Below are 57,671 nucleotides of genomic sequence, written 5' to 3' on the forward strand. Positions count from 1 at the left end.
CGTCTACGAGCCGCTGTTCACCTTCGATGCGAACTGGGCGACGCAGCCGATGCTGGCGGCAGCACTGCCGACGGTGTCCGCGGACGGCAAGACCTACACGATCGAGCTGCGCAAGGGCGTGAAGCTGCATAACGGCCGGGACCTCGATTCCGAGGACGTCGTCGCCTCGCTGAAGCGCTGGCTCGAGATGACGCCGCGCGGCAAGGGTCTGGCTAAGAGCATCGCGAGTCTGACCGCCAAGGGCCCGTCGACCGTCGAGATCCAGCTCAGCAAGGTCGAGCCGGCGCTGCTCGCCCATCTGGCGCTGCCCTCCGGCTTCGCCGCGATCATGGCAAAGGAATCGATCGCCACCCCGCTGACCGAATTCGTCGGCACCGGCCCCTACAAGTTCCGCGAGCGCAAGCCGGACCAGTTCGTCGTGCTGGTGAAGCATGATGGCTACGCCTCGCGCAGCGAGCCCGCCTCGGGCTATGCCGGCAAGCGCGAAGCCAAGATCGACGAACTGCGCTTCATCCCGGTGCCGAGCGCCAATACCCGCGTCGAAGGCGCCATCGCCGGCCAGTATCAATTCGCCGACCAGCTGCCGGTCGAGAGCTACAAGAAGGTCTCAGCCGCGAGCGGCACGCGCCCCGTGCTGACCATGCCCTTCGGCTTCCCTTATTTCCCGACCAACACCAAGCAGGGGCCGATGGCCGACCTGAAGGTCCGTCAGGCCTTCCAGATGGCCCTCGACCTCGAAGAGGTGATGATGGCCGGCTTCGGCGAGCCGAAATTCTTCGCACTGGCGGCCGAGCATTTCCCGAAGGGCTCGCCGTTCTATTCGGAGGCCGGCAAGGACAAGTACAGCAAGCCGGACGTCGCCGGCGCCAAGAAGCTGCTGGCCGAGGCCAAATATGACGGAGCGCCGCTCCGTATCCTCAACTCGAAGCAGTATGATTTCCATCACCGCATGGCGCTGGTGATGGCCGAACAACTCAAAGCCGCCGGCTTCAAGGTCCAGCTCGATGTCGTCGACTGGGCCACCCTGRTCCAGCGTCGCGGCGACCCGGCGCTGTGGGACATCTACATCACCCACTCGGCCTTCCTCCCCGAACCGATGTTGTCTCCACCGCAACTCGGCGAAGGCGCTCCGGGCTGGTGGTCGAGCCCGGCCAAGGAGGCCGCGCTCAGCGCCTTCAACAACGAGCCCGACCCGGCGAAGCGCGGCGCGCTCTGGGGCAAGGTCCAGCAGGTCGTCTATGACGAGGTGCCTTATATCCGCGCCGGCAACTTCGCCGCACTGGCGGGAGCCTCGCCGAAGCTGTCCGGCTATGCGGCAATGCCGTGGCCGTCCTTCTGGAACGTCGCTCTCGCCAAGTAAGGCGCAAGCTTGATGTGGCGGGGTGCGTTCGCGCGCCCCGCCACAGTCGTATCCGCTTCCCGCGAAAGGAGCGCATCCGGTGCTCGCACATATCGGACGTCGCCTCGCCGGCCTGCTGCTGGTCCTCTTTCTCGTTGCCGCGCTGGTCTTCTTCCTGACGCGGCTGGCGCCCGGCGACCCCGCGGCCCTGATGCTCGGCGACCAGGCGACGCCGGAGGATGTGGCGCGCCTGCGCGAGGCTTACGGGCTCGACAAGCCGCTCCTGCTGCAATTCGTGCTCTGGCTGAAGGAATGCGCGACCGGCAATCTCGGCCAGTCGATCTTCCTGCAGCAGCCTGTGACCCAGGCGCTGCTGCAGCGCGCCGAGCCGACCTTCTTCCTCGCGATGTTCTCGCTCGCCATTGCCGCGGCGATCGGCATCCCGGCCGGCATCGCCTCCGCGGTCTGGCGCGGCCGCCCGATCGACCAGGCGGTGAGCGGGCTCGCCATGCTCGCGGCCAATATCCCGAGCTTCTGGCTCGGCCTGATCTTCATCCAGCTCTTTGCCGTGCGTTTCGGCTGGTTCCCCGTCGCTGGCTATGGCGCGCCCGACGCCTCCTTCTTCGAGCGGCTCCAGCACCTGTTTCTGCCATCCGCCGTGCTCGGCGTCGTCAACTCCGCCCTCATCACGCGCTTCACCCGCGCCAGCATGCTCGATGTGCTCGATGCCGATTTCGTGCGGACGGCACGGGCGAAGGGCATCTCGGAACTGCGCGTGGTGCTGCGCCACGCCTTCGGCAATGCGCTCGTCCCGATCATCACCGTGCTCGGCCTGACGCTCGCCCTGCTGATCGGCGGCGCGATCGTGACCGAGACCGTGTTCGGCCTGCCCGGCGTCGGCAATCTCGTCGTGTCGGCGGTGCTGCGCCGCGATTATCCCGTGATCCAGGGCGCGCTTCTGGCGGTCGCGGCGATCTACGCACTGATCAACCTGGCGATCGATGTGATCTACACCCTCGTCGACCCACGGGTGCGCCAATGAGTTCCGCCGTGACCTCAGCTCCGACACTTCTGTTCTTGCGCCGGCTCTTCCGCCGCAAGCTGGTGCTGCTCGCAGCCGTGATCCTCGTGATTGCCTTCGCACTCGCCCTGCTGGCGCCCTGGCTCTCGCCGTTCGATCCTGCCTCGATGCGCATGGCAAGGCGCTTGCGCCCGCCCGGCGAGGTGAACTGGTTCGGTACGGATGAGCTCGGCCGCGACGTCTTCTCCCGGGTGATCTGGGGAGCGCGCGCCTCACTGGGAATCGGGCTTGCCGTCGTCGTGATCTCGATCTCGATCGGGGCCGCGCTCGGCCTCGTCGCCGGCTATTTCAAGCGCGCCGACGCCGTGATCATGCGCCTGGTCGATGCGCTGATGTCGCTGCCCKACATCCTGCTCGCCATCTTCCTCGTCGCGGTGCTCGGCGCCTCCGCGGGCAATGTCGTGCTAGCGCTCGCCATCGTCTACACGCCGCGCGTCGTCCGCGTGATCCGCGCCTCGACGCTGGTGGTGCGGGAACTGCCCTTCGTCGAGGCGGCACGCGCACTCGGCGTCTCGATCTGGCGCATCCTCTTCGTGCATGTGCTGCTCAACGTCGCCTCGCCCCTCCTGGTGCAGGCGACCTTCATCTTCGCCTATGCGGTCCTTGCCGAAGCCGGGCTGTCCTTCCTCGGCGCGGGTGTGCCGCCGGAGACGCCGACCTGGGGCACGATGATCGCGTCGGGCCAGCAATATGCCGAGGACGGATTCTGGGTCGTCGGATTTCCCGGTGTCGCGATCGTTCTGGTCGCGCTCTCGCTGCAGATCGTCGGCGATGGCCTGCGCGACATGCTCGACCCCAAGCTCAGAAAGGCGCTGTGAGATGACCGCGCCCCTTCTCGCCATCGAAGATCTCGCCGTTTCCTTCCGCACCGAAGAAGGCGAGGTGACGCCGGTGCGCGGCGTTTCGCTGCAGATCTCGGAGAACGAAACCGTCGCGGTGGTCGGCGAGTCCGGCTCCGGCAAGTCAGTGACGAGTTTCGCCACCATGGGCCTGCTGCCACGCCCGTCGGGGCGGGTCTCGCAGGGCCGCATCCTGTTCCGTCGCCGCTCCGGCGATACGATCGACCTCGCCACCGCGCCCCGGGCCACCATGCAGGCGCTGCGCGGCGCAGAGATCGCGATGATCTTCCAGGAGCCGATGACCAGCCTGAACCCCGTGCTGACCGTCGGCGAGCAGATCGCCGAGGCGGTGCGGCTGCATCTCGGCTATGACCGGCGCAAGGCCTGGGCTCACGCCGTCGAGATGCTTGGCCTCGTCGAAATCCCCGATGCGGCGCGCCGCGCCTCGGACTATCCGCATCACATGTCGGGCGGCATGCGTCAGCGCGTCATGATCGCGCTGGCGCTCTCCTGCCGGCCGGCCCTGCTGATCGCCGACGAGCCGACCACGGCACTGGACGTCACGATCCAGGCGCAGGTGCTGACACTGCTTGACCGGCTGCGGCGCGAGCTTGGAATGGGCGTGCTCTTCATCACGCATAATCTCGGCGTCGTCGCCGAGATCGCCGACCGCGTGACGGTGATGTATGCGGGCGAGGTGGTCGAAAGCGCGCCGGTTCGGGACCTCTTCAACGCACCGCGCCACCCCTATACGCGCGCCCTGCTGGAGTGCATGCCGTCGCGCGCAATCCAGGACGCAAGCGGTCGGCGCGTCGTGCGCTCGATCCCGGGGCAGGTTTCGCGCGTCGAGCGCGGCTGCGCCTTTGCGCCGCGCTGCGCTGATGCAACGCCTGCCTGCTCCATCGAGGCCCCCATGCTGGAGAATGATGCGGGGCGGCAGACACGCTGCCTGCGCTGGAGGGAACTTGCATGAGCACGGAACCGCTCCTCACGATTGCAGGCCTTTCCAAGAGCTTTGGCAAGGCACCCCACCCGGTGCGCGCCGTCAACGACGTCAGCTTCTCGCTGGCGCGCGGCGAAGCGCTCGGGCTGGTCGGCGAATCCGGATCGGGCAAGAGCACGATCGGCCGGCTTGCGCTGCGCCTGATCGATGCATCGGCAGGTCAGATCCGTTTCGAAGGACAGGACATCACGGCAGCGCCGGAACGCCGGTTGAGGCTGTTCCGTCGCCAGGCGCAGATGGTGTTCCAGGACCCCTATGCTAGCCTCAATCCGCGGCTGCGCGTCAGCAGCATCGTCGGCGAGGCGCTCGATGCCCATGGCCTTGCGCGCGGGGCGGCACGCAAGGCGCGGATCGCCGAACTGCTCGAACTCGTCGGCCTTCCCGCCGCACATATGGAGCGCTACCCCCATGAGTTCTCCGGCGGTCAGCGGCAACGCATCGGCATCGCGAGGGCTCTCGCCGTCGAACCGAGACTGATCATCGCCGACGAGCCGGTCTCGGCCCTCGATGTCTCGGTGCAGGCACAGGTGCTGAACCTGATGCAGGACCTGCGGCGGCGGCTCGGCCTGGCGATGCTGTTCATCTCGCATGACCTCGATGTCGTCGAGCTGATGTGTGACCGGATCGCCGTGCTCTATCTCGGCCGCATCATGGAGATCGGCTCGACGGAGCAGGTCGCCCGCCATCCGCGCCATCCCTATACGCGGGCGCTGATCGCCGCATCGCCGAGGCCTGACCCGGACGCGCCGCCGCGCGAGCGCATGCTGACCGGCGACATCCCGTCTCCGCTCGCTCCGCCCTCCGGCTGCGTTTTCCGCACCCGCTGCCTGCACGCGACGGAGCGTTGCGCCAAGGAGGCTCCGGTCTTGCGCGGGACGGGATCGGAACATCAGTTTGCCTGTCATTTCGATATCAGCCACAGTCCGAGCGCATGACAGACGTCGTCCCTGCTGACGCAGCCGGCCGCCCCAGCGGCCCCGACGATTCGATTGGCGCCTCCGACATCATGAGCTCCATCAGGCAGGGGCTCGGCGCGATGTCCGAGAGCCAGCAGAGGGTGGCGCGCCTGTTCCTCGACGAAGTCGAATGGGTGGTGAAGGCGAATGTCGAAGATATCGCGGCGCGCGCCGGGGTCAGCGCGCCGACAATCGTACGCTTTGCCCGGCTGGTCGGTTGCCAGGGCCTGAGGGACCTCAAGCTGAAGCTCGCCGGCGCGGTGGCGCTCGGCGCGCCGTTCCTGCACCGTTCCGTGCGGATGGGGGAGACCGCGAGCGACGTGCTGCGCAACGTCACGGGCAGCATCACGACCGTGCTCGCCGAATGGCAACGCCGCATCGATCCGCTCGATCTCGATCGCGCCGCGGCTGCGATCAGCAAGGCAAGGCGGATCGATTGCCTCGGCACCGGCGCGACATCGCATTTCCTGGCGCAGGATCTGCAGGCGCGGCTGTTCCGCCTCGGCCTGAACGCCAATGCCTTTTCCGATGCGCATTTTCAGCTCGTCGCAGCGGCAACGCTGACCTCGGAGGATGTGCTGGTCGCGATCTCCTTCGTCGGCCGCATGCCGGCACTGCTGCGCGCCGTCGAGGTCGGCAAGGCCCGTGGTGCGACGATCATCGCGCTGGCCCAGGGCGGAACGCCGCTTGCGCAGCTTGCCGACGTCGCGCTGCCGCTGGATGTTCCGCACGACACCGCAATGCTGGTCGGGACGGATGCCTATGTGGTCCAGCTCATCGCCATCGAAGTGCTGATGATCCTTGTCGGCCTGCGTCAGGGCCCGCAGCTGATCGGCCGCATGAACGATGTTCAGCACGTCCTGCGCCATTACAGCGTCGACCGTGAAGACCCGTCGGTGCTGCATGCGGGCTGGCGCCAGATGCTGGACTCCGACCCGAACGCCGATCCAAAGGACTGATCGTGGGGGCCGGTGCGGCTCCGCACAGGCCAACCTCTTCGTGTCCGATCGCGCCACGATGGCGGGCAACGCGGGAGACCGGCCCGTCGCGGGACCTCGTTCTCTTCCTGTCGCCGTGCCCATCACCCGTTCAGACGCTGGGCGCGATGACGAAGCCCCGGCCCGGAGCCCCGACGAGCGAGCCATCAACCTCGCTCCGATCGATGTCCTGGACGCCGGCCCCAGGAGGCCCATCGAAGGCATCCGCGGCTAGCGTCTCGACGATGTCGGACGGCCCCGAGACCACGGCTTCCACCGTGCCATCGGCCCGGTTTCTCACCCAGCCCGCCACGCCCGCAGCGCGTGCGCGCGCACAGAACCACTGCCGATAGCCAACGCCCTGAACGCGGCCCGAGATGATCAGGTGAAGGTTCATGCCCTTCCCGTCCCTTGCGCACCCGCGATAACCGCACGCGCACCGCATCGCTCAACGGTCGCTCCCTCAGGCTGGCCCTCGCAGCCGGGCGAACGGACATCCCCATACTACCGGACACCCTTCGACGAAGCATCCCCGGCAATGCCGATGCGGGCGCGTGACCGACGGCTTGCGCGCCAATCAATCATATGATGATATGATCATACGATGGCGCGCCCCTCCAATTTCCATTCGCATCTGGTCGACCGCCTTGGCCGCATGATCGTCGGAGGCCAGATCGGCAACGACGGCGCATTGCCGCGGGAAGACGAGCTCGCCACCCAATTCGCCGTCAGCCGCACGGTGATCCGCGAAGCGACGAAGACCCTTCAGGCGCTCGGGCTGATCACGACGGGGCCCCGCGTAGGCTCGCGCATCCAGCCGATGTCATCGTGGCGGCTGCTCGACCCTCAGGTGATGGACTGGATCACCGATGCCGACATGGCGAGCGGGTTCGAGCGCGATCTTCTCGAGCTCCGCAGCATGATCGAACCTGCGGCAGCAGCCTTCGCCGCCGAGCGCGGCACTCCCGCTCAGATCGGGGCCGTCGCGGCGGCGCTGGAAGGGATGTCCGGCGCTCCGGGCAAAGCGGAACACGAGGCGGCCGATTTTCGCTTCCACGAGGCGATTCTGGAGGCGTCCGGGAACAGTCTGCTGCTTCAACTCAAGCCGATCCTGCACGCCGTGCTGAGGGCCTCGTTCCGGTTGTCGATGCACGACCACGAGCGGGCCCAGGCGTCCGTTGCGATCCACCGCCATGTCGCATCAGCGATCACTGCGCGCAGGCCCGAGCAGGCTCGCGAGAGCATGATCGCGCTTCTGAAAGTGGCCCAGGCCGATATCGACCTCGTCCCCGGACGGACGACCTCCGTCGCGGAAAGGAGCGAGGGAACAAGAAACTCACAGGAAACGCACCATGCTCGCAAAAGCCGAAAGATGGATCCTACGAGGGCTTGAGGCTGTCCTGGTCATCCTGCTTGCCGGGATGGTCGTGATGGTCTTCGGCAATGTCGTCCTGCGCTATGCCTTCAACTCCGGCCTCGACCTGTCCGAGGAGCTGTCGCGCTATTTCTTCGTCTGGCTGACCTATATCGGCGCCGTCGTGGTGATGCGCGAAAACGGTCATCTCGGCGTCGACACGCTGGTTGGTGCGCTTGGCCGCCAGGGCCGGCTGATCTGCATGATCATCAGCGACGCCTTCATCCTGGCCTGCTGCGTGATGCTGCTCGACGGAACCTGGAAGCAGCACGAGATCAACGCCACCGCGGTCGCGCCGGTCACCGGGCTGAGCATGGGCTATGTCTATGGTGTGCTGCACTTCGCCGGGATTGGCATCGGCTTCATCACGCTTGCCCGGCTCGTTCGCGCCCTGACGGGAAAACTCGGCGAATTCGAACTGGCCGAGTTTGCCGGCGACTACAGCGGCAACCCTTCACATGACCTGAAGGGCCACCTCGAATGACGATCACCATCTTCCTCCTCTCGCTCTGCGGGGCGATGGCGCTCGGCATGCCGATCGCGTTTGCGCTGATCGTCTGCGCGGTCGCGTTGATGCTCTGGCTCGGCGTCTTCGACACCCAGATCATCGCCCAGAACATGATCATCGGCGCGGATTCGTTCCAGCTCCTGGCGATCCCGTTCTTCCTGCTCGCCGGCGAGCTGATGAATGCCGGCGGCCTGTCCAAGCGCATCGTCAACTTCGCGCTCTCGCTGGTCGGCCATCTCCATGGCGGCCTGGGTTACGTCGCGATCTTCGCCTCCATCATCATGGCCTCGCTGTCAGGCTCTGCTGCGGCCGATACCGCTGCGCTCGCCTCGATCCTGCTGCCGATGATGCGCCAGGCCGGCTACGATACCGGTCGCTCGGCCGGCCTGATCGCATCCGGCGGCATCATCGCCCCGATCATCCCGCCTTCGATCGGCTTCATCGTCTTCGGCGTCGCCGCCAATCTCTCGATCACTAAGCTCTTTCTCGCGGGTGTCTTTCCCGGGCTGCTCATTGGACTGTCGCTGGTGATCGCCTGGTTCATCGTCTGCCGCCACGACAAGATCACGGTCCTGCCGCGGCGCAGCGGCGCCGAGCGCCTGAAGGCGACCTGGGATGGTTCGCTTGCCCTGCTGATGCCGCTCGCAATCCTCGGCGGCATCCGCTTCGGCATCGTCACGCCGACTGAGGCGGCCGTGGTCGCGACCGTCTACGCGCTCGTCGTCGGCATGTTCGTCTATCGCGAGCTCAAGCCGCGCGACCTCTACAAGGTGGCGTTGACCGCCGCCAAGACGACGAGCGCAGTCATGCTGCTGGTCGCCGCGGCCGTCGTCTCGGCCTGGCTCATCACCCAGGCGAATATCCCGGCCGAGCTGTCGAGCGTGCTCGAGCCCTTCATGGACAACAAGACGGTCCTGATGATCGTCATCATGCTGCTGGTCATGGTCGTCGGCACTGCGCTCGACTTCACGCCGACAGTGCTGATCCTGACACCGGTATTGATGCCGGTGATCAAGCAGGCGGGCATCGACCCGATCTATTTCGGCGTGCTCTTCATCATCAACAACGCCATCGGCCTGATCACGCCGCCGGTCGGCATCGTGCTCAACGTGGTCTGTGGCGTGGCCCGCATCCCGATGTCTCTTGTGATCCGCGGCGTCTGGCCATTCCTCGTCGCCCAGACCGTCGCGATGTTCCTGCTGATCCTGTTCCCGCAACTCGTGACCGTTCCGCTTGCCTGGCTGAGCGGCCGCTAATCCAAAAACCAAGGCAATCAGGGAGAAAGCCCATGCTGAGCTCACGTCTCGTCTCCATCCTCGCCGGCGTCGCGCTTGCGGCGCTTGCAGGGTCCGCCCAGGCGCAGATCAAGGAACGCAATATCCGCGTTTCCAACGGCATCAACGAGGACCACCCGGTCGGCAACGGCGTCGCCAAGATGCGCGCCTGCATGACTGAAAAGTCCGGCGGCAAGCTGAAGCTCCAGGKGTTCTGGGGCGGCGCGCTCGGCGGCGACCTGCAGGCGACGCAGGCGCTGCGTGCCGGCACGCAGGAGATGGTCATCACCTCCTCCTCGCCGCTGGTCGGCATCATGCCTGCGCTCGGCGTCTTCGACCTGCCCTTCCTCTTCACCAACGAGAAGGAAGCCGATGCAGTCCTCGACGGAGCCTTCGGCAAGTACATCTCCGACAAGCTGCCTGCCTTCGGCGTCGTCAATCTCTCCTACTGGGAAAACGGCTTCCGCAACTTGACCAACTCGAAGCGCGCCGTCTCCAAGGCTGAAGAGCTCACCGGCCTCAAGGTCCGCGTGATGCAGAACAACATCTTCCTCGACAGCTTCAAGAGCATGGGCGCCAATGCCACGCCGATGGCGTTCGGCGAGGTTTTCGCGGCGCTCGAGACGCACGCGATCGACGGCCAGGAGAACCCGCTCGTCACCATCGACACCTCGAAGCTCTACGAGGTGCAGAAGTACCTGACGATGACACGCCACGCCTATACCCCGTTCCTGGTGCTCTATTCCAAGAAGCTCTGGGACCAGCTCTCCAGCGAAGAACAGGCGATCCTGAACGAGTGCTCGACCGTCGGCCGCGATGAGGAGCGCCGCGTCTCGCGCACGCTCAACGACACGTCGATGGCGAACCTGAAGAAGCAGGGCATGCAGGTTTCGGACGTCTCGGCCGACGAATTGACCAAGATGCGCGAGGCCACCGCGGCCGTTTACCAGCGCCACGAGGCCTCGATCGGCAAGGAGACGATCGACCGCCTCAAGGCCGATCTCGCCAAGATCCGCGGCACCAACTGATCAGGAGAGCCCCGGAGCCGCACAACAGCTCCGGGGCTACCGCCATGCGCATCACCCGCATCGAACCCTTCATCCTGCATATCCCGGTGACGGGCGGCTCCATTGCCGACTCGACCCACCGCATCAGCCATTGGGGCGTCGTCGGCGCGAAGATCGTCACCGAGGACGGCCTCGAAGGCTACGGTTTCACCGGCACGCATGCCGACCTCGCCTCCGACCGGCTGATCACCTCCTGCATCCGCGACTGCTACGCCCCGTTGCTGATCGGCGAGGATGCTTCCGAGATCACCCGGCTCTGGCTGAAGCTCGCCCGCCACCCTGCCCTGCAATGGGTCGGACGCGCCGGTATCACGCAGCTCGCGCTTGCCGCGGTCGATGTCGCGCTCTGGGACCTCAAGGCGAAGGCGGCCGGGGTACCGCTCTGGCACCTGCTCGGCGGCGCGACCAAGCCGAAGCTCGAAGCCTACAACACCGATATCGGCTGGCTTTCGATCCCGCGGGAAGAGCTCGTCGAGGGCTGCCGCATGGCGGTCGAACGCGACGGCTTCCGGCGTCTCAAGGTCAAGGTCGGCCATGCCGACCCCGGGATCGACATCGCCCGACTGGAAGCCGTGCGCCATGCCATTGGTGACCATGTCTCCCTCGCCATTGACGGCAACGGCAAATGGGATCTGCCGACCTGCAAGCGCTTCTGCGCGCGGGCCGAGGCGCTCGACATTTTCTGGTTCGAGGAGCCGCTCTGGTATGACGATGTCGGCTCGCATGCCGCGCTGGCGAAGGCGACTTCGATACCGATTGCGCTCGGGGAACAGCTCTATTCGCTCGACGCCTTCCGCGCCTTCGTCGCGGCCGACGCCATCCACTACGTCCAGCCCGACGTGACCCGCCTCGGCGGCATCACCGAGTACATCCAGGTCGCGGAGCTTGCACTCGCCAGCCGCCTGCCGGTCGCGCCCCATGCTGGCGAGATGAGCCAGGTCCATGTCCATCTCGCCTATTGGCATCAGGCGACGCCGATCCTCGAATACATTCCCTGGATCAAGGATGCCTTCGTCGAGCCCGCCAATGTCGCCGATGGCTATTTCCTAAGACCCCAGCAGCCCGGCGCCGGCACGACGCCGACCGCTGGGGCCCTCACCCGCTACGCCAAGCCTCTCGCTTGAGAAACCTCATGAAAATCACTGCTGTTGAAACCATCCGCCTGACCGAGTTCGGCAACATCATCTGGGTGCGGCTCCACACCGATGCGGGCCTGGTCGGTCTCGGCGAGACCTTCATGGGCGCCGCCGCGGTCGAAGCCTATCTGCACGAGACCGTGGCGCCGAAGCTGCTCGGCAAGGACCCGCTCCAGATCGAGGCGCGCAATGCCAGCCTGAACAACTATCTCGGCTGGCGCGGCTCGGGCGTCGAGACGCGCGGCAACTCGGCCGTCGACATCGCGCTCTGGGACATCTACGGCAAGGCGATCGGCCAGCCGGTCAGCGTCGCGCTCGGCGGCAAGACGCGCGACACGATTCGCACCTACAACACCTGTGCCGGCTACAAATATATTCGCGATGCGCGCTCGCAGGCTGTCGCCAACTGGCATGTCGGCGAGCAAGGCGGCCCCTATGAGGATCTCGAAGGCTTCCTCTATCGCGCCGACGAACTCGCCCATTCCCTGCTCGAGCAGGGCATCACCGGCATGAAGATCTGGCCCTTCGATATCGCGGCAGAACGCTCGGCCGGCTGGGACATCACGCCTCAGGAACTGAACACCGCGCTGGAGCCGTTCCGCAAGATCCGCAAGGCGGTCGGCGACAAGATGGACATCATGGTCGAGTTCCACTCGCTCTGGAGCCTGCCCATGGCGAAGAAGCTGGCGGAGCGCCTGGCCGAATTCGACACCTACTGGCACGAGGACCCGTTCCGGCTCGACAATGTCCACGATCTCGGCGAGTACGCCCGCCACTCCAAGGCCTGGGTCTGCGCCTCGGAAACGCTGGCCTATACCCATTCCTTCCGAGATTATCTCGAGACCGGTGCCGCCGGGGTCGTCATGCTCGACCTGTCATGGTGTGGCGGTCTGTCGGAAGCCCGCAAGATCGCAGGCATGGCCGAGGCCTGGCACACGCCGGTCGCCCCGCATGACTGCACAGGCCCAGTCGTCTACGCGGCATCGTGCCATTTCTCGATGCATGCCCGGAACACGCTGATCCAGGAATCGGTCCGCGCCTTCTATACCGGCTGGTACACCGAGCTGGTCACCGACCTGCCCAAGGCCGAGAACGGGATGATCACCGTATCGGACGCGCCCGGCCTCGGCCTCGAGCTGCTCCCTGGGCTGGAGAAGCGCGCCGACGCTATCGTGCGCTTCAGCCGCCTCTCCGACCTCTGAACTTCGGTATCGGCGCCCGCCGTCGCATTTCCGACCCGGCCTCCGAGCGAAGCCGGGTCGCTGCAAGGATCTCGCGCCCTGCTCTGCTCCCCGCTCAGCTGAGCATGCGCGTGTCGCCGCAGACCGAGATTTCCTGACCGGAGATTGTCTTGGCGAAGGGGGACGCCAGGAAGACGATCTGCTTGGCGATGTCGTTCGGGTCGACGAACTGCTTGATCGAGACGCCCGCGAACAGGCGCTGGGTCATCTCCTCATGCGAGATGTTGAAGCTGCGCGCCTTGTTGGCGATCACGCTCTGGATACGGGCACCGTCGACCAGGCCGGGGCAGATCGCATTGGCCCTGATTCCGAACTCGCCGAGCTCCGCCGAGATCGCCTTGGTGAAGCCGATGACCCCCCATTTCGCCGCGCCATAGGGCGAGCGCAGCGGAAAGCCGTGCTTGCCGGCCTGGCTCGACAGATTGACGATGCTGGCATTGGCGGATTGCTTGAGATGCAGCACGGCGAGCCGGGTGCAGTTGTACTGACCGGTCAGATCGACTGCGACACAGGCATCCCAGTCCGCGGGATCGATTTCGTCGACGCGGCCGGTCGGCCCGGCGATACCGGCATTGTTGACGAGGCAGTCGAGCCCGCCGAGCGCCGCCAGCGCCTCATTGAACAGGTTGGCCACCGCGTCGCGGTCAGAGACGTCGCAGACCGATTGCGTGATCGCCGGATCGCTGGACGCCATCGCTGCCAGGGCCTCGCGATCGACGTCGCAGATATGGACCCTGGCGCCTTCCGCCGCAAAGGCGCGCGCCGTCGCCCGGCCAATGCCGTTGGCGCCCGCCGTAACCAGAACGCGCAATCCCTTGATCTGCAAATCCATTGTCGTCTCCCCCCGATGCCCGCGCCGTAGCGCCTCTCAGATTGCGGCGAACCTGACTATGGCGCCAGGCCGCCGGTGCTTTCGATGTGGGCGGCGGCTGCAGCGATATCGACTTCCAGCGCGGCCCTTGCAGCCTGCGGATCCCGGCGCCGCAAGGCATCGAGCAGGGCGGCATGGGAGACCACGGCGCTGCCACCGTCGAGGCGGCGCGGTTCGTGGCGCATATCGAGATTGAGGATGGGGCCGGCCTTCAGCCAGAGCCGCTCGATCATCTCGACCAAGGTCGGCATGCGCGCCGCCTCATAGAGCGTGAAATGCAGATTGCGGTTGGCTGCGACTGCGCCTGCGGCGTCTGGAGGATCGGCGCTTGCCGCCTGTCGGAATGCGGCTTCGTGCCGGGCGATCTCCTCGATCTCGGCTTCGTTCGCCGTCTTTGCTGCTTCTTCGGCCGCAAAGCCCTCGACGACCAGGCGCAGGCGCGTCAATTCGCGAAACTGTGCCAATCTCAGCAGCGGAACGCGTACGGCACGTCCGGGCAGCACCTCCAACGCGCCATCCGCAGCGAGCCGGCTGACCGCCTCGCGCACCGGCATCATCGAGACACCAAGAGCCTCCGCGACACGCCGCAACGAGAGCTTTTCGCCCGGAGCAAGCCGGCCGGCAACGAGCAGCGCCCGCAATTCCCCGGTGACCCTCTCCCCCAGGGTTTCGCGCGTCAGCGCCCCGACCTCGTCGAGCGCAGATGCATCGCGGCCAGCCGACACATCGCCGATCCCCTCGTCGGCAACCGGATTGGCGAAGGACTGGACAGGGGCAACCATGTCTGCCAACCTAACTGTGATCACAGATCACGACAAGTGGATATCAAGCCGCCAGCAGAGCAGACAGCAGGTCGACAATCTCCAGCGTACAGCGCGGAACCGTTCTGGGAGKAACGCAATGGCAGACCATCAGCAGTCGAAATTTCGTTTGTCACGACGTCAGGCCCTTGCCGGGCTCGGAGCCGGTGCCGCCACCGGATTGATTGCAAGTCCGTCGCTGATCCTGGCGCAGACGCCGGATGCCATCCGCTTCGGCCACCTGACCCCGCGCACCGGCTTCCTCGGTCCGCTCGGCGAGTACGGCGTCATGGCCGTCGACCTCGCCGTCGAGGAGATCAATGCTGMGGGCGGCATCAACGGCCGCAAGCTCGAGGCCCTGAAGGAGGATTCGGTCAATCCGCAGACCGCCTCGACCAAGGCCGAGCGCATGATCGAGCGTGACAAGGTCGCGTGCATTCTCGGCGAGATTTCCTCGGCCTCCTGCCTGACGATCTCGCAGGTCGCAGCGCGCAACAAGATCCTCTTCGTCAACACCGGCGGCAACTCCGATGCCCTGCGCGGCGAGAGCTGCAACCGCTACATGTTCCATGTCGAGCACCAGAACTCGATGTATGTGAAGAGCTGCGGCCGCTCGCTGATGGCGCAGGGGCTGGTCAAGGGCAAGAAGTGGTTCTCGCTGACCGCCGACTACGCCTTCGGCCATGACCTGCTCAAGGTCGCCAAGCGCTTCATGGAAGCCAATGGCGGCCAATTCGCCGCCGACAAGCTGGTGCCGACCGACGCAACCGATTTCTCGGCGCTCCTGATCGAAATCCGCGCCGCCAAGCCCGACATCGTGATCTCGAACCTTGCCGGCAACCAGATCACCAATTTCCTCAAGCAGTATTCCGAATTCGGCCTGACCTTCCCGGTCGCCGGGTTCGGCTTCGACACGGCGCTCGCCTGGGCTGCCGGCAAGGACAATTTTGGCGGCGTCTGGCCCTGCGTCTGGCACCACCTGATCGACACGCCGGCGAGCAAGACCTTCGTCTCCGCCTTCACCAAGAAATACGGCAAGCCGCCCGAGAACCAGGCCTGGGGCGATTACATGGCCGTGAAGATCATGGCCCAGTCGATGAACGAGCTGAAGAGCACCGACACGGCCAAGATCCTCGAGCACTGGGAAAAGGGCGCGAAATTCGACGTGATGAAGACGCGGGAAGGCTATTTCCGCGCCTCGGACCATCAGTTGATGAGCGAGATGTACACGATCACGGCGCTGCCGGCAGCGCAGGTCAAGAACCAGTGGGATCTCTTCACCTCCTMGCCGCCCGTGCCGGGACCGAACGAAAGCCTCGAAGTGATCGCGACGACGGGGGACGAGGCGGTCTGCAAGATGAGCTGAGGCGCTCCCCCTTGCCAGATCCGCGCCGTCATTCCGGATCGGCCGCGCCAGCGGCGCCGATCCGGAAGCCATCGTAGAGCCCAGCGCCCTGGGATGGCCCCGGCACTCCGCTTCGTTGCGGCCGGGATGAAGGCGCCTCCCGAACCTCTCGGGCGCGCCGCGCCCCTGCCCGGCCCTGTCGATCAAGCAAAGGCGTCCCCTTGCTTATTCTCTTCATCCAGCAGGTACTGAACGGACTGCTCGACGGCGTCTATTACCTTCTGATCGCGCTCGGCCTGTCGCTGATCTTCTCGCTCGGCGGCATCGTCAATCTCGCGCATGGCGCCTTCTATGCGATCGGCGCCTATCTCACGATCGTGCTCGCGCCCCATATCGGCTTCGGCGGCGCGATCATCGCGTCGCCGGTGCTGGTGGCGCTGATCGGCATCGTCGTCGAGCGCGGCCTGTTCCAGCGCTTCTACCGCTCGGACCCGATCCTCTCGCTGCTGCTGACCTTCGGGCTCGCGATGGTGGCGGAGCAATCCCTGCGCATGATCTTCGGCGCGCCACCGCTCTCGTTCTCGATCCCGCCTGCACTGCGCGGCCAGATCTTCCTCGGCGAGTTCATCTACTCGCGCTATCGCGCGCTTCTGCTCCTGATCGCAGCAGCTTGCGTACTCGGGCTCTGGTTCCTGCTCCAGCGCACGTCCTTTGGTCGCGTCGTCCGGGCCGGCGTGCAGAACCCCGACATGGTCGGTGCGCTCGGCATTTCGCTGCAGCCCTACATGATGGCTGTAGCCGGCATCGGCATTGGGCTTGCCGGCCTGGCCGGCGTCCTGCTCGCGCCGATCTACTCGATCCATCCCGCCATGGGGCAGGAGATCATCACCCCGGCCTTCGTCGTCGTCGTCATCGGCGGCCTCGGCTCCTTCTGGGGCGTGGTCGTGGCGGCGCTGATGGTCGGCGTGGTCAAGGGCATCACCATCGGCCTCGGCTTCACGCAATGGTCGACCGCGGTGATCTACCTGATGATGCTGCTCGTCCTGCTGTTCCGGCCGCGCGGCCTGTTCGGCGAACGCATCCAGCGCTTCGAGTGAGGGCGAAATGACAGCCTCTCAGCGCGACCGCGCGCCTCTCCTGATTGCCGCCATCGGCCTCGCCGCCCTGCCCTTCCTGATGCATTTCATTGGGCTCGGCACCACCTCGGCGACCGAGATCGTCGTCTTCGCCATTGCCTGCATGGCCCTGAACATTCTCGTCGGCACGACCGGACTCGTCTCCTTCGGCCATGGCGCCTGGTTCGGGCTCGCCGCCTATGCCGCGGGCTTGATCCAGCGCAACTGGCTGCCCGGCCAGTTCGCCCTGCCGATCCTGCTCGCGGTGCTCTTCGTGGGCGTGCTCGCCTTCGCGTTCGGCGCCCTGATCCTGCGCCGCAAGGGCGTGTATTTCTCGCTCCTGACCCTGGCGCTCGCCGCCATGACCTATTCGATCGCCTTCCGCTGGACCGCCGTGACCGGCGGGGAGGACGGCCTCGGCGGCATCAGGCGCCCGCTCTTCGCTGGCGTCGATTTCGATCAGGCGCTGCCGTTCTACATCCTCGTCGCGCTGATCGGCATGGCAGTGGTCTACGGGCTCTGGCGCTTCCAGCGCTCTCCGGTCGGCACCGTTCTGGTCGCGATCCGCGAGAACGAACAGCGCGCCCGGTTTCTCGGCTACCAGACGAACCGCTACAAGCTCGTCGCCTTCACCATCTCGGCGGCCCTGACCGGGCTTGCCGGCACGCTGCTGCTGTTCAACAACCGCATGACCTCGGCCGAGCCGATCTCGGTCGCCTTCTCCGGCGAATTGCTGGCGATGGTCGTGATCGGCGGCATGCGCTCCTTCCTGGGCCCGGCTCTCGGCGCGCTCTTCTTCGTGATCTTCCGCGACTATCTCTCCAGCCTCACGCCGAATTGGCTGTTCTGGTTCGGGCTGCTCTTCGTCGGCTTCATCGTCTTCTCACCCATGGGGCTCGTTGGCGTCGGCGAGCGCCTGCTGCGGCCCTTCCGCAAGCAGGCAGCCGAGGACGCGGCAATGTCGGCGCGCAAGGTCGGTGCGGTCACGCTCCCGGATTTCATGAAGCCGCAGAACTGGGTCGAGGGCGCAATCCTTACCGCGACCGGCCTCGCCAAGAGCTTTGGCGGCATCAAGGCGGTCGAGGGTGTCACTCTCGCGATACGCGACCGGTCGCTGCATGCGCTGATCGGCCCGAACGGTGCCGGCAAGACGACCGCCTTCAACCTGATCTCAGGCCAGTTTCGGCCGGATCATGGCGAGGTTCGCCTGCGCGAGCGCGAGATCACGGGGCTCTCGCCCGAAGCGATCACCCGCGCCGGCATCGGCCGCGCCTTCCAGATCACCAATCTGTTCCCGTCGCTTTCCGTCGCCGAGAATGTCCGTCTCGCCGTGCAGGCGCGCGCTCCGGAGCGCTTCGGCTTCTGGCGGGCGGCGGAGTCGCTGGGACAGGTTTCGGACGAGACGCGGCAGGTCATCGAGACCATGGGCCTGCGCGGCATCGAGAGCGCCGAGGCCGGCTCGCTCAGCTATGGCGGCCAGCGTCTGCTCGACATGAGTCTCGCCCTTGCCACCAAGCCGCGTGTCCTGCTCCTGGACGAACCACTCGCCGGTCTCGCAGCAGCCGAGCGCGAACGCGTCGGCAACCTGATCAAGTCGATCTCGGCCGACCTGCCGGTGCTGCTGGTCGAGCACGATATCGACCGCGTCTTCCAGATCGCGGACCATGTCACGGTGATGAACGAGGGCAGCGTGCTGGTCGACGGCACGGTCGAGGATGCACGCTCCTCCCCGCAGGTTCAGGCGGTCTATATCGGCTCGGGCGCGCATGCGCTGGCCGAGAAGCCACGCCCCAGTGCGGCAGGGGAGACGGTTCTGCTCGGGCTTTCCGGCGTGGACACCTATTACGGCAAGAGCCACATTCTCCGCGACGTCAGCTTCGACGTCCACGTGAACGAGATCGTGGCGCTGCTCGGCCGCAACGGCGCCGGCAAATCGACCTTGCTGAAGACGATCACCGGCATTGCACCGCCCGCCACGGGAACGATCAATCTTGCCGGTGCCGACATCGCACGCCTGCCGCCGGCCGCGATCGCGCGCGCCGGCCTCGCCTATGTGCCGCAGGGGCGCGGTCTCTTCGCCGGCATGAGCGTCAAGGACAATATGGAGCTCGGCCGCCTCAAGCGCCTGACCGGCAACGGCACGCGCTGGGAGGACGACAAGATCTTCGCCTTCTTCCCACGCATCAAGCAGCGCTGGCATTCCCCGGCCGACTACCTCTCCGGTGGCGAGCAGCAGATGGTGGCCGTGGCGCGGGCGCTCTCCGGTGACACACGTGTCTTGCTGCTGGACGAGCCCTTCGAGGGCCTCGCCCCGGCTGTGGTCGAGGAACTTTTCGAGGCCTTCGACAAGCTGAGACAGGAGATCGCGATCGTGATCGTGGACCACCATCTCGACCTTGCGCTGGCACTTTCGGACCGCACGGTCGTGCTTGAGCGCGGCCAGGTCACTCATGTCGGCCCGTCGAAGGCTCTCAGCCAGGACCTGGCGCTACGCCGGCAGGTGCTCTGGCTGTGAGCGCCCTGCCTCAACCCTATCCCGACCTTCGTCGCTTCCCGCAGGATCAACACGCATGACCAAGATCGCGATCATAGGCTCCGGACTGATCGGCCGTGCCTGGGCCACCATCTTCGCCAGCCATGGTTTCGACGTCGCACTGCATGATGTCGCGCCCGGAGCGGCCGAGGCCGCCCGCACCCATATCGGCAGCAATCTTGAGGAACTCGCCGGCCACGGCCTCGTCGAGGACCCAAGGGGCTCGCTCGCGCGTATCCGCGTCGCCTCGGGCCTGGCGGATGCCTTGAACCGCGCCGACCTCGTGCAGGAGAACGGGCCGGAGGCCGTGGAAACCAAGCGCGCCCTCTTCGCCGAGATGGACAGGCTTGCCGCGCCGGAGACGATTCTCGCCTCCTCGACCTCGTTCATCATGGCCTCGGTGTTCAGCGAGACGCTCCCGGGGCGGGCCCGCTGTGTCGTCGCCCATCCCGTCAATCCTCCGCATCTCGTACCCATCGTCGAACTTGCACCGGCGCCCTGGACGGATCCGGCCGTCCTCGCCCGGGCCAAGGCGATCTATGAACAGGCCGGGCAGGTTCCGATCGTGCTGCGCAAGGAGAAGCCGGGCTTCGTCCTCAACCGCCTGCAGGCCGTGCTGCTGGCGGAAGCCTTTCGCCTCGTCGGCGAGGGCGTCGCGAGTGCGGAAGACGTCGACAAGACGATCCGCGACGGGCTCGGCCTGCGCTGGTCCTTCATGGGGCCGTTCGAGACGATCGAGCTCAACGCGCCCGGCGGTATTCCCGATTACTGCGCCCGTTACGGCGCCTCCATCGCGACCATGGCGGCACAAGCCGTTGGCGGCGACCCGTTTGGCGCGGAAACCGTCGCCACGGTCATGAGCGAATGGCCCGGAACGCAATCGGCCGAGCGGGTGAAGCGCCTGAGCGACTGGCGCGACACGCGGCTGGCCGCACTGCAGGCCCATAAGCGCGCGGCCGCGCGCAAACCCGTCTGAAATCCTTCATCCTGACCGCTGATGGGAGCCGCCGTGGCCAAGAACCGCAAAGTCATGATCACCTGCGCCGTGACCGGTGCGATCCACACCCCCTCGATGTCGCCTTACCTGCCGGTGACCGCCGATGAAATCATCGACGCTGCGGTCGGCGCCGCCGAAGCGGGAGCGGCGCTCGTGCATGTCCATGCTCGCGATCCCGTCACCGGCAAGCCGGACCAGTCCCCCGAGGCCTTCGAGCCCTTCCTGAAAGTGATCAAGCAGCGCAGCGATTGCGTCATCAACATCACCACGGGCGGTGCGCCGACCATGGGTATCGAGGAGCGTCTGCGACCCTGCGCCCATTTCAAGCCCGAAGTCGCCTCGCTCAACATGGGCTCGATGAATTTCGGTCTGTATCCGATGCTGAGCCGCTTCAAGGCGTTCAAGCATGATTGGGAGCAGCCCTATCTCGAAGGCTCGAAGGACCGCATCTTCAAGAACACGTTCCAGGACATCGAGAACATCCTGACGACCTGCGCCGAGAACGGCACGCGCTTCGAGATCGAGTGCTACGATATCGGACATCTCTACACGCTGGCGCATTTCGTCGATCGCGGGCTGGTGAAGCCGCCCTTCTTCGTCCAGTCGGTCTTCGGCCTGCTCGGCGGCATCGGGCCGCACCCGGAAGATGTCGCGCATATGAAGCGCACGGCCGATCGGCTCTTCGGCGACCAGTACCATTGGTCGGTGCTTGGCGCCGGGCGTCACCAGCTTCCGATCGCCGCAATGGCTGTCGCGATGGGTGGCAACCTGCGCGTCGGTCTGGAGGATTCGCTTTGGATCGGGCCGGGACAGTTGGCAAAATCCAATGCCGAACAGGTCCGGGCGGCGCGGAAGATCATCGAAGGTCTCGGACTGGAGCTGGCGACTCCGGACGATGCGCGCGAACTGCTGCAGCTCAAGGGGGCAGACAAGGTCGCCTTTTGAACGGCGCCGCTACTAAAGCATCGGCCCGAAAAGTGGATTGCGGTTTTCGGGAAAGCCGATGCAAGGACAAAGGGTTAGATCATCGGACTGGATACGATATCCGGTMCGTTGATCTAACTCCGCCTCGAAATCGCGGCCGACCTACTGCCGGTCATCATGACGTTGCGGAACGCCTCGATCTGCGCGGCGGAAGATGCATCGTCCCTCGCGCCCCCGACGATTCGGTTCAACGGCAGCGTTTGCTGGAATGCATGATTGAGGCGACCGCCGCGGCGCAGAGGCCGAGCAGACATGCCGAGACAAGCAGGGTCGGCATGATGCCGGCCCTGTCGAACCCTGCCGCATAGATCAGCGGCATGGCCGACTGCCCGAGCATGGCCGCCATCGAGTGCAACGCCATCATCGCGCCCTGCGTATGCGGGGTCAGCGTCGCCAGATAGGTCTGAAGTGGAATGGCTGCACTGCGATAGTGCGAAGCCGAATGCCAGCAATGCGCCGAACTGCAAAGGCCAGGGAAGATGGGCACTCAGACTTGCCATGGCGAGCGCCATGACCAGACCGCCGGCCAGGGTGAAATGGACTGGCGTTATCCAGCGCAGGGTGCGGCGCAGGCTGACCCCATAGGCAATGCTGCCGATCATGAAGCCGGAGAGCACGATGCCGACGGTGGACGCACTGGCTCCGACGAGAAAGGCAATGTGCGGGAACAAGCCCTGTGTCAGTCCGGTCAGGGCAAGCTGCAGCCCAAGATCGCGGCGGGCGCTCGCCAGCCCGAGAATCCTGCGATAGGCAGAGAACGCCGAGCCGAACCCGGCGCGCGATGACGAGACTTCGCGGGTATCGCGCAGCGCCGCCGTGACGATAGCGAAACAGCTCAGGCCGATCAGGCCGGCCACGAGCAGGCTGCCGCGCCAGCCGAGCGCATCGGCAATGAAGYCGGACCCGACGGCCCCGGCCAGCGACCCTGTGACCGAGACCGCACTGGCCTTGCCGAAAGCCTCCTGATGCCCCTCAGGCGCGATCCGCTCCGCGAGGATGGCAAAGCACAGCGGGAATGTGCCGGCCGTGAAGAAGCCGACGACGAGCCGGGTGGCGAGCAGCAGCTCGAAACTGGAGGCAAGGCTGCCGAGCAATGTGCCAAGCGCGCTCACCCCGAGGCAGACGCGCATCACCCGCAATTTGCCGAGTTGGTCGCCGAGAGCACCGGCAATCGGCTGTGCCAGGGCATAGGCGAGCGCAAACGCCGTCGCCATGGCCACAACCTGGCTGCGAGGCACCGCAAAATCCCGGCTGAGCATGGGCAGCACCGGGTCGAACAGGAACACACCAAGCGAAGAGCCGAAGCAGGCGAGGCCGAGAATACGCAGCAATGCATGCTGTTGGTCGGGCGGTGGCTTCTGGCATGGGGCCTGTCCCCCTGGCGTGCCGACGGGCAGATTGGTCATCGGCTTGCGCAGACCCCTTTCATCGTCATCGGCTGCCCAAGTTGGCGATAGACCGTCCCGGGCACCGCGAGTAGCAGCACGGGGGCTATGTGATTTGACCCCGCGCCGACCGAACAAGATGCTCGATATCGCCCAATTCCGAGCAGATCAGCCGTTCTGGCCGCTCTTTCGGCAGCATCATTCAGGGAGGGACGTGGCTTAGAAGAGCGGGGTGATGTCTGCTTGGGTTATCGGTGCATCCATCGCGACATCGCTCTCAATGCAAGAGAGCCGGCGACACTGTCATCACACGCGACCGTCTCGGAGGATCGAGCGACGCCCGAAGGCCGGAGGATCCTGGATCTGTGTGGTTCGGAGTTTGAGTCCGGGGTAGCGGCAGCTCCTGCCGATCAGATGTGGTGTGCCGAGAAGCGTGGGAGTTCTTGGCGCTTCTCGGCGTCTGCATCCTGGCCCCAAGGCCAGCTGGACATACGTCACTACGCGGCGTCATCCCTGCGCGGCGACCGCCCGCACTGGTCCGGGGCGCGCCCCGGATTGCCCGGTCAGCGGCGGCAGACTTGCACGCGGCGGACGACCCAGCGGCCACGATGGTCGCGCACGCGACGGTTTTCCCACCAGCAGCGGCCATGGCGTGGCGCGACATGCCGCGGGGGCGAACGGTGCCATTGTGCGAGTTCGACGCCGGGATTGGTGGCAACGCTACCAGCCGATGATACCGGGGCAGCAAAGGCAGTGCCCGAACACAGTGCTCCGATAACCATCCCAGCAGCGAGCGCTGCTCCGCGAATATCAACCAATTGATCCTCCTTGGCCTCAAGCCAAATGTTGACCCGGCGCATCACCACGCCAGGCAATCGATCGGCCGCTGTCACGGCCGATCGTTCCTGCTCCGCCCGCTTTGACCGCGAGCTCGGCGAAAACTCTCGGCAGTCGGACAGAATTCAGAAGCGCCAGATGAGCGGAACGATGAAGACGGCCACCACGAAGAACCAGATCAGCAGCGGCAGGCCGAGCTTCCAGTAATCGCTGAAGGCATAGCCGCCTGGCCCCATCACCATCAGATTGGTCGGCGTCGCGATCGGGGTGAGGAAAGCTCCGGCGGCGGCAACGGCCGTGCTCATCAAGACCGGCCGCGGCGAAATCCCCATGCTGGCGGCAGCGGCCACCCCGATCGGGATGACGATCAGCGCGGTCGCGGTATTGCTGATCAACTGCCCCATGACGGCAGTCAGCACGAACAGACCCGCAAGCAAGGCGACTGGGCCGGCATCGCCAACCATGTAGACGAGCCGCTCGGCCATCAGCTTCGCCGCACCGGTTTCCACCATCGCGGTCGAGAGCGGCATCATCGCGCCGACGAGGATCACGGTGGTCCAGCCGATCGCGCGGTAGGACTGCTCGACATTCATGATGCCCGACAGGATGATCGCGCCTGCAGCCAGCAAACCTGCGACGGCGGGCGGGACGACGCCTGTGGCAAGCAGCAGAACCATCGCGACGAKAATGATGACGGCCTGCTTCGCGCCGGGGCCCATCGGCACGGCTTGACGGCGCACCAGTTCGGGCGAGCTCACGACGAGGACATCGGGATCGTCGAGATGGACGTCGAGCGCCTTCCAGGTGCCCTGCAGCAGCATGGTATCGCCGGCTTGCAGCACGATGCCACCGGAATCCTTGGTTGCATTCGCGGCGGCGAGTTCCGCCCCCGCGCGCTGCACGGCCAGAACGATCAGATCGCCACTGTCGGTGACCATCCCCGGGAAAACGGTCTGGCCGATCAGGCCGGAGCGCGGCGGGATCACGACTTCGGCCAGACCGGAGCGCTGGTTGAACAGCGTCTCCGCGCCCTGCCCCTGCTTTGCCTCCTCACGGAAGGCGAGATGCATCTCCGCCGCCAGTGTCGCGGCCGCGTCAGCCTCACCGCGAACCAAAAGATGATCGCCATCGGCAATGACCGAGCGACGGATGGGGCTTGCGGTTTCGCCCTCCTGAATGGCGACCAGCTGCAGCCCCGGATAGGCCGACAGGTCGATGCTGGCGGGCGCAGCGCCGAGATAAGGCGAACTGGCACGCACGCGCATCTGATAGATGCCGCTGGCAAGGCCGTATTGCTCGACCAGCGTCTTGGCATGCCGGCTGAAATCGGCGGGCATGGTCGCGCCATTGCGCTCAGGCAGCAGGCGCTGGCCGAAGAGGATGATGATCGCCATCGTGCCCGCCAGCAGCGGCACGCCGACCAGCGCGAATTCGAAGAAACCGAAGCTACCCATCCCTGCATCGCTACTGGCCTCGGAGACCAGCACGTTCACGGGAGTTCCCGTCAGCGCCAGCATCGAACCCGCATGCGCGGCGAAGACCAGCGGCATCAGCAGTTGCGAAGAATTGCGGTTGAGCCGAACCGCGATGACGACAACAACCGGCAGCAATGCAGCGACGGCGCCGTTGAGGCTGATCACCGCGGTCAGCAGCGAAACGAGAATCATGGTGAGAATCAGAAGGCGGGTTCGACTTTCCTCGCCCGCTCCCTTGATCAGGAGTTGGCCTGCCCAGGCGGTGACGCCGGTGACCTCGAGCCCGGAGCTGACGACGAAGAGCGAGGCGATGAAGATGACGGCGGGGTCGCCGAAACCGCCCAGAGCCTGGGGCAGGGTCAGGACCCCGGTCGCCCAAAGGGCAAGCGCTACTCCCATCGCGACCAGAACGACGGGAATCTTGTTCCAGATGAACAAGACCACGGCAACGGCGATGATGGTGCCGGTATAGGCTATCGGGCTCAATCGCTCAGCTCCCTATTGGGCCCTGCCAGGCCGCAGAAATGCGTAGGGCGCAGCATGCCGGCGCAGTCTACGCCCCGGCACACCGCACCCAGCCAAGGCCTCAGTCTTCCAGGGTCGCCATCAGGATACCAATGCGGCAACCCTTTTCGTACTCGGTGAGATTCACATACTCCTTGATGGTATGGATCTCGGCCTGCCCGGCGCCGATGGTGATGGTCGGAACCCCGTGCTTGTCAAACCAGTTGGCGTCGAGACCACCATTGGAGAACAGATAGGTCGGCTCGATGCCCAGCAGCTTGAGCGCCTTGGTGGCACGCTTCACCACCGGAGCATCCTGGCCCAGTTCGAAGGGGGGGTAAGCCGGCTTCTGGCTGAACTTCACCTCCGCGGTGTTGCCCTCGTGATCCTTCACCTCGCCCTGCGCCTTGGCGAAGGCCTCCTTGTAGCCGTTCGCGATCTTGGTCGCGAAGGCAGCCTCCGGGCTGCGCGCCTCGCCGCGGATATAGACGTAGTCGGTGACGACATTGGTCGCATCGCCGGCCGCGACCGTGCCGCCCTTGCCGCCGAAAATGCCGACATTGCTGGTGCCGTGGCCGTCGGATTTGACGACCTTGCCGAACCAGCCGGCACGCTGTGCCTCGGCGATCGCGATGGCGCCGACCAGCGTCGCCGAAATGCCCTTTTCCGGCGCGACGCCGGCATGGGATGCCTTGCCCTTGATCTCGACTTCCCAGTTCTCCTGGCCGACTGCACCGACGAGCAGCTCCGAGGCGAGCTGGCCATCGACATTGATGCACATCGCAGCCCCGCCGAGATCGGCCGGGTTGAGTTCACGGGCACCATGCAGCCCGCTCTCCTCGCGGACGGTGAAGAGCAGGGTGATCGGCGGATGCGGCAGCTTGTGCTTGATCAGCGTCTCGGCGAGCACGACCAGGAGCGCGACGCCGGTGCGGGCATCGCCGCCGAGCGCGGTCGTCCCGTCGGAGACGATGCGGTCGCCCTCACGCCGAGGTTTGGCGCCGGCGCAAAGCGGCACGGTGTCGAGATGGGTGGAGAACAGCAGGCGTGGCCCCGGCCGCGTGCCCGGCAGATCGACGAAGAGATTGCCGGTCTCCGTCGGCACCGGGATGCGCTTGTTGGCATCGTCGAAGCGGATCGCGGATGCCGGCACCCCGACCTTCTTCAGCGCCTCGCTGACCGCAGCCCCGATCTTGGCTTCCTGACCGGTCACGCCTTCGACCGAGAGGAAATTCATCAGGTGGTCGATGGCACTTGCGACGTCGAGGGGGATTGAGGGGCTGCTCATGATGTCCATCCGATCAGGTCAGGGTTATTTCGTTTCGGGCTGCGCGACCGGCCGTCACAAGCCCCAGGGCAGGCCGAGCATCTTCCAGACCGCGAAGAGCGCCGTCCACAACACGAACATCCAGACGACATAGGGCAGCATCAGGGAGACGATCGTGCCGACACCTGCGGTCTTGTCGTATTTCTGGGCGAAGCCCACGACGAGGGCGAAATAGGCGTTGAGCGGTGTGATCGCGTTCATCGGGGAATCGCCGACGCGATAGGCGGCCAGCACCGCTTCCGGCTCGACGCCGAGCTTCATCAGCAGCGGCACGAAGACGGGCGCGAAGATCGCCCATTTTGCAATCGCGCCGGTCAGCAGCAGGTCGATGATCGCGACCACGACGATGAAGCCGAGCAGCAGCGGCAGCGCGCCGATATTGGCCGACTGCAGGACGCCCGACAGGCTGAGCGCCATGACGGTGCCCATGTTGGTATAGGTGAAATAGGCGACGAACTGGCTCAGCACGAAGAACAGGAAGATCGTGCCGCCGAGATTCTTGATCGACTTCTCGATCGCCGCGATCACCTCCGGCAACGTCCGCAAGGTCCCGGCTCCGATGCCATAGGCCCAGCCCGTGGTGAGGAACATCAGCATGATCAGTGCGATCAGCCCGTTCATGAAGGGCGAGTTGCCGATCAGCTCGCCGGTTGTCGGATTGCGCAGCGGCGCCCCCGGCGGCAGTGTCAACAGACAGAACACCGCAACCAGCGCGAGCAGGCMGAGCCCCGCGAAGCGCAGTCCACGCGTTTCCTGATCGGACAACGAAGCGCCCTGCTCCGTCGTGGTGCCTTCGGCCGCCAGCTTCGGATCGTAGACGCCAAGGCGCGGTGCGATCATCCGGTCGGTGATGAAGGCGATGACGACGGTGAGGAACAGCACCGAGGCGATCGAGAACCAGACATTGGAAGCCAGGCCGATCGAGCGGTTCGGATCAACGAGATGGGCGGCGTCATTGGTGAACTCGACGAGAACGGCGTCGAGCGGCTTGATCAGCATATTGACCGTGAAGGCTCCGGCCACGGCAGCAAAGCCGAGCGCGAGGCCGGCGAGCGGATGACGCCCAACGGCGAGATAGGCAATGCCGGCGAGCGGGATCAGGACCAGATAGCCCGCATCCGCGGCAATGCTGGCGAGGATGCCGACGAAGGCCAGGATATAGGTCAGCGCCCAACCCGGCGACACGATGACGAGCTTCCGGATCAGCGCCGTCACCAGGCCGGATTCCTCGGCCACGCCGGCCCCGATCATCGCGACGATCATCAGCCCCACGGCGGTGAAGCTCATGAAGTTCGGAATCAGCGACGAATAGATGAAGCGAATGCCTTCGACGTTGAGCAGGCTGCGTATCGCCGTGCTCGCCATCTCGACCTTATGGGTGTCGGGATTGATGCGCTCGAAGGTGACCGCCGCGCCGAACAGGCTGAGCACGGCCGACAGCACCATGACGATGGCGATGAGGATGAGGAAGATGACGACGGGATGGGGAACCATGTTCCCCACTTTCTCGACCGTATCGAGAAATCTCTGCATCGTTGTCTTTGACGCGACGTTCCCGGTAGACATGTCTTGCCCTCCCCTAAGCCTTGGACTTCGGCCCCACGGGGGGTCGCGATGAGCAGGTGTGCCGCCGGAATCGTTGCCGAGGCGGTCATACCGGCAACTTAATTCCCTGCGCGCCGAGGGCATCGGCACAGAATCCCAAAGCTTGGACCGCCTGTCCCAAAGTTGACGGCAAGCTTGCTGCCTCCGGATGGGTTCTTTATCCTGACACAGCCGCTCGAGATCCTCCGATCTCCTATTTGCAGATTGGGGACGTCGACGTGACACCGACGCACGGTAAGGCATGCAAGAGCAATTCGGTAAGCCCGTTACTGCGTGCAATGCTTGGCGCGCGCCCGAATCCTGGGGCTCTTTGACCATGGGCCGCCGCCTCGACACCTTGGGGATGAGCCTGGCGGGACTTGCCGTCGCGTTCGGCCTCAGTGCTTGCGCTTCGGCGCCACGCGGATTGCTTCAACCTGTCGAGCCCGTTGCCGGTACCGACCGTGTGAACATGCTTGCCGCGACGACGCGCGCTCCCTCGGCGGAAGCGGGTGTTCTGTTCAGCGGCGAGCGCGGAGATACGGTCTCGTTCAGCAATATCGTCGTCTCGATCCCCAAGGATCGGGAGGTCGGTACCATCCAGCTGCCGCGCACGGCTCCCGGCAATGCGGCAACGGATTTTGTCGTCACCTCGACCGCGCCGGTCGCCAAGACGGACCTCGTCAAATGGTTCAAGTCGACGGGCGGGCGCAAGCGCCGGGTCTTCGTCTTCGTCCACGGCTTCAACACGCCGTTCGACCGCGCCGTCTTTCGTTTCGCGCAGTTGACCCATGACGCCGATGCCGATGCGTCCCCGGTCCTGTTCTCGTGGCCGTCGCGCGGCCATCTGCTCGACTACAGCCGGGATTTCGACAATGCATCGTATTCCCGCTCGGATCTCGCTTATCTGCTGAAGGCGGCTGCAAGTAGCCCCTCTGTCGGCGAAATCGTCATCCTCGCCCATTCCATGGGGAGCTGGCCTGCCGTCGAGGCCGTCAGGCAGATCGCTCTCGAGCAGGGCGGCGTCCCCCGGAAGATCAACAATCTCATTCTGGCCTCGCCCGATCTCGATGTCGGCGTGTTTCGCCGGCAAGTCGAGGACATGGGCTCCCAGCGTCCGCAGATCACGCTTTTCGTCTCGCAGAACGACAGGGCGCTGCAGCTCTCCCGCTTCATTTCCCGCGGAGCGACGCGCCTCGGCGGCATCGACCTGACGCGCGACGAGTACCAGCAGCAGCTGGCGGGGTTGTCAGGCATCACGGTGCTGGATCTCAGCGCCATCAATGCCGGCGACCGCATCAATCACGACCTCTTTGCCGCCAGCCCCGATGCGGTCCGCCTCATTGGAGGCCGGCTGCTCCAAGGCCAGGTCATCACCGATTCCGACGTTTCCACTCCGCTGATGGCTGCGGATGCGCTCGGTTCGGCCGCCAGCCTGATCGTTACCGCGCCGATTCGCGTCTTCGACGCAGCGTCCCCGCGCCAGTAGCGAGCCAAGTGCCGCAAGAGGACCACCTGCTTCCTCCTGATAACGACAATTCTCGGCGGTTTATTGCTTGCCATTGCTAGCTCCGAGCGTCACAGTTTCTTCACGGAACTGAGAAACATTGACCTCCCGTTGGTACGCGGGGCCAAGATTAACGTAACGCTATCGCGAGGAGAATGCCGTGTCGGCTCTCTCTAGTACCAATTCAGGGATCCCGGGCGGAGCGGTCTTCGTTCAGAACTTCTCGACCAAGGGACTGCCCGCGGAGGATCAGTTCGACGCGTGGCGTTCTCTGCTCTCCGAGACGATCGATCTCTTGCCTACGCCGAACGCGTCCGAGCCATTCGACGCCGAGTTCTCCTCGTGGAGCTTCGGCGACGTCGTTCTGACCAGGACGCTCTACGCCGACGCCCCCGCTCGCCATTGGCGGCACAGGCCGCGGTCCTTCATGGATCATTGGTGCGTCGTGCTCGCGCATTCCTGTTCGCCTGAGTGCAACCTGCTTTCCCTGAGCCCCCCCGAGCGGCAAGGCAATCTCAGCTTCCGCTCGCTCGCCATGCCGTTCGAAGGCCAGGCCGAGGACACGGAAGTCCTGACGCTGTTCCTGCCTCGTAACTTTTGCCAGGAGGAACTCGTCGATTTCGAGCGGGCGCACGATCTGGAAATCAATCCCGAACTCGGGGCGCTGCTCACGGGCTATATGGAGAACCTCGCCCGACAACTGCCGCATATCTCGGTGGAGCATGCGCAGGGCCTCGCCACCGCGACGCGTTCGCTGGTCGCGGCCTGCATCGCGCCGCGGGTCGAACGTTCCGAGGCTGCGGAGGTGCCGCTGACCTCCCTTCTGATCGATCGTGCCCGGCGCGTCGTCCGGCAGAACATGGCCTCCCCCGAGTTTGGTCCCGAGCGGCTGGCGCGCCTCATGGCGATGTCCCGCTCCAAGCTCTACCGGCTGTTCGAGAGCACGGGTGGCGTGGCTCATTTCATCAATCGCGAAAGGCTTCGCGAGGCGCATCGCCGACTCGCATCGACTCGCGATGCCCTGTCGATCCACGTCATCGGCAATGAAGTGGGCTTTATCGATCATTCGACCTTCAGCCGGGCGTTCCGACGTGAGTTCGGCTACAGCCCCACCGAGGCGCGCGAACGGCACCTGACCAAATTCTCCTCGCTCCCATCTGGACTTGCCCAGCAGGATGCGGCGCTGGACGATGCAGCGGGAGGGAGCGGAGATGAACGCGCCGCACACAGCCTTGCCGACTAGCCGAAGAGCATGAGGTTCTCGGCATGAAGGGGGCGACGGGGCGCCTCTCCTTTCTCTACGCGGCCCTTTTCTTCGAGCTCGGCGTCAATCTGCCGTTCTTTCCGCTCTGGCTGCGCGCGCAATCGCTTGGTGACGATGCGATCGGCATCGTGCTTGCCGCACCGCTGCTGACCCGCATCATCGCAAATCCGGTCGTTGGCGTCCTCGCGGACCGGAGCGTGCGCATGACCATTGCGCTGGTTGCCTGCTCGGTGGCTGTCGTCATCGGCACAGGTTTTCTCGCCTTTGCCGCGGGCTTCCTGCCAATCCTGCTGCTGGTGATTGCGATCGCGCTCGCCCAGGGTCCACTGATCGCCCTCACCGATGCCGTAACCCTGCGCAGCCTYGAGGGCTTGCGCTCGGCAGAGCTGCGCTACGGGCGGATTCGCCTGTGGGGCTCGGCGGGCTTTGCGCTCGCCAACCTCTCGGCGGGCTGGATGCTCGACTGGCTGCCGATCTCGTCCATCATCGGAATGTTGCTGCTGTCGGCGCTTGCGACCGCGCTTGCCACGGTCGCCGCCGCAACCATTCGCCTGCCGGAGAGATCAGCCGCTCCCCACGAGAGGGCCGGGTTGGTGGAGAGGCCGCATCTGCTGATCCTGACGATTGCCGGGGCGGCACTCGTCCAGGCGAGCCACGCTGCCGTCTACGGGTTCAGCACGTTGCACTGGCAAAGCCTCGGCATTTCCGGKGGTACCATGGGAAGCCTCTGGGCGGCKGGCATCGCGTCGGAGATCACATTCTTCAGCCTGCTCGGATACGTCATCCGCGGCTCGGCCGGAGCAGGCGTCCTGCTCGCCGCCAGCGGCGCTGTCGCCACATTGCGCTGGGCCGGCATGGCTCTCGACCCGGATATAGCCTTCGTCGTCCTGCTGCAGCTGACGCATGGCCTGACCTTCGGCGCGACGCATCTGGGCAGCATCTTTCTGCTCGCGAAGTTCGCGCCGCGCAGCATGCTGGCCCAGGCTCAGGCCTGGCTTGCCGCCGGATGGGCCGGGGTGATGGCGGCTCTGACGACCCTTGCCGGCTATCTCTACGGCTCGTGGGGGGAGCATGTTTATGGCCTGATGGCGATCGCTTCCGGCATCGGCTTCCTCTTGCTGATCCCTGTCGCAGCCAGCCTGAGACGGGAGGATACGGCTCCGCAGCAAGGACCTCCGGACGCCGAGTACCCTGTCCCAAAATTGGGATGACCAGCGCAGAGTTGGGATTCTGAGCTAATCCGCGCTTCCCGGACTGTTGGTAGCGTCCGTCCCTGCCGCCCGAAGAGATTGGCGACGGACACTTGTCTTGCGCCMGAGGTTCCACGGCCTCTGCCTCGCGGTTGCCAGAGGAAGAACATGATGCTTTTGAACGGCTTGCGAGAGAACCCGTTCCCCGCGAATGGCAGGATCGTTGCAAGAACTCCGCCGTGTGCGAGGGCGGCGCTGCGAGGGCCGAAGGCATGAGCGTGCGTCGCGGCCCTGGTCCCTCCCGGTCTCTGCATGCAGCCGCGCTGACCGTCATTGCACTCGCCTCCGCAGCCTGCCAGCGCGAGGCCGACGAGGCCCCGCCGCCCGTGCGGATCGTCCGCACGATCACGGTCGACGAGCCCCGCCAGGCAGCGGACATCAATTTCACCGGCCATATCGAAGCGCAGGACCAGGCGTCGCTCTCCTTCCGCATCGGTGGCCGGCTGGCGGAGAGGCGCGTCGCGGTCGGCGCGACGGTACGCGAGGGAGAGGTCGTTGCCCGCCTCGACCCCGAGAACGAACTCAACGAACTGCGTTCGGCGCGGGCGGCACTCACGGCTGCTCAGGGCCTTCTGAGAAAGGCCGACAACCAGTTGCAGCGCCAGAGCCATCTGCTCCAGCGCAATGTCACGACGCAGGCTGATTTCGAGGCTGCCGAGCAGGGGCGCACGGCTGCCCGGGCTCAGGTCGACGCCGCACAAGCCCGCGTCAATTCCGCAGAAGATGTCGTCGGCTTCACCACCTTGAAGGCCGATGCACCAGGCGTCGTGACCAGGATCGGCGCAGAGCCGGGCGAGGTCGTCGCTGCCGGCCGGATGATCGTGCAACTCGCAAGGCGCGAGGGGCGCGATGCCGTATTCGAGGTGCCCGCCGCATTGATGCGCAGCCTGCCGGCCGATGCGCGCGTGTATGTCGCGCTCACCGGCGATCCCGGCACCACCGTCAGGGGCCGGGTACGCGAGGTCTCGCCCCAGGCCGACCCGGTGACGCGGACCTTCCGAGTCAGGGTCGGCCTCTCAGAGCCTCCGCAGTCCTACCGGCTCGGGACCGCGGTCCTCGGCACGATCCGCGGCAGCGAAGCCTCGGCCATTACCATACCGTCGACGGCGCTGGTGCGCCGCGAGCAGGATACCGGAGCCTGGGTCGTCGATCCCAAGACGCTCACCGTGTCGCTGCGCAAGCTCGACGTCCTCAGCGCCGACCCCGCGACGGCCCTGATCGGCAAGGGCCTGGCACTTGGCGATGTTATTGTCACGGCCGGCGCGAGCCTTTTGCAGGAAGGCCAGCATGTGCGGCTGACCGGGACGGAAACACGATGAGCTTCAACCTCTCGGAATGGGCCCTCAAGAACCGCTCGGTCGTGATCTATCTCATGATCGTCGCCGTCGMGGCCGGCGTGCTCGCCTTCGTGCGGCTTGGCCGCAATGAAGACCCCTCCTTCGTCATCAAGTCGATGGTCGTCTCGGCGGCCTGGCCGGGCGCGACCATGGAGGACACGCTGACGCAGATCACCGAGCGGCTCGAGCGCCAGCTCGAGGAAACGCCCGGCCTCGATTTCGTCCGCAGCTTCACTACGCCCGGCGTGACGACGATCTTCGTCAACCTGAAGCAGTCGGTCCCGGCGCGCCACGTGCAGGACACCTGGTACCGGGTCCGCAATCTCGTCGGGGACATCCGCCATACCCTGCCCCAGGGTGCGGTCGGGCCGTTCTTCAACGATCGCTTCGGCGACACTTTCGGCATCATCTACGGCTTCACCGCAGATGGCTTCACCAGCCGTGAGCTGCGCGACCATGTCGAAGCAGCCCGTTCGCGCCTGCTCCTCGTGCCAGACGTCTCGAAGATCGAGATCATCGGCGCCCAGGACGAGCGCATCTTCGTCGAATTCTCCGTCAGGGAACTCGCCAATCTCGGCATCGATCGCTCGGCCCTGCTCGGCGCCCTGCAGAGCCAGAACGTCGTGCGCCCCGCCGGCATCATCCAGACTGAGGACGAGAAGGTCTCGCTGCGCGTCTCGGGCGCCTTCCAGTCGGAAGCCGATCTGCTGAACGTCAATTTCCCCGTCGGCGATCGCATGGTTCGCCTCGCGGACATCGCCACCGTGCGCCGCGGTCATGCCGATCCGCCTCAGCCGATGTTCCGCGTCAACGGACGGGAAGCGATCGGACTGGGCATCGCGATGCGCGATGGCGGCGATATCCTGGCGCTTGGCAAGAATATCCAGCGTGCAATGGCGACCATCACCGCCAATCTGCCGCTCGGCATCGAGCCGCGCCTGGTCGCCGATCAGGCCGTGACGGTCGATCACGCGATCGACGATTTCATGACCTCGCTCTGGCAGTCGATCGCGATCATCATGGCGGTGAGCTTCATCAGCCTTGGCGTGCGCCCCGGCCTGGTCGTTGCGCTGTCCATTCCGCTGACGCTCGCGGTGGTCTTCGCCGTGATGCTCGTTGCCGGCATCGACATGCAGCGGATCTCGCTCGGTGCGCTGATCATCGCGCTCGCCCTGCTCGTCGACGACGCCATGACGACGACCGACGCGATGGTGACGCGTCTCGCCGCCGGCGAGGAGAAGGCAAAGGCTGCGACCTACGCCTTCAAGAAATATGCGATGGCGATGCTTGCCGGAACCCTGGTGACGATCGCCGGCTTCGTGCCGATCGGTTTTGCAGCAAGTTCGGCCGGCGAATACACATTCACCCTCTTTGCCGTGGTCAGCATCGCCCTGGTGGTGTCCTGGTTCGTGGCGGTGATCTTTGCACCGGTGCTTGGCGTCGCGATGCTGAAGGCGCCGGATCCGGCATCGAGCAATGCCGGCCCCGGCAGGGTCGAACGAACCTTCCGGCAGCTCCTGTCCGGGGCCATCAGGCTGCGCTGGGCGACCATCGCGGTGACGCTCGCATTGTTCGTCGCCTCCGTCCTCGCCCTGCCGCTGGTGCCCCGCCAGTTCTTCCCCGCCTCCGACCGGCCCGAGCTTCTGGTCGACCTGACACTGCCGCAGAACGCCTCGATCTATGCGAGCGAGCAGCTCGCGACCCGGTTCGACGCGGCACTCAAGGGCAACCCGGATGTCGATCGCTGGAGCACCTATGTCGGGCGCGGCGCAATCCGCTTCTATCTGCCGCTCAATGCGCAATTGCCCAACGACTTCTTCAGCCAGGCCGTCATCGTCGCCAAGGACGTGCCGGCTCGCGACCGCCTGCAGGCCAAGCTGGAAGAGCTCCTGGCCAAGGAGTTTCCGAATGTCGTCGCGCGCGTCTATCCGCTCGAACTCGGGCCGCCGGTCGGCTGGCCCGTGCAGTACCGCGTCAGCGGGCCCGACATCGCCGAGGTGCGCTCGATCGCGATGAAGCTGGCTCAGGTCGTCGCGACGAGCCCCAAGACCGAGCAGATCAATTTCGATTGGATCGAGCCTGCGCGCGAGCTGCGCCTGCGCGTCGATCAGGATGAGGCACGCCGCCTCGGCCTGAGTTCGCAAGCGCTTGCGGCGATCCTGAACACCGTCGTTTCCGGCACAGTCGTGACCCAGGTGCGCGACGATATCTATCTCGTCGATGTCGTCGTGCGGGCCCAGGACGCCGACCGCGTCTCGCTGGATACGCTGCGGACCATGCAGGTCGCGTTGCCCGGTGGACGCTCCGTGCCGGTGTCGCAGTTCGTGACGTTCAGCTACGGGCTGGACGCGCCGCTGATCTGGCGGCGCGACCGGGTTCCGAACCTGACAGTCGCCGCGGACGTCAAGCCCGGAACGCTGCCGGAGACCGTCGTCTCCGCCTTGCAGCCCTCGATCGACGCGCTGCGGAAGACGTTGTCGCCCGCCTACAGCATCGCCGTCGGAGGAACCGTCGAGGAAAGCGCCAAGTCGCAATCCTCGGTCATTGCTGTCGTGCCGGTCATGCTGCTGATCATGTTCACCGTGCTGATGGCCCAGCTGCGGAGCTTCAGACTGTTCGCTATCGTGCTCAGCATCGCGCCTCTCGGCCTCATCGGCGTGGTCAGCGCACTGCTCGTGTCGGGCAAGCCACTGGGTTTCGTCGCCCTGCTCGGCATCCTGGCGCTGATCGGCATCATCACCAAGAACGCGGTGATCCTGGTCGGCCAGATCGAGGCCGAGCGGGCCAGCGGCAAGAGTGTCGTCGAGGCGGCGCTCGACGCCAGCAGCACGCGCTTCCGGCCTATCATGCTGACGGCGGTCTCGACGGTGCTCGGCATGATCCCGATCGCCCCAACGGTGTTCTGGGGCCCGATGGCCTTCGCCATCATGGGCGGCCTCCTGGTCGCGACCGTCCTCACTCTCATCCTGCTGCCCGTGCTTTATGTCGCCGTCTTCGGCGCAGGCTCGCCCACACCGAGCAAGACGAAAGCCCGGGCGACGGCCGCTGCGGGAGTTTCTTCGCGATGAGACCGATCTCAGCCATCCGGTTCCAGCCCTCGGCCACGCGCATTCTCCGCGCCGCTGCCGCCTCGATGTTCGTCCTGGCGCTCGCTGCCTGCCAGAACCAGGAGGCCGCCCCTTCGGAGGGCCGCCCGGTCCGCGTGGTCAAGGTCGAGGCCGGCAAACTCGCCAACGACATCAAGCTGAGCGGCGAGATCCAGGCCGAGAAGAATGTCGGACTCGGCTTCCGCATCGGCGGCCGTGTCGCCGAGCGGCCGGTCAATGTCGGAGATCGCGTCGCAGCCGGACAGATCGTTGCCCGCCTTGACCCCTCGCTCGAACGCAACGCTCTGACGGCCGCCAAGGCAACGCTCGAAGCGGCCCGCGGCGAGGTGAACACGACGCGAAACACGTTCGAGCGTCAGGAACGGCTGATGGCGCAGGGCTTCACCACCCGGCCTCGTTTCGATCAGTCGCTCAAGGCGCAAGAGGCCGCGCAGGCCCAGCTCGAGGACGCCGAAGCGCAAGTCGAGCTGGCACAGGACCGGCTTGGCTTCACCGAATTGCGCGCAGGCGTCTCGGGCGTCGTAACCGCGCGCAGCATCGAGCCCGGCGAAGTCGTGCAGGCTGGGCAAGTCGTGCTTCAACTGGCGCGCGAAGACGGCCGTGACGCCGTCTTCAACGTGCCCGCCACGCTGCTGGAAACGCTGGAAGGCGACACTCCGATCCGGGTCGCTCTCGCCGAGGCTCCGACAGTGCGCGCATTTGGCCGTGTCCGAGAGGTGGCCCCGCAAGCCGACCCCGTGACCCGGACCTTTGCGGTCAGGATCGGCCTGATCGATCCGCCGGAGGAGATGCGGCTGGGATCGACCGTGGTCGGGACCATGGAGCTCACCTCGGCCTCCATCGTCTCCGTTCCGGCCAGCGCCCTGACCCAGCAGGACCTGTCGCCGGCAGTCTGGATCGTCGACCCCGTGAAGTCGACGGTCTCGCTGCGCAATGTCGACGTCCTGCGCTTCGACCCCGGCCTCGTCATCGTCTCGCAGGGGCTCGAGCCCGGCGACGTCATCGTCTCCGGAGGTATTCAGGCGTTGCACCCAGGCCAACGCGTGCAGCCGCTTCCCGCCGCGCGCGAGGCCGGCCGCACTGMGGCGGCGGCCCGGCCGCCGGGAAGCCCGGCGCTCCCGCCTTCGTGACGCATGAGGCCCMTTCTCCGCCGCGGGCGGACCCCTGCAACCAGAGGGTATCCTGGCAGGATCACACCATTCACCAGTCAAGCGATGCCATGATGTCCTCTCGGAGACATTCTATGGAGATCATCCCCGCGGTCGGCGAGGCTGAAAGACTCAGAACCGAACTCCTCGTCGTCGGCGTATTCAGCGGCGGCGCATTGGTCGGGTCGGCGCGGCGTCTCGACGAACGGGCAGCCGGCAAGCTGTCCGCGATTGTCGGGCGCGGCGAACTTGGCGAGGCCGCCGGCGCAACCTTGCTGCTCCATCATTTGCCGGGCTCCGTCGCGACCCGCATCCTGCTCGTCAGCCTCGGCAAGCCCGAAGCCTTCTCCGACCGCGCCTATCTGCGGGCTCTTTCGGCAACGGCGAAGATCATCGCGGAGAGCGTCGTCGCCGAAGCCGTCATCGCCCTGGCCGAACACGAGGTCCCCAAGCGCAGCTTGAACTGGCAGGTTCAACAGGCTGCGCAAATTCTGGCCGATGGCGGATACGTCTTCGTCCTGCCCGGAACCCATCCTCGCCGCCAGATCGCGCGGCCCCGCCCAGTGCGCAGCATCATGCTGCTCGTTCCGCAGACCCTCACCTCGGAACTCCTCGGCGCGCTGCGGCAGGGCATCGCGGTCGCCGAAGGCGTCGCCTTGGCGAAGGATCTTGGCAATCTGCMGGGCAATATCTGCACCCCCGCCTATCTCGCCAGCACCGCGAAGGAGATGGGGAGGGAGTTCGGCTTCAATGTCGAAGTCCTGGAGCGCGAGGATCTCGAAGCGCTCGGCATGGGCGCCTTTTTGGTCGTCGGCAGGGGCTCCGCCAATCCCTGCAAGCTCGTCGTGATGCAGTCCAATGRACGCAAGAGCCGGAGCCGGCCGATCGTCCTCGTCGGGAAGGGCATCACCTTCGATATCGGAGGCACGCCGCTGACCCCGGGAGGCGACCCCGACGAAATGAAGTTCAACATGAGCGGTGCCGGCTGCGTTCTGGGGGTGATGCGTACGGTCGCCCGACTGGAGCTGCCGATCAATGTCGTTGGACTGATCGCCGCGGCCGAGAACATGCCGGGCGGCAGCGCCAGCCGCCCCGGCGACATCGTCACCTCGATGTCGGGCCAGACCATCGAGATCCGGACCCACGAGGCCGAGGGGCGGCTGCTGCTGTGCGATGTCCTGACCTATGCCGAGCGCTTCTCGCCGGCCTGCGTCATCGATGTCGCGACCTTGACCGAGGCTTGCGTCGTGGCGCTGGGTTCGCATGCGAGCGGCCTCTTCGCCAATGACGATGCGCTCGCTGCGGAACTCCTGAGATGCGGGGGCGTGTCGGGCGATCGTGTCTGGCAGCTCCCGATCTGGGACGACTATTTCGGCCAGCTCGGCAGCAGCTTTGCCGATACCAGCAATCTCGGGGGGCCTGCGGCCGGCGCGATCACCGCCGCCTGCTTTCTCGCCCGCTTCGCCAGGGCCTATCCCTGGGCCCATCTGGATATTGCCGGCACCGCGTCGATCTCCGGCGCCACCAAGGCCTCGACCGGCCGGCCGGTACCACTGCTCGCCGAATTCCTCATCGGCCGCGCCGCGGAAGCAGCGTCGCCGAATGGCCTTTCCCTCCCCTCCCCCTCAGCAATGGAGCTGCACTCATGAGCGATCTGGTTTTCATCGGCTTCCCGACCGAACAAAAGGCCGAAGAGGTCCGTCAGAAGGTCCTTTCCCTCCAGCGCGAATATCTGATCGAGCTCGGCGACGCCGTTGTCGTCGTCAAGGACGAGAAGGGACAGGTCAAACTCAACCAGATGATGAACCTGACGGCGGCAGGCGCAGCGTCGGGCGCCCTCTGGGGCACCTTGATCGGCTTCATCTTCCTCGCCCCGCTGCTGGGCACGGCTCTCGGTGCGGCCTCAGGCGCGTTGGGCGGAAAGCTCAGCGATGTCGGCATCAACGACCAGTTCATGAAGGACGCGGCCAGCGCCTTGCAGCCCAACACCGCCGGGCTCTTCCTGCTGATCCGCAAGATGACCACCGACAAGGTCCTTGCCGACCTGAAGGGCGTCGGCGGCACGCTGATGAGCACCTCCTTCGACGAGACCAAGGAGGCTGCGCTGCGTGAGGCGCTGGCAGCCAGCGCCAGCGCCAGTGCCGAAGCGGCTCCTCCGGCCGCCACATGACGCTGGACTGGGGCGCCGGAGCGGGAGCAGAACAGGCCCAATGGGCCATCGCGACGGCGCGCCTCGACGATTTCCGCCCCCTGCTGCCAGCAGAGGAGGAGGTCGTCGCCAAGCTTCTCAGCGGGACTTTCGACCGCCTGGGAGATGGCTCGCGCCCGGAGAAACCTGGCCCGGCGCGGGTCATTCGCGCATCCTTCCTGCGCTTTCTCATGCTCGGAGGCGAGGAAGGCTGTCGGCCCCACGAAAAGGGCGTCAGGATCAGCGGCGCCTGGATCACGGATGTTCTCGATCTCGAAGCCTGTCGCGTCTTTCGCGACATCGGCCTGAACGATTGCCATTTCGAGGCCGCGCCGATCTTCAGGGCCGCGATCATCAACCGCCTGTTCCTGGACGGCTCCTCGCTTCCCGGGCTCCAGGCTGAGCGGCTCGAGGCACGCGGCGGCGTTTATCTGCGCGGCGCGGAGGTCACTGGCGAGGTTGATCTCGTTCAGTCGCGTCTGGGCGGCAATCTTGAATGCGATGGCGCCACCATTCGCGCACCAAGCGGCTACGCGCTGCTCGCCCCGAGCCTGGAGGCACGCAACGTCCTGCTGCGGGGGGCGACACTACGGGGCGGCATCAACCTGTCCGGTGCAGTGCTTGCCGCAGATCTCGACTGTGCCGGCGCCACCGTCACCCGCACTGACGGCATTGCAATCGATGCCAACGAAATCGAGAACCGCGGCAGCGTCGTGCTGCGCAGCGCGCGCATCGAAGGCGAGATCCGGCTGATCGCCTCGCAGATCGGCGGCGACATCGACTGCTCAGGCGCCGTTCTCGGCACCCCCGGCCAGACTGCGCTGGACATGAGCCGCAGTGCGATCAAGGGCGCGTTCTTCCTGCGCCGGGATGCCCAGGTGAACGGTGCGCTGGTGCTGACCGGCGCTTCGATCGGGACCATCCATGACGAGGCGGCCTGCTGGCCCAAGCAAGGTGATCTTCTCCTGAATCGCTGCCGCTATGGCGCCTTCATCGACGGGCCAGTCGATGCCGAGAGCCGGCTCGACTGGTTGGGGCGGCAGGCGCCCGAGCGCTGGGGCGAGGATTTCTGGCCCCAGCCCTATGAGCAACTGGCCTCCGTCTTCCGCGAGATGGGACATGGCGAGGATTCTCGCGCCGTGCTTGTCGTCAAGGAACGACTGCAACGCCAGGCCCGGCGCAAGCGGGCGGCCAATCCCGTGCTTCGCGGGCTTCTGACAGCCGCCGACGGTGTGCTTGGAATCACCCTTGCCTATGGTCGTCAGCCACTTCTGGCCTTCGTCTGGCTCCTGTTCTTCTGGTTTCTGGGCGTTGCCATCTTCGGTTATGCCGAGCATCGGGGAGCCGTGATGCCCAATAGCGCCGTGGTCCTGCGTTCGCCCGAATGGACCTTGTGCGGCATCGAACGGTCCGAGCAGCGCTCCCTKATCGCCACCCAGCAGACGAGCGGCCTGGCCGAGCCCGGCCAGACCCAGCTCGCCTGCTTCCGCCAGCGCTGGGAGGCCTCGAGCTACCCGGCCTTCAGCCCCTGGATGTACTCGCTCGATACGCTGCTGCCAGTGCTCGACATGGGGCAAAGAACCTTCTGGCGGCCCAATCCGTCCAAGCCTGGCGGTCGCATCGCCATCAACTATTTCTACTTCCAGTCGATCGTCGGCTGGGCTTTGAGCCTGCTGGCAGTTGCCGGTTTTTCGGGATTGGTGAAGTCGCCCTAACCCGGCCGACCCGCCTCGCATTCAGGATGGGAACGACGTGAGCAAAGCCCCGACATCTGCGCGCGCCCCCCGCAGCGGCGATGACAACGCCAAGCGCGAGCCCCTCTCAATCGACCTGGCGCTTCAGGGTGGCGGCGCTCATGGCGCCTTCACCTGGGGCGTGCTGTGCCGGATCCTCGAGGAGGACTGGCTCGAGATCGAGGCGATTTCGGGAACCTCGGCCGGCGCGATGAATGCGGCCGTGCTGGCCTCCGGCTATGCCAAGGGCGGCCGTGCTGGCGCACGCGAGGCACTCGAGCTCTTCTGGCGAAAAGTCTCGGAAGCGGCGCGCTTCAGCCCGTTCCAACGCAGCCCGCTGGACATTCTGCTCGGGCGCTGGACGCTCGACAACTCGCCGCTCTTCGTCGCCATGGACATGATGTCGAGGGTGGTCTCGCCCTACAGCCTGAATCCCACCGGCTCGAACCCGCTGGCCGATATCCTCGCCGAGGTGATCGATTTCGGTAGCCTGGCGACAAGCCCGATCAAGCTCTTCATCACCGCCACAAATGTGCGCACAGGCCGGKGGCGGGTGTTCCGCAACGCCGAGATCACGCCCGACGTGCTGCTGGCCTCTGCCTGCCTGCCGACCCTGTTCCAGGCGGTCGAGATCGATGGCGAGAGCTACTGGGACGGCGGCTATTCCGGCAATCCGACGATGACGCCGCTGATCAAGCACAGCGATGCGCTCGACACCATCCTGGTTCAGATCAACCCGGTCGAGCGACCCGAGACACCGCTTACTGCGCGCGACATCCTGAACCGACTGAACGAGGTGTCGTTCAACGCGGTTCTGCTGAAGGAACTGCGGATGATGGCCCTACTGCGGCAGAAGGCCAATCCCGAGAGCGGCGAGGGCGCGCGCTGGGCCCGCATGCGCCTCCATCGCATCACCAGCGACGCCATGACCGAGCTCGGCTACTCCTCCAAACTCAATGCCGAATGGGAGTTCCTGACCATGCTCCACAACGAGGGAAGGCGCTCGGCAGAGTCCTTCTATCGGGAGCATCGGGACGACATCGGCAAGACCTCGACGCTCGATCTCGACGAATTGACCGAGGGCATCTGAGGATAGCGAGCGGATCTGCCGCGCGCTTCAGCACCGACCTCCCGACACCAGGCCTGACCAGGAATGAAGATGACCTCCGGCAAGATCTATCAAGGCGCCCTGATTCTGATTGCGACGATCATGGCGGTCGCCGCGTTGTCGATCGCCAGCTCGGTCTTCGCGCCGGTCGCCTTCGCGCTCTTCATCATCGCGCTCGTCTGGCCGCTTCAGAAGAGCCTGCAGGCCTTCCTGCCCCGCCTGCTCGCGCTCGCGATCAGTGTCGTGGTCATGGTCGTCGCCTTCTTCGCCTTCGGGTCGCTGATCGTCTGGGCTTTCGGCCGTGTCGGCCGCTGGATCGTCAGCGACGCTGCGCGCTTCCAATCCTTCTACGACCAGATCACGGTCTGGCTGGAAGGGCATGGCGTGGCCGTGGCCGGCGTCTGGTCGGAGAACTTCAATGTCAGCTGGATGCTGCGCACCGCCCAGACCATCACCGGCCGCCTCAACAGCACGATGAGCTTCTGGCTCGTCGTCCTCGTCTACGTCATCCTCGGCCTGCTGGAAGTCGACGATTTCGGGCGCAAGGTGCGCACCATGCGCAACCGCGAGACCGGCCAGGTTCTGCTGCAGGGCAGCACGGCCACCGCCAGCAAGATCCGCCGCTACATGGTGGTCAGGACCCTGATGAGCCTCATCACCGGCCTGCTCGTCTGGGGCTTCGCCAAGGCTGTGGGCCTTCAGCTTGCGGAGGAATGGGGCTTCATCGCCTTTTCCTTGAATTACATTCCCTTCCTGGGTCCGCTCGTCGCCACGGTTTTCCCGACCCTGTTTGCGATGACGCAGTTCGGGTCCTGGCAGGCGGTGATCGCGGTCTTCGCCTGCCTCAACCTGATCCAGTTCATCGTCGGCAGCTATATCGAACCACGCGTCGCCGGCAGCGCGCTCTCGATCTCTCCGGCGACCGTACTGTTCTCCGTGTTCTTCTGGAGCTATCTCTGGGGCGTCTTCGGCGCCTTCATCGGCGTCCCGATCACGATCGCATTCCTGACCTTCTGCGCCCAGCATCCCTCGAGCCTATGGCTCGCGGAGCTCTTCGGCTCGCCGGAGAAGGATGCGCCTGCGATCCCGATCGACGCAGCCGTCAAGAGCTGAGGCCGGCGTCCGGCCTGGGCGCGACCTCGATCCGCTGCGGCGCGAGCAGGGCAAGCCCGCCATCCGTGGCGGCTGCGAGCGTGTGAATATAGAAGCCGGTTGCCTCGTCATCGGTCGCCTCCATCACGGGAGACGGCGCCGAGACGATCTTCAGCGGACCGCAGCGCCCGATCCAGTCGACATGGCGGTGGCCGTGCATCGCGACGAGCCGGTGCGACATCGGCTTGAGCTGGCGCACGAACCGGCTGCCATTGATCAACGCCGTGCCGATGCGCTCCGAGAAGGCCTTGGCTGGCTTCGGATATTCCACGGGATGGTGATGCAGCGCGATGACCCAGCGCGCCTTCGGGTATTGGCGCAGGATCGCGAGCATCGCCCGCATGTCCTCTTCCGAAACGAGGCCCAGCGCATTGGTGAAGGAGAAATGAGTTTCGGCGTTCGAGTTCAGCAGCACGAGCCCTAACCCGTCCGCTTCCGCCGGCGGCAGTAGCATCGGGAAGATATCGTCCCAGATATTGGCCAACCCCGCCGACAGGCGCAGCGAGCCCGCATCGGCGAAGGCGGCGATCGTCTTTCGATGGGGCTCCAGCGCCGCCGACAAGGTGCTGCCCAGTCCCGTCCGGTCCTGGTCKACGACCCGGACCCGGTCGCCCTGGATGGCGGCCATGGCCGACAGCGTCCGCATCTGTCTCAGGCGCTTCCCGGGACTCGTCGGCAATTCCAGCCGCGCCGGATTCGCGCGATCCACGATGTTCACGTCGTGGTTGCCGGGAAGGATGAAGCTCCTTTMGGCCAGCGCGGGATGCCGCGCCATCGCGTCCAGGAATTCCGCCCATTCCGCCGACCTGCCCGCATCCGTCATGTCACCGGTGATCAGAACGAAGTCGAGCGGTTCCTGGGCATGGATCTCGTCCAGTCTCTCGAGAACCTGGGCAAGCCGCTCGTTGCCACGCGGGCCGGCGCGCCCGCTTTCGATCCGAAAACCATAGCGCTCCCCGACGACATGGATGTCGGAGAGATGCACGACCCGCCATTTGCGGGCTGACGGCGGCGCCTCGTCATAGGACCCAAGATCGCGCGGCTGATCCATCAACCCATCGGCAAGGCCCCAGGCGAGCGAAGCAACGGCGAGATATCCGCTCATGACGGTCACCGTATTGGCAAGCGCGGGAACGACCAGTCGCAAGGGATTGGCAAGGTCAGCGATCTCGCCCGACCAGCGTGTCGCGGGCCAGGCAAGCGCGGCAATGCCCGCGGCCATGAGGAAGGCAGCAAGGCCGGCGCCAATGGCCGTCGCGGCCCGCAGGCCCGCGCGCTTGTCCTCGCTGGCCTCGGTCGTGAGAAAGCGCTCGGCCAGATGCCGCAGACCCTCGCGGCACAGGGCGTAGCCCGGTTGGACGGCGAGCGAATTCAACGACCAGAAGCTGCGTTCGGCGGCACGGAACAGCGGCCTGAAACCGAACCAGCCGAGGGCCGCGATCAGCGCCAGGAGAATGAGCGGCCCGATTCCTGCCAGCGCGTAGATCCGGCCCGACATCGAGGTGAACCAGGCCGTGGCGACAAGCGGGGCAAGTCCGAGCAGGACGCCCGGCAAGAGAGCGAGGATGATCCAGGCCAGCGCAAGCTTGGGCAGGTTGATTTCCCCCAGCATGCTTCCGGCGATGGCAATCAGGGAGCGCTTCTTGGTGCTGCTGGCGTCGTCCTCTGCGTCTCCAGCCCGCGGTTCGATGATCATCGGCATGGTCAGTCACGATCCAGGAAAACTGCGCTCGCCAGGACAGATCGGCGTCGAATGGTCATGCCTTGCCCMGCAGCAAAATCAGGATGCACACAGCTCAGTTGCCTCGAAGGACATAGCCTTGATGCCAGAGTCATGCACGCTTTCACGGCCAATCTTTCATACCCAAACCGAGAATGGGACGCCGAGCACAGAAGTGAGACACGGGGCTGATGACCGGCGAAAGGGCAGATGCTACTTTAAAATCAGATACTTGCACAATTTGTAACGTGATTTCAATAGAATTGAACGCGCCACTTCAATGCACGAAAGACAAGATTGCAGCGATATTTCAGTAATAATTCGCCAACAGCAGCGTTGGCGAGATTTTGATTGCTATCATATTACATCAAATGAGACACTTTCGCTCCGGAAGATGAAACCGCAATCTTCGATATTCGTCTTATCTAAGCTTCAAATCGAACAAAATACTTGCGCACGAGCATCGTCTCGAGGCCGCGACCGGCATGCGATCATCGGGCTGCCGGCCCCGCCCACACCCGGCTCGCGCCAGCCGGCCAAAGGGGCATGGTCATGACCACCGAAGCCGGCAGGGCGCCGCCCCTTGCCATGCTCACGCGCAGTCTCGGCTTTCTCGCGCTATGGCTGATCCTGATGGGCCCCGCCCTGAAGGATCTGCCCATCGGTCTGATCGCCGCAGCCGCAGCGACCTGGACGAGCACGGCGCTTTGGCCGGAAAGCGGAAAACTGTCCACGCGCGGCCTCTTGCGCTTCCTGATCCGCTTCATACCGCAATCAGCCGTGGCCGGCGTCGATGTCGCGCGCCGCGCCTTTGCCCCACAGCCGGCCTTGTCGCCAGGCTTTGTCACCTATCGCACCGCGCTGCCGCCCGGCATGGCCCGCAGCGCCTCATGTGCGGTCATGAGCCTCCAGCCCGGCAAGCTGCCCGTCGCGGCGGATGCGGACGGCACGCTTCATATCCATTGCCTCGATCTGCGCGAACCGGTGGCGGAACAGATCGCCGCTGATGAAGCAGCCTTCTGCGGTACTCTGGAGAATGGGGGCGATCATGGCTGACCTCTTCACGGGAGCAGCGCTCTTCATCCTGACCGTCACGGCGCTTGGACTGTTCAAGGTGCTGCGCTCCGACATACCCGTCGAACGCATGATGGCAGTTCAGTTGCTGGGCACGGGGGGCGCTGCCGCCGTGCTGCTGCTCGGCGCCGCTTCGCGTTCCGCCGCCATGACGGATGTCGCCTTGCTGCTGATGCTGCTGGCCGCCGTCTCCTGTGCTGCCTTCACCTTCGGGCAGTCCGGCCTCGGCGCCGACGCATCCGAACAGACGGAGGACGAGGCGTGACGGCGCTCGCCAATGCCTTCACGCTTATCGCCGTCGGCGGCGGCGCTCTTCTGTTTCTCGCCGGTACGCTCGGCCTGCTGCGCTTCCCCGACACGCTCAGCCGCCTTCACGCGTTGAGCAAAGCCGACAATCTGGGGCTCGGGTTGATCGTGCTTGGGCTCCTGCCGCAGGCCGAGAGCTTCGCAGGCGGCCTGAAGCTGGTCTGCGTCTGGCTGCTGGCCCAGATCTCGGCCGCAACGGCGAGCCAGTTGATCGCCGGGGTGCTCTATCGGCGCAAGCCCCGCCCATGACCATGCTTCTCGATCTCGCGCTCGTCGCGTGGCTTCTCGCGCTGGCCGTCCATGTCGCCAGGGCCAGGGATGATCAGGGTGCGATCATCGCCTTCATTGCCTTCGGTCTGCTGCTTGGACTGGGCTGGACGCGGCTCTCGGCGATCGACGTTGCCATGACCGAGGTGGCGATCGGCGGCGGTGTCACCRGCATGCTGCTGCTTCGGGCCGAAGCCCGGCTGCGCAAGCGCTCATCCCGCCCCCATGCCCCCAACAGAACCGCCAAGGCAGGCGCCGCGATCGCCTGCACGCTCGTGGCGGCTGGCCTCGCGCTCGCCGTGCTTTCCTTCCCCTCGCCCGCCCCGACACTCGCACCTGCCGCTGCCGCGGCGCTGGACGCGACCGGCCTCGGCAATCCCGTGACGGCCGTCCTGCTGGCTTACCGGGCGTTGGATACGCTGCTTGAGAAGGTCGTTCTGCTGCTCGCCCTCCTGGGGGTGTGGTCGCTGGCGCCCGATCAGCTCTGGGGTGGTGCACCAGAGGTGAGGCAAGMGCTTGCGCCGCCGCCCTTTGTCTACCTCGCCCGCGTATTGCCCCCCTTTGGCGTGCTGATCGCCGTCTATATGTGCTGGGTGGGGGCCGACGCGCCGGGCGGGACGTTCCAGGCTGGCACCGTGCTTGCCGCGATGTGGCTGCTCGTCATGTTGGCCGGCCTGCGTCCCGCACCGGAAACGAGGCGGACGACGCTGCGGCTCCTTCTGGTCGGGGGACCGGCCCTGTTCTTCGCGATCGGCTTCCTCGGCTTTGCGATCGCAGGCGGCTTCCTCGCCTATCCGGAGGGCGCGGCCAAACCCATCATCGTCGGCATCGAGGCAGCGCTGACGATATCGATCGCCCTGACGCTCGGCCTGCTCGTGGCCGGCCCCTCCAGCAGGGCTCCGGCCCCATGAGCCTCGCATCCCTCGGCCCCGCCACATTGTTTGGCCTGTGCGGCGCGGCGCTGGCCGGAATCGGCCTGTTCATCGTGATYACCCATGCCGGCCTCCTGCGCAGGATCGTCGGGTTCAACATTCTCGGCGCGGGCATCTTCCTGGTCTTTGGCGCGGCGGCACGGCGCGGAGCAGCCGCCGGATTTTCCGGCGACCCGGTTCCGCAGGCCATGGTGATCACCGGCATCGTCGTCGCATTCTCGGCGACCGCCCTTGCCGTCGCGCTGCTGCAGCGCCTGTTCGATCTCACCGGCCGCGAAAGCCTGGACGCGCCAGCGGCCGGCGACAAGCAGCGGGCCGAGCCATGACCCCTCTCGCGCCCGCCTCCGTTCACCTTGCCACTCCCGGCGGCTATCTGCTGGTCCTTGCCGTGACCTTGCCCGTCCTCGGCGTGCTGGCCATGCTGATCCTCGCCCCGCGCCATGCCAGGCAGGTCGCGCTTGTCACCGTCGCCGMCGGTCTCGTCACCGCGATCGCTATCGTGGCCGAGTTGATCCGGACCGGCAGCGCGCTCACCTATGTCGTTGGCGGCTGGCAACCGCCGCTTGGAATCGCACTGCGCGCCGACGGGCTTTCCGCGACGATGATCGCGATGACGGCGGTGGTGCTCACGGCAACATGCCTGTTTGCGCGGGACCTCTATGCGCTGGCCCCGAAGACGCAGGACGGGAGGGCGCCGACGACCTTCTGGGGCTTGCTGCTGGCAACCTGGAGCGCGCTGAACGCGGTCTTCGTCGGCGAGGACCTGTTCAACCTCTATGTCGCCCTCGAGTTGCTGACATTCGCCGCAGTCCCGCTGGTCTGCCTCGATGGCCGCGCCGAGACCGTCGCCGCAGCGTTGCGCTACCTGATGTTCGCGCTGCTCGGGTCCCTGCTCTACCTGCTCGGCACCGGGCTGCTCTATGGCAGCTACGGAACGCTCGATATCCAGATGCTGTCGCGCCTGAACGAAGGCGGGCCGGCCCTCTCGGTGGCACTTGCCCTGATGATCGTAGGGCTTCTCGCCAAAGCTGCCCTGTTTCCGCTGCATCTCTGGTTGCCCCCGGCCCATGCCGGCGCACCCGCAGCCGCGAGCGCGGTGCTCTCGGCTCTCGTCATCAAGGCGCCGGTCTTCCTGATCCTGCGTCTCGTGCTCGACATCGCCCCCCCGCAGGCAGCGATCCTGGCCGGTCAGATCCTGGCGGTTCTCGGCGCGTCCTCGATCCTGTTCTGCAGCGTCATGGCGCTTCGGCAGGCGCGGCTGAAGCTGATGATCGCCTATTCGACCGTGGCGCAGATCGGCTATCTCTTCATCGTCTTCCCGCTCGCAGCCGGAAATGAGGCGCAAGCTCCMTGGGAAACCATCGCCTGGACCGGAGGTGCCCTCCAGCTGGTTTCTCACGCGTTCGCCAAGGCCGCGATGTTCCTTGCGGCCGGCGTCATCGCCGAGGCCTTTGGCCATGACCGGATCGCCGATCTCGGCGGGTTCGGCCGCGTACTCCCGATCAGCGCGGCGGCCTTCGGCCTCGCCGGCCTGTCCCTGATGGGGATTCCACCGAGCGGAGGCTTCATTGCGAAGTGCCTCTTGCTGACGGCCGCGGTGCTGAACGGCCACCCATGGCTTGCCGCCACCATTCTGGCCGGAGGCCTGCTTGCAGCGGGCTATGTCTTTCGCGTCGTCGACCGCGCCCTGGCAACACCGGCCATCGCGCTCGTCGCACAGAAACCGATACCGCGGCGCCTCGAGCTCGTGGCCCTTGTTCTGGCGGTGGCGGCCGTGCTGCTTGGTTTCGTACCGCTCGAGCCCTTCGGCTTCCTGCAGCTGGGGCGCTCCGGGGTCATCGCAACGGTGGCGCCATGAACGCTTCCGGCCTGCTCCTTGCCTCTTCGTTGCTCCTCCCGCTCGCAATGGCGGCCTGCTGCATCTTCGGGCGCTTCCGGACCCGTGCGCTGTCGCTGCTTGCTGTCGCGCCCCTGCCAGGCCTGCTCGCGGCGCTTCTGGTGCCGGACGGAACCTCGGTCTTCTTCCCGCCGCCATTCCGGATGTCGCTCCTCCTCGATCGGCCGGGTGCAATCCTGCTCGGCGGCGCCGCCCTGCTCTGGAGCGCAGCGGGCGCCTTCGCGTCCTCCTACATGGGCCGCGAGCCGGCCGCTGCCCGCTTCGCCGTCTGGTGGCTGCTGACGCTGACAGGCAGCCTCGGCCTCTTCATCGTGGGCGATATCGCGAATTTCTACCTGCTCTTCACGCTGGCGAGCCTCGCCGCCTATGGGCTGATCGTGCATGAGCAGACCGCACGCGCTCACAGAGCCGGCGTCGTCTATGTCGTGCTGGCACTGCTCGCAGAGGCGTTTCTGCTGCTGGCCTTCGTGATGCTCGCGGCCGGCCACCCCGACGCCAATCCTGCGATCCGGGACGTGGTCGCATCCCTGCCAACATCCCCGATGCGCGACAGCATCGTTGCCCTGCTCATCCTCGGCTTTGCCTTGAAGATGGGCCTCGTGCCGTTGCATGTCTGGCTGCCGCTCGCCCACCCCGCCGCGCCGATGCCCGCTTCCGCCGTGCTCAGCGGGGTGGTCGTCAAGGCGGGCGTGATCGGCTTGATCCGCTTTTTGCCCTTCGAGGCCGGCCTGCCATTCTGGGGCAACGTGCTGATCGCGGCCGGCATCGTCACCGCGTATTTCGGCGTCATCGTCGGTGTGACCCAGACCCGCGCCAAGACCATCCTGGCCTATTCCACGGTCAGCCAGATGGGTCTGCTCGCCGTCCTTCTCGGTGTCGGGCTCGAGAATGCCGATACCGGGGCGACGAGCCTCGTTGCCTACTACGCGGTGCATCATACGCTGGTGAAGGGGGCCCTCTTCCTGGCGGTCGGCATTCTGGCTGCGACCGGRCAGGCACGGTTGCGTCCCGTCCTGCTGCTCACCGCCCTCCTGGCGCTCAGCCTCGGCGGCATGCCCCTGACCAGTGGCGCCCTTGCCAAACTCGCGACCAAGCCGATGCTGGGCTATGGCTATGTCAGCCACGCGATGGCGCTGGCCGGCGCTTGCAGTACGCTGCTGATGCTGAATTTCCTGTCGATCGTGGCGCGCGACGCACGGGAGAACTCCCCGTCCTCCGCTCCTCCCGGACAGCTCCTCCCCTGGCTCATCGTCGCGGCCGCCTCGCTGGTGATCCCATGGTCGCTCTATCCCGCAATTGCGGGCGAAGGCATCGCCAGCCTGCTGCAGCCCGACGCGCTCTGGAAGGTGGCCTGGCCCATGCTGCTGGGCGCGCTTGCCATGCTGCTGGTTCGTCGCATCACGGCATTGCCTGGCTCCATCCCCGAGGGTGACATCGTCGTGCTGGCAAAGGCCGGTACCTCCGTCATTCAGCGCCTCGCTGCCGGCATCGAGCAGGTGGACGCCCTGCTGCGCCGCTGGTCGGTGGCCGGGCTGTCGCTCATCATCGTTGCCGTTCTGCTGGGAGCGCTGATGTATCGAGCCTGAACGCGAGCGGGTCTGTGCTCCCTGGCTCTCTGGCTCTCTGGCGCCCCGGCCATGGTCGGATACAGTACCCGCATCCGCCCTTCTGCAGCGGAGCACATGACCCCGCTTCGGTGAACGACCAGGACAGCGGAGGCCTCGTGCMGTGGCCGCTTTGACACGCATCATCACAGGACTGGACCAGACTTGAGCCCGATCGAGAGTACCGCCGTCATCACCGTGATCACGATTGCCCTGTTCGCCTGGAACAGGCTGCCGGTMATCGTCGTGGCCATTGGAGCAGCGCTTTCGCTCTGGGCGACCGGTGCCGTCACGCTCGAGCAGGCTCTCGCCGGATTTGGCGATCGCGCGGTGCTGTTCATCGCCAGTCTCTTCATCGTCAGTGCCGCGCTCGAGAAGACGGGCGTGACCGCCTGGGCCGGACAGCTCCTGATCGCCAAGGCGGGCGAGAACAGGCGGACCCGCCTGCTGATCATCATCATGACGGCCGTCGGCTGCCTGAGCGCCCTGATCAGCGGCGGCGGCGCGGTGGCAGCCCTGATGCCGGTCGTGGTGATGGCCGCGATCCGGCTGCGGCAATCCCCGTCGCAGCTCCTGATGCCGCTGGCCTTTGCGGCCCATGCCGGCTCGAACCTGCTGCTCACCGGTGCCCCGAAGAACATCCTGGTCTCGGAAGCGCTGGAAGATGCCGGGTTGCAGGGCTTCGCCTTTGCCGAGTTCGCTCTCGTCGGCATTCCCCTGCTCGCCGGCACGATGGCGATCATCCTGCTGCTCGGGAAGCGCCTGTTGCCCGAGCAGAGCAGCGCGCGCTTGCCCGCCGACTTCAGCCGCCACGCCCAGACGCTGGTCGAGCACTACGGACTGAGCGACGGCGTCTTCCGGCTGCGCGTGCGCGCCACCTCGTCCTATATCGGGAGTGCGCCCGCAGCCCTGGACTTCGCCGGCGATCAGCGTCTCACCTTGATGGCCGTTCAGGCCGGAGATTCCGGCACGCCATTGCGCGCGCCGGCGATCTCGGAGGGCGACTACCTGCTGGTGAAGGGCGATGCGGCAGCCGTCGCCGATCTCGCAGCGGAGAAGCACCTCGCCTTGCGCGAGGACCGAGGGGACGACGAGGCCGGGCCGAGCCTGTTTAACCGCCGCTCCGGCCTCGCGGAAGTCGTTATCCCGCCGCGCTCGGCCCTGATCGGGCGCGCGATGTTCCCGGGCATGATCACCGATAGCGGCGATCTCGTGGTGCTCGCGGTGCAGCGGGCCGGCGTCGATCTCGAACCCGACGATGCTCTCCAGGCTGGCGATACGATCCTGCTGGAAGGCAGCTGGAAAGCACTCGACCTGCAGCTCACGGACCCCGACATCCTGGTCGTCAACTCGCCCGATCTCGTCAGGCGCCAGGCGGTGCCGATGGGCGCCGGAGCCGGCGTCGCCGTCGCAGTGCTGGCCTGCCTCGTCGTGCTGCTCGCCACGGGCATCGTCCCGCCGGCGGTGGCCGGGCTCGTCTCGGCCTGCCTGCTGATCCTCACAGGCATCGTCACGGTCGAGCAATCCTATCGCGCCATCAACTGGACGACGGTGATCCTCGTCGGTGCGATGATGCCGCTTTCCACCGCCATGGTGCAGTCGGGCGCGGCACAGCTCGTGGCCAATTACCTCGTTGCGCTCACCGGCGATGCCGGACCGATCGTCTTTCTCGCGGGCCTTTTCGTGCTGACCGCAAGCCTCGGCCAGATCATGAGCAATACGGCCACCACGATGCTGGTCATCCCCATTGCCATGGCGGCGGCCACCGGCATGGGGGTTTCGCCCCGCCCGATCCTGATGAGCCTGTGTATCGCGGGTGCAGCGTCCTTCATGACGCCGATCGCGACCTCGACGAACATGATGGTGATGGGCCCCGGCGGCTACAGCTTCAATAGCTACTGGAAGCTCGGGACGCCGCTGATGATCTGGTTCTTCATCATGGCGGTGTTCTACGTACCGCTAATCTGGCGGTTCTGAACTCCGGCGGTCCGGACTCGAACCGCCGCCCATGATCCAATCGGCGCGGAACCGGCTCCGCCGCCGCCTATCGCGTGGCGGGTACGGCAGGAGATGCGGACGCCGCGCCACGCAGCGGTTCGTCGATCCGGTCGATCAGATAGGGAAAGAAAGGGTTCGACGACATGCGCAGCAGCGAATCCAGATTCACGATCAGGGTGCCGCGCTCACCGCGGGCGGCGACCGCCCCGAGCTTGATGCCGAAATCCTCCGCCGGATCGGGCTTGAGGCCGTAGAGGCCATCGGTGACCGGGAATGGCAGGGCGACATGCGACAGTGAAAACACGTCGAAGGGATAGGACAGCCCGAGGTCTCGCACGGTCTCGGCCGATGCGCCGGCCTCGGTCACCCGTTCGACGACATCGCTGGAATCCTCGCTGGCATTGGTGATGATCGACACCCGGAAATTCCGCGGCGGTGCCGGCAGCATGCGGCTCAACAGCGTGTCGGRGGCCGAACTCAGCAGCGGCCCGAACTTGGTCGAACGGTTCAGGTCGAACAGGACGAGCTCGCTGCCATTCGCCGGCAGATGGGCATAGAGCGAGGTGATGATCGCCCGCGTGCTCACGGTGAAATCCATCACCGACTGGAAGCTGATGAGCGGCGCCAGGTCCTTCAACCGGTTTTCCCGCGCCAGCCGCAGGATCTTCTGCTGCAGGGCGCTGGTCAGCAGATGCGACTGGCGCGCGCCGTTGACCGGGAAGGAATTGTACTTGAACGGGTTGAACTCGGGCAGGACGCTGAGCCAGGCCGCCTTGGCGAAAGCCGGCAGGATGGCCGGCAGGCCGGCAAGCCCGGCGAAGCGTGCGAAGGCCGTGATCCCGATCATCGGCGAGATCAGGACAAGGCGGTCCGGCCGCGCCAGTTCCTTGTTCTCGAGCGCTTCGAGCGCATACATCAGCGCAAGTGCGCCGCCATTCGAGAACCCGACGAGATGCAGTGGCGCGGCGGGCTCGACCCGCTTTCTCGCCTCCCTGACCGCGAGGCGCGTCGCAGCCAACCAATCCTCCCATTCGATCTCGGTCAGCCCGGCCGGCACTGTGCCGTGTCCTGGCAGACGGATCGCGATGGCGACGAAACCACGGTCACGATATTGCCGTGCGACGTGGCGCAGGCTGTAGGGCGAATCCGTCAGCCCGTGCAGGAACACGGCCACGCCGACCGGCTTGCCCTCCGGCTCCATGACATAGGAGCGGTTCCAATCCTGCTTGAAATGCTCGGGATGAATCGCGCTGCCGTCGAAATAGCGATTGACCGGAACACGCTCCTCAGGGGCGAGCTTTTGCGTGACCTCCGCCCGCACGCCCGCGAAAGCTGCCGCCTCCGCCTTGAGATAGTCGTCCCAGCTGCCGCGATCGAGCTCCTTGATCGAGAGTTCATGCGGCACATAAGTGTGCCAGGGTTCAAGCGGCGCGCMGCGCTGGGTGTCGTAGATGCGCAGTCCGAGCAGGGACAGCGCGACGATCGCGAGGACGGCGCCCCCGCGTTTCAGCGTCTTGCCGATGAAACCGCGCATGCCTGGAACCTTCGAGAATCTGCTCTGCCGATGATACGCCGGACCGGGAGGTCAGGCAGCAGCCTTCCGGGCGGCGAGCGCGATCGCGATATAAGCCCAGCCGGCGAAGAGCAGCGAGACGCCCACCAGCGTGCCGGGCGCATAGATGCCGCCATAGGGGAGCCGCATCGCCAGCGCGACGCCAACGACGATCGTGATGATGCTGGACAGGAACATCCAGCCCACGCCGCTCTGCGCCCGCATCTTGATGGCAAGCCCGAGCTGGGCGAGGCCTTCCGCGATCAAGACAAGGGCAATCACCAAGGTGATGGCAATCGCCCCCTTCATCGGGTTGAAATACACCAGAATGCCGCCCAACAACTCGATCATCCCGACCAGCAACTGCCAGACGAAGCCACTCCACTCCTTGACCATGAAGGACTGGACCACCTTGAATGCGCCAGCGACAGCCAGGATCAGGCCAAGGAACAAGGTCACCGCCATGGTCGAGATGGCAGGGCTTGCAATCGCGATGATCCCGCAAATGACCAGGGCGATCCCGAGTGCGATGATCTTGCCTGACATCAGCCGAACGAGGCTGTGATCGGACCTGCTTGAATTCTGGGCCATGAGTTGCGCAATCCGTCGCTGTAGAAGCAAGCGATGGCCTTGCCGCCGAGGCCGCCCGCCGCACCGGCAGACAGTCGCAATCGGGCAATGCCGTCATGAGCAGTTATGCCGCGCCTGGTCTCGGGACGGATCAGCAGGGAATCCCAAAGCTAGTCAGGGAATCCCGTTTTCATGGATTTTGGCGGGCAGCGGCCCGGGTGTGCCGGCGCAATGACGCGACGGACGCCCGGACCGCGATCAGGCGCGGATCGGAGGCCTCACGCACCGACCTTCGCCAGGACGTCGGCGCGCAGGAAGCGCTCGATGAACAGCATGAACAGCACGGACGGGACGAGCAGGATCAAAGCCGTGATCGACGCGACCTGGTAGTTGCCGCCCATCGCCGCGTTGTAGAGCAGCAGCGGCAATGTCGTGACCTGCGGCACACCGACGAAGAAGGTGCCGGTGAATTCGTCGAGCGATTCCAGGAACACGAAGATGCCGCTGGCGATGATGCCAGGCGCAGCCAGCGGCAATGTCACGGTGGCGAAGGTACGCAGGGGTGACGCGCCAATATTGCGGGCGGCGAGCTCCAGGTCCTTGTCGACTGCGGCAAAGGCCGCCGCCGCGATCCAGACGGAATAGACGAGGCCGTGAGCGGCATGGACGAGGACCACGGCAAAGACCGTGCCGTTGATGCCGATCTGGTAGAAGACGCGCGCGACGTTGATGTAGATCGCGACGGACGGGAATGCCTGCGGCAGCAGGAACATCACCATGAACAGCGCGCGCACCGGCAGCTTCAGCCGCGCCAGCGCATAGCCGGCCGGGATCGAGAGCGCGAGCGCGACAATGACCGTCAGCACCGCKATCCATACGCTGGTACCGAGCGAGGCCATGGCGTCGCCGGTCGGGCGGAAGACCTGCTCCCAATAGCGGGTGCCATAGGTCACCGGCAGCTTGTAGGGCGTGTACCAGCGCTCGGCGACGGACCACAGCGCAAGGTTCGCAAGCGGACCGATGAGGACGAAGGCGAAAGCGGTGAGAAGGGCGGCAGCCAGCGCCGCCTTCGCCGTGGAGGCAAGCCGGATCATGGTGCGGCCTCCTTCGACATGCCGCGTTTCAGGTAGAGGATCGCGGCACCGGCACTGATCAGATAGGTGATTACGCCGAGCGCATTGGCAGTGGCGTAGTCGCCATAGGCGTTGATGCGGAAGGCCATGTCGACGGTCAGCATGGTCGGCTGCGAACCCGACACCATCATCGGCACCGAGAGCACAGAGAGCATCGTCACGAAGGACAGGACCAGCGCGACGAGGAGCGTCGGCATCACCTGCGGCAGCGCCAGCTCCACCAGCACCCGCA

At 65.7% G+C, this 57,671-nt stretch carries 48 protein-coding genes (1 of these 48 running past the window's edge); 36 read left to right on the forward strand and 12 right to left on the reverse strand.

Going from position 1 to position 57,671, the window contains the following annotated elements:
- From AC1DJT_RS01755 to AC1DJT_RS01780, 6 genes are all read left to right on the forward strand, one after another.
- A partial coding sequence (locus tag AC1DJT_RS01755; protein ID WP_476833410.1) for an ABC transporter substrate-binding protein occupies window positions 1–1,360 on the forward strand: 1,360 nt, incomplete at its 5' end.
- A 79-nt stretch (window positions 1,361–1,439) separates the two neighbouring features.
- A complete protein-coding gene (locus AC1DJT_RS01760; RefSeq protein WP_069878112.1) occupies window positions 1,440–2,381 on the forward strand; it encodes an ABC transporter permease in 942 nt (313 codons plus the stop codon).
- A complete protein-coding gene (locus tag AC1DJT_RS01765) occupies window positions 2,378–3,238 on the forward strand; it encodes an ABC transporter permease (protein WP_476833411.1) in 861 nt (286 codons plus the stop codon). Before AC1DJT_RS01760 ends, AC1DJT_RS01765 begins: the two co-directional genes overlap by 4 nt.
- 1 nt (window position 3,239) lies before the next feature.
- Window positions 3,240–4,232: an ABC transporter ATP-binding protein gene (locus tag AC1DJT_RS01770; protein ID WP_441506391.1), complete on the forward strand. Its 993-nt coding sequence runs from the start codon at window positions 3,240–3,242 to the stop codon at window positions 4,230–4,232.
- Window positions 4,229–5,197 carry an ABC transporter ATP-binding protein gene (locus tag AC1DJT_RS01775; RefSeq protein WP_476767604.1) on the forward strand — a complete coding sequence of 323 codons (969 nt, stop codon included), beginning with the start codon at window positions 4,229–4,231 and terminating at the stop codon, window positions 5,195–5,197. The genes AC1DJT_RS01770 and AC1DJT_RS01775 overlap by 4 nt, the downstream gene beginning before the upstream one ends.
- A 71-nt stretch (window positions 5,198–5,268) precedes the next feature.
- Entirely contained in the window at window positions 5,269–6,177 is a 909-nt protein-coding gene (locus tag AC1DJT_RS01780) for a MurR/RpiR family transcriptional regulator (protein WP_441490748.1), read from the forward strand.
- A 130-nt stretch (window positions 6,178–6,307) separates the two neighbouring features.
- Here AC1DJT_RS01780 and AC1DJT_RS01785 read toward each other — a convergent pair whose 3' ends face one another.
- Window positions 6,308–6,592: an acylphosphatase gene (locus AC1DJT_RS01785; RefSeq protein ID WP_441506394.1), complete on the reverse strand. Its 285-nt coding sequence runs from the start codon at window positions 6,590–6,592 to the stop codon at window positions 6,308–6,310.
- A gap of 207 nt (window positions 6,593–6,799) precedes the next feature.
- On the opposite strand from AC1DJT_RS01785, the gene AC1DJT_RS01790 reads away from it, so the two are divergent.
- From AC1DJT_RS01790 to AC1DJT_RS01815, 6 genes are read left to right on the forward strand one after another with little or no spacing between them, the layout of a single operon-like run.
- A complete protein-coding gene (locus AC1DJT_RS01790) occupies window positions 6,800–7,588 on the forward strand; it encodes a FadR/GntR family transcriptional regulator (protein ID WP_476767605.1) in 789 nt (262 codons plus the stop codon).
- Window positions 7,548–8,093: a TRAP transporter small permease gene (locus tag AC1DJT_RS01795; protein ID WP_476767606.1), complete on the forward strand. Its 546-nt coding sequence runs from the start codon at window positions 7,548–7,550 to the stop codon at window positions 8,091–8,093. Before AC1DJT_RS01790 ends, AC1DJT_RS01795 begins: the two co-directional genes overlap by 41 nt.
- Window positions 8,090–9,373 (forward strand): TRAP transporter large permease, encoded by a 1,284-nt coding sequence (locus AC1DJT_RS01800; RefSeq protein WP_441490744.1) that lies wholly within the window; start codon window positions 8,090–8,092, stop codon window positions 9,371–9,373. The genes AC1DJT_RS01795 and AC1DJT_RS01800 overlap by 4 nt, the downstream gene beginning before the upstream one ends.
- Before the next feature lie 32 nt (window positions 9,374–9,405).
- Window positions 9,406–10,419: a TRAP transporter substrate-binding protein gene (locus AC1DJT_RS01805; RefSeq protein WP_476833412.1), complete on the forward strand. Its 1,014-nt coding sequence runs from the start codon at window positions 9,406–9,408 to the stop codon at window positions 10,417–10,419.
- A gap of 44 nt (window positions 10,420–10,463) precedes the next feature.
- Window positions 10,464–11,582, forward strand: coding sequence for a mandelate racemase/muconate lactonizing enzyme family protein (locus tag AC1DJT_RS01810; protein ID WP_476833413.1), 1,119 nt, complete (start codon window positions 10,464–10,466; stop codon window positions 11,580–11,582).
- Window positions 11,583–11,590: 8 nt separating this feature from the next.
- Window positions 11,591–12,796: a mandelate racemase/muconate lactonizing enzyme family protein gene (locus AC1DJT_RS01815; protein ID WP_476767608.1), complete on the forward strand. Its 1,206-nt coding sequence runs from the start codon at window positions 11,591–11,593 to the stop codon at window positions 12,794–12,796.
- A gap of 94 nt (window positions 12,797–12,890) precedes the next feature.
- On the opposite strand, the gene AC1DJT_RS01820 is transcribed toward AC1DJT_RS01815, so the two are convergent.
- The gene (locus AC1DJT_RS01820) at window positions 12,891–13,667 is read right to left on the reverse strand and encodes an SDR family oxidoreductase (protein ID WP_441506398.1); all 777 of its coding nucleotides are present in this window, start codon (window positions 13,665–13,667) and stop codon (window positions 12,891–12,893) included.
- A gap of 56 nt (window positions 13,668–13,723) precedes the next feature.
- Entirely contained in the window at window positions 13,724–14,488 is a 765-nt protein-coding gene (locus tag AC1DJT_RS01825) for a GntR family transcriptional regulator (protein WP_476767610.1), read from the reverse strand.
- 118 nt (window positions 14,489–14,606) lie between these two features.
- Here AC1DJT_RS01825 and AC1DJT_RS01830 point away from each other — a divergent pair, with 118 nt between their 5' ends.
- The 5 genes from AC1DJT_RS01830 to kce all read left to right on the forward strand — a co-directional run bounded on the left by AC1DJT_RS01830 (window position 14,607) and on the right by kce (window position 21,441).
- Complete coding sequence (locus AC1DJT_RS01830) at window positions 14,607–15,872, forward strand: ABC transporter substrate-binding protein (protein WP_476833414.1); 1,266 nt, start codon at window positions 14,607–14,609, stop codon at window positions 15,870–15,872.
- A gap of 200 nt (window positions 15,873–16,072) precedes the next feature.
- A complete protein-coding gene (locus tag AC1DJT_RS01835) occupies window positions 16,073–16,948 on the forward strand; it encodes a branched-chain amino acid ABC transporter permease (RefSeq protein WP_441506399.1) in 876 nt (291 codons plus the stop codon).
- 7 nt (window positions 16,949–16,955) lie between these two features.
- Window positions 16,956–19,481 carry a branched-chain amino acid ABC transporter ATP-binding protein/permease gene (locus tag AC1DJT_RS01840; protein WP_476767611.1) on the forward strand — a complete coding sequence of 842 codons (2,526 nt, stop codon included), beginning with the start codon at window positions 16,956–16,958 and terminating at the stop codon, window positions 19,479–19,481.
- Window positions 19,482–19,536: 55 nt separating this feature from the next.
- Complete coding sequence (locus AC1DJT_RS01845) at window positions 19,537–20,475, forward strand: 3-hydroxyacyl-CoA dehydrogenase (RefSeq protein WP_476767612.1); 939 nt, start codon at window positions 19,537–19,539, stop codon at window positions 20,473–20,475.
- A 21-nt stretch (window positions 20,476–20,496) separates the two neighbouring features.
- Window positions 20,497–21,441 carry a 3,5-dioxohexanoate:acetyl-CoA acetone transferase gene (gene kce / locus AC1DJT_RS01850; protein WP_476767613.1) on the forward strand — a complete coding sequence of 315 codons (945 nt, stop codon included), beginning with the start codon at window positions 20,497–20,499 and terminating at the stop codon, window positions 21,439–21,441.
- Window positions 21,442–21,554: 113 nt separating this feature from the next.
- On the opposite strand, the gene AC1DJT_RS01855 is transcribed toward kce, so the two are convergent.
- The 4 genes from AC1DJT_RS01855 to AC1DJT_RS01870 form a co-directional block, all read right to left on the reverse strand.
- Window positions 21,555–22,886, reverse strand: coding sequence for an MFS transporter (locus AC1DJT_RS01855; protein ID WP_476833415.1), 1,332 nt, complete (start codon window positions 22,884–22,886; stop codon window positions 21,555–21,557).
- Between the two features lie 941 nt (window positions 22,887–23,827).
- The gene (locus tag AC1DJT_RS01860) at window positions 23,828–25,663 is read right to left on the reverse strand and encodes an SLC13 family permease (RefSeq protein ID WP_476833416.1); all 1,836 of its coding nucleotides are present in this window, start codon (window positions 25,661–25,663) and stop codon (window positions 23,828–23,830) included.
- Window positions 25,664–25,763: 100 nt separating this feature from the next.
- Entirely contained in the window at window positions 25,764–26,969 is a 1,206-nt protein-coding gene (locus AC1DJT_RS01865; protein WP_441506404.1) for a M20/M25/M40 family metallo-hydrolase, read from the reverse strand.
- Window positions 26,970–27,023: 54 nt separating this feature from the next.
- Entirely contained in the window at window positions 27,024–28,574 is a 1,551-nt protein-coding gene (locus AC1DJT_RS01870; RefSeq protein ID WP_476833417.1) for an AbgT family transporter, read from the reverse strand.
- A gap of 355 nt (window positions 28,575–28,929) precedes the next feature.
- On the opposite strand from AC1DJT_RS01870, the gene AC1DJT_RS01875 reads away from it, so the two are divergent.
- From AC1DJT_RS01875 to AC1DJT_RS01925, 11 genes are all read left to right on the forward strand, one after another.
- The gene (locus tag AC1DJT_RS01875; protein WP_441506406.1) at window positions 28,930–30,081 is read left to right on the forward strand and encodes an alpha/beta hydrolase; all 1,152 of its coding nucleotides are present in this window, start codon (window positions 28,930–28,932) and stop codon (window positions 30,079–30,081) included.
- A 178-nt stretch (window positions 30,082–30,259) separates the two neighbouring features.
- Window positions 30,260–31,342, forward strand: coding sequence for a helix-turn-helix transcriptional regulator (locus tag AC1DJT_RS01880; protein WP_441490728.1), 1,083 nt, complete (start codon window positions 30,260–30,262; stop codon window positions 31,340–31,342).
- Between the two features lie 23 nt (window positions 31,343–31,365).
- A complete protein-coding gene (locus AC1DJT_RS01885) occupies window positions 31,366–32,574 on the forward strand; it encodes an MFS transporter (protein WP_476767617.1) in 1,209 nt (402 codons plus the stop codon).
- Between the two features lie 251 nt (window positions 32,575–32,825).
- The gene (locus tag AC1DJT_RS01890) at window positions 32,826–33,932 is read left to right on the forward strand and encodes an efflux RND transporter periplasmic adaptor subunit (RefSeq protein ID WP_441490726.1); all 1,107 of its coding nucleotides are present in this window, start codon (window positions 32,826–32,828) and stop codon (window positions 33,930–33,932) included.
- Window positions 33,929–37,018, forward strand: a complete 3,090-nt coding sequence (locus AC1DJT_RS01895; RefSeq protein WP_476833418.1) for an efflux RND transporter permease subunit — start codon at window positions 33,929–33,931, stop codon at window positions 37,016–37,018. Before AC1DJT_RS01890 ends, AC1DJT_RS01895 begins: the two co-directional genes overlap by 4 nt.
- Window positions 37,015–38,187: an efflux RND transporter periplasmic adaptor subunit gene (locus AC1DJT_RS01900; RefSeq protein ID WP_476833419.1), complete on the forward strand. Its 1,173-nt coding sequence runs from the start codon at window positions 37,015–37,017 to the stop codon at window positions 38,185–38,187. The genes AC1DJT_RS01895 and AC1DJT_RS01900 overlap by 4 nt, the downstream gene beginning before the upstream one ends.
- Window positions 38,188–38,300: 113 nt before the next feature.
- Window positions 38,301–39,854: a leucyl aminopeptidase gene (locus AC1DJT_RS01905; protein WP_476833420.1), complete on the forward strand. Its 1,554-nt coding sequence runs from the start codon at window positions 38,301–38,303 to the stop codon at window positions 39,852–39,854.
- Complete coding sequence (locus tag AC1DJT_RS01910; protein WP_441490722.1) at window positions 39,851–40,375, forward strand: DUF1269 domain-containing protein; 525 nt, start codon at window positions 39,851–39,853, stop codon at window positions 40,373–40,375. The genes AC1DJT_RS01905 and AC1DJT_RS01910 overlap by 4 nt, the downstream gene beginning before the upstream one ends.
- Window positions 40,372–42,108: a hypothetical protein gene (locus AC1DJT_RS01915; protein WP_476767619.1), complete on the forward strand. Its 1,737-nt coding sequence runs from the start codon at window positions 40,372–40,374 to the stop codon at window positions 42,106–42,108. The genes AC1DJT_RS01910 and AC1DJT_RS01915 overlap by 4 nt, the downstream gene beginning before the upstream one ends.
- A gap of 37 nt (window positions 42,109–42,145) precedes the next feature.
- Complete coding sequence (locus AC1DJT_RS01920) at window positions 42,146–43,216, forward strand: patatin-like phospholipase family protein (protein ID WP_476833421.1); 1,071 nt, start codon at window positions 42,146–42,148, stop codon at window positions 43,214–43,216.
- Between the two features lie 63 nt (window positions 43,217–43,279).
- Window positions 43,280–44,347 carry an AI-2E family transporter gene (locus AC1DJT_RS01925; protein WP_441490720.1) on the forward strand — a complete coding sequence of 356 codons (1,068 nt, stop codon included), beginning with the start codon at window positions 43,280–43,282 and terminating at the stop codon, window positions 44,345–44,347.
- Here AC1DJT_RS01925 and AC1DJT_RS01930 read toward each other — a convergent pair.
- Window positions 44,337–46,088, reverse strand: coding sequence for a metallophosphoesterase family protein (locus AC1DJT_RS01930; RefSeq protein WP_476833422.1), 1,752 nt, complete (start codon window positions 46,086–46,088; stop codon window positions 44,337–44,339). The genes AC1DJT_RS01925 and AC1DJT_RS01930 overlap by 11 nt on opposite strands.
- 570 nt (window positions 46,089–46,658) lie before the next feature.
- On the opposite strand from AC1DJT_RS01930, the gene AC1DJT_RS01935 reads away from it, so the two are divergent.
- The 8 genes from AC1DJT_RS01935 to AC1DJT_RS01970 all read left to right on the forward strand — a co-directional run bounded on the left by AC1DJT_RS01935 (window position 46,659) and on the right by AC1DJT_RS01970 (window position 54,163).
- Window positions 46,659–47,162 (forward strand): Na+/H+ antiporter subunit E, encoded by a 504-nt coding sequence (locus tag AC1DJT_RS01935; protein ID WP_476767621.1) that lies wholly within the window; start codon window positions 46,659–46,661, stop codon window positions 47,160–47,162.
- Window positions 47,155–47,445, forward strand: a complete 291-nt coding sequence (locus AC1DJT_RS01940; RefSeq protein WP_441506414.1) for a monovalent cation/H+ antiporter complex subunit F — start codon at window positions 47,155–47,157, stop codon at window positions 47,443–47,445. The genes AC1DJT_RS01935 and AC1DJT_RS01940 overlap by 8 nt, the downstream gene beginning before the upstream one ends.
- The gene (locus AC1DJT_RS01945; protein WP_476767622.1) at window positions 47,442–47,735 is read left to right on the forward strand and encodes a cation:proton antiporter; all 294 of its coding nucleotides are present in this window, start codon (window positions 47,442–47,444) and stop codon (window positions 47,733–47,735) included. Before AC1DJT_RS01940 ends, AC1DJT_RS01945 begins: the two co-directional genes overlap by 4 nt.
- Window positions 47,732–48,664, forward strand: a complete 933-nt coding sequence (locus tag AC1DJT_RS01950; protein WP_476833423.1) for a hydrogenase subunit MbhD domain-containing protein — start codon at window positions 47,732–47,734, stop codon at window positions 48,662–48,664. Before AC1DJT_RS01945 ends, AC1DJT_RS01950 begins: the two co-directional genes overlap by 4 nt.
- On the forward strand, window positions 48,661–49,011 hold the full coding sequence (locus tag AC1DJT_RS01955) for an NADH-quinone oxidoreductase subunit K (protein WP_441490714.1): 351 nt from the start codon (window positions 48,661–48,663) through the stop codon (window positions 49,009–49,011). The genes AC1DJT_RS01950 and AC1DJT_RS01955 overlap by 4 nt, the downstream gene beginning before the upstream one ends.
- Window positions 49,008–50,543, forward strand: a complete 1,536-nt coding sequence (locus AC1DJT_RS01960; RefSeq protein ID WP_476833424.1) for a complex I subunit 5 family protein — start codon at window positions 49,008–49,010, stop codon at window positions 50,541–50,543. Before AC1DJT_RS01955 ends, AC1DJT_RS01960 begins: the two co-directional genes overlap by 4 nt.
- The gene (locus AC1DJT_RS01965) at window positions 50,540–52,168 is read left to right on the forward strand and encodes a complex I subunit 5 family protein (RefSeq protein WP_441490712.1); all 1,629 of its coding nucleotides are present in this window, start codon (window positions 50,540–50,542) and stop codon (window positions 52,166–52,168) included. Before AC1DJT_RS01960 ends, AC1DJT_RS01965 begins: the two co-directional genes overlap by 4 nt.
- Before the next feature lie 183 nt (window positions 52,169–52,351).
- Window positions 52,352–54,163 carry an SLC13 family permease gene (locus AC1DJT_RS01970; RefSeq protein ID WP_441490711.1) on the forward strand — a complete coding sequence of 604 codons (1,812 nt, stop codon included), beginning with the start codon at window positions 52,352–52,354 and terminating at the stop codon, window positions 54,161–54,163.
- 67 nt (window positions 54,164–54,230) lie between these two features.
- Here AC1DJT_RS01970 and AC1DJT_RS01975 read toward each other — a convergent pair whose 3' ends face one another.
- The 4 genes from AC1DJT_RS01975 to AC1DJT_RS01990 all read right to left on the reverse strand — a co-directional run.
- Window positions 54,231–55,718: an alpha/beta hydrolase gene (locus AC1DJT_RS01975; protein ID WP_476833425.1), complete on the reverse strand. Its 1,488-nt coding sequence runs from the start codon at window positions 55,716–55,718 to the stop codon at window positions 54,231–54,233.
- 51 nt (window positions 55,719–55,769) lie between these two features.
- Window positions 55,770–56,327 (reverse strand): HdeD family acid-resistance protein, encoded by a 558-nt coding sequence (locus tag AC1DJT_RS01980; RefSeq protein ID WP_441490709.1) that lies wholly within the window; start codon window positions 56,325–56,327, stop codon window positions 55,770–55,772.
- Between the two features lie 257 nt (window positions 56,328–56,584).
- Window positions 56,585–57,400 carry an ABC transporter permease gene (locus AC1DJT_RS01985; RefSeq protein ID WP_441490708.1) on the reverse strand — a complete coding sequence of 272 codons (816 nt, stop codon included), beginning with the start codon at window positions 57,398–57,400 and terminating at the stop codon, window positions 56,585–56,587.
- Window positions 57,397–57,671: the final stretch of an ABC transporter permease gene (locus tag AC1DJT_RS01990; protein ID WP_441490707.1), read on the reverse strand. 556 nt of this gene lie beyond the right edge of the window; 275 of the gene's 831 nt are visible here — the last part of the coding sequence; its start codon lies beyond the right edge, outside the window; it ends in the stop codon at window positions 57,397–57,399. Before AC1DJT_RS01990 ends, AC1DJT_RS01985 begins: the two co-directional genes overlap by 4 nt.

The organism is Allobosea sp. 05T422_2 (genome assembly GCF_056396265.1).

Bases quoted from the DNA above. Each gene is read 5' to 3' on its own strand.
- AC1DJT_RS01770 (WP_441506391.1), top strand. From the start codon at position 3,240: ATGACCGCGCCCCTTCTCGCCATCGAAGATCTCGCCGTTTCCTTCCGC.
- AC1DJT_RS01775 (WP_476767604.1), top strand. From the start codon at position 4,229: ATGAGCACGGAACCGCTCCTCACGATTGCAGGCCTTTCCAAGAGCTTT.
- AC1DJT_RS01780 (WP_441490748.1), top strand. From the start codon at position 5,269: ATGAGCTCCATCAGGCAGGGGCTCGGCGCGATGTCCGAGAGCCAGCAG.
- AC1DJT_RS01785 (WP_441506394.1), bottom strand. From the start codon at position 6,592: ATGAACCTTCACCTGATCATCTCGGGCCGCGTTCAGGGCGTTGGCTAT.
- AC1DJT_RS01790 (WP_476767605.1), top strand. From the start codon at position 6,800: ATGGCGCGCCCCTCCAATTTCCATTCGCATCTGGTCGACCGCCTTGGC.
- AC1DJT_RS01795 (WP_476767606.1), top strand. From the start codon at position 7,548: ATGCTCGCAAAAGCCGAAAGATGGATCCTACGAGGGCTTGAGGCTGTC.
- AC1DJT_RS01800 (WP_441490744.1), top strand. From the start codon at position 8,090: ATGACGATCACCATCTTCCTCCTCTCGCTCTGCGGGGCGATGGCGCTC.
- AC1DJT_RS01810 (WP_476833413.1), top strand. From the start codon at position 10,464: ATGCGCATCACCCGCATCGAACCCTTCATCCTGCATATCCCGGTGACG.
- AC1DJT_RS01815 (WP_476767608.1), top strand. From the start codon at position 11,591: ATGAAAATCACTGCTGTTGAAACCATCCGCCTGACCGAGTTCGGCAAC.
- AC1DJT_RS01820 (WP_441506398.1), bottom strand. From the start codon at position 13,667: ATGGATTTGCAGATCAAGGGATTGCGCGTTCTGGTTACGGCGGGCGCC.
- AC1DJT_RS01825 (WP_476767610.1), bottom strand. From the start codon at position 14,488: ATGGTTGCCCCTGTCCAGTCCTTCGCCAATCCGGTTGCCGACGAGGGG.
- AC1DJT_RS01840 (WP_476767611.1), top strand. From the start codon at position 16,956: ATGACAGCCTCTCAGCGCGACCGCGCGCCTCTCCTGATTGCCGCCATC.
- AC1DJT_RS01845 (WP_476767612.1), top strand. From the start codon at position 19,537: ATGACCAAGATCGCGATCATAGGCTCCGGACTGATCGGCCGTGCCTGG.
- kce (WP_476767613.1), top strand. From the start codon at position 20,497: ATGGGAGCCGCCGTGGCCAAGAACCGCAAAGTCATGATCACCTGCGCC.
- AC1DJT_RS01865 (WP_441506404.1), bottom strand. From the start codon at position 26,969: ATGAGCAGCCCCTCAATCCCCCTCGACGTCGCAAGTGCCATCGACCAC.
- AC1DJT_RS01875 (WP_441506406.1), top strand. From the start codon at position 28,930: ATGGGCCGCCGCCTCGACACCTTGGGGATGAGCCTGGCGGGACTTGCC.
- AC1DJT_RS01890 (WP_441490726.1), top strand. From the start codon at position 32,826: ATGAGCGTGCGTCGCGGCCCTGGTCCCTCCCGGTCTCTGCATGCAGCC.
- AC1DJT_RS01910 (WP_441490722.1), top strand. From the start codon at position 39,851: ATGAGCGATCTGGTTTTCATCGGCTTCCCGACCGAACAAAAGGCCGAA.
- AC1DJT_RS01925 (WP_441490720.1), top strand. From the start codon at position 43,280: ATGAAGATGACCTCCGGCAAGATCTATCAAGGCGCCCTGATTCTGATT.
- AC1DJT_RS01935 (WP_476767621.1), top strand. From the start codon at position 46,659: ATGACCACCGAAGCCGGCAGGGCGCCGCCCCTTGCCATGCTCACGCGC.
- AC1DJT_RS01940 (WP_441506414.1), top strand. From the start codon at position 47,155: ATGGCTGACCTCTTCACGGGAGCAGCGCTCTTCATCCTGACCGTCACG.
- AC1DJT_RS01980 (WP_441490709.1), bottom strand. From the start codon at position 56,327: ATGGCCCAGAATTCAAGCAGGTCCGATCACAGCCTCGTTCGGCTGATG.